This window comes from Paenibacillus rhizolycopersici (assembly GCF_014947195.2).
In the GTDB taxonomy this organism is placed as follows: domain Bacteria; phylum Bacillota; class Bacilli; order Paenibacillales; family Paenibacillaceae; genus Fontibacillus; species Fontibacillus rhizolycopersici.
The window spans coordinates 1-56,738 of sequence record NZ_JADCNN020000012.1 but is presented as its reverse complement, the minus strand read 5'-3'; the positions used below and the strand labels follow the sequence as shown (position 1 = coordinate 56,738).

At 53.7% G+C, this 56,738-nt stretch carries 56 protein-coding genes and 1 riboswitch (1 of these 57 running past the window's edge); of the genes, 42 read left to right on the top strand and 14 right to left on the bottom strand.

Features of this window, described 5'->3' with window-relative positions; all coding sequences use genetic code 11:
- Nucleotides 1–2,141, bottom strand: the 5' portion of a protein-coding gene (locus tag IM700_RS14190) for a beta-galactosidase (protein ID WP_193417783.1). 202 nt of this gene lie to the left of the window's left edge; only the first 2,141 of its 2,343 coding nucleotides appear in the window; the start codon lies at nt 2,139–2,141; its stop codon lies beyond the left edge, outside the window.
- Between the two features lie 119 nt (nt 2,142–2,260).
- On the opposite strand from IM700_RS14190, the gene IM700_RS14185 reads away from it, so the two are divergent.
- A complete protein-coding gene (locus IM700_RS14185; RefSeq protein ID WP_193417786.1) occupies nt 2,261–3,121 on the top strand; it encodes a helix-turn-helix domain-containing protein in 861 nt (286 codons plus the stop codon).
- A 260-nt stretch (nt 3,122–3,381) separates the two neighbouring features.
- Here IM700_RS14185 and IM700_RS14180 read toward each other — a convergent pair whose 3' ends face one another.
- On the bottom strand, nt 3,382–3,822 hold the full coding sequence (locus IM700_RS14180) for a DUF2500 domain-containing protein (RefSeq protein ID WP_239483911.1): 441 nt from the start codon (nt 3,820–3,822) through the stop codon (nt 3,382–3,384).
- A gap of 420 nt (nt 3,823–4,242) precedes the next feature.
- Between IM700_RS14180 and hflX the strand changes: the two genes are divergently transcribed.
- Together hflX and IM700_RS14170 are read left to right on the top strand one after the other, a co-directional pair.
- Nucleotides 4,243–5,523 (top strand): GTPase HflX, encoded by a 1,281-nt coding sequence (gene hflX / locus IM700_RS14175; protein WP_155607820.1) that lies wholly within the window; start codon nt 4,243–4,245, stop codon nt 5,521–5,523.
- A gap of 129 nt (nt 5,524–5,652) precedes the next feature.
- Nucleotides 5,653–6,123, top strand: a complete 471-nt coding sequence (locus tag IM700_RS14170; RefSeq protein WP_155607821.1) for a GNAT family N-acetyltransferase — start codon at nt 5,653–5,655, stop codon at nt 6,121–6,123.
- A 251-nt stretch (nt 6,124–6,374) separates the two neighbouring features.
- Here the strand turns inward: IM700_RS14170 and IM700_RS14165 are convergent, their stop codons facing one another.
- Complete coding sequence (locus IM700_RS14165; protein WP_193417788.1) at nt 6,375–7,973, bottom strand: sensor histidine kinase; 1,599 nt, start codon at nt 7,971–7,973, stop codon at nt 6,375–6,377.
- The gene (locus tag IM700_RS14160; RefSeq protein ID WP_193417791.1) at nt 7,970–8,656 is read right to left on the bottom strand and encodes a response regulator transcription factor; all 687 of its coding nucleotides are present in this window, start codon (nt 8,654–8,656) and stop codon (nt 7,970–7,972) included. Before IM700_RS14160 ends, IM700_RS14165 begins: the two co-directional genes overlap by 4 nt.
- Before the next feature lie 273 nt (nt 8,657–8,929).
- On the opposite strand from IM700_RS14160, the gene IM700_RS14155 reads away from it, so the two are divergent.
- Nucleotides 8,930–9,862, top strand: a complete 933-nt coding sequence (locus tag IM700_RS14155; protein ID WP_193417793.1) for a manganese-dependent inorganic pyrophosphatase — start codon at nt 8,930–8,932, stop codon at nt 9,860–9,862.
- Between the two features lie 232 nt (nt 9,863–10,094).
- The gene (locus IM700_RS14150; RefSeq protein ID WP_193417794.1) at nt 10,095–11,549 is read left to right on the top strand and encodes a SulP family inorganic anion transporter; all 1,455 of its coding nucleotides are present in this window, start codon (nt 10,095–10,097) and stop codon (nt 11,547–11,549) included.
- A 61-nt stretch (nt 11,550–11,610) separates the two neighbouring features.
- Here IM700_RS14150 and IM700_RS14145 read toward each other — a convergent pair whose 3' ends face one another.
- The gene (locus IM700_RS14145; protein ID WP_193417796.1) at nt 11,611–11,910 is read right to left on the bottom strand and encodes a hypothetical protein; all 300 of its coding nucleotides are present in this window, start codon (nt 11,908–11,910) and stop codon (nt 11,611–11,613) included.
- A gap of 24 nt (nt 11,911–11,934) precedes the next feature.
- Nucleotides 11,935–12,552 carry a TetR/AcrR family transcriptional regulator gene (locus tag IM700_RS14140; RefSeq protein ID WP_193417798.1) on the bottom strand — a complete coding sequence of 206 codons (618 nt, stop codon included), beginning with the start codon at nt 12,550–12,552 and terminating at the stop codon, nt 11,935–11,937.
- 145 nt (nt 12,553–12,697) lie between these two features.
- Between IM700_RS14140 and IM700_RS14135 the strand changes: the two genes are divergently transcribed.
- Both IM700_RS14135 and IM700_RS14130 read left to right on the top strand, forming a co-directional pair.
- On the top strand, nt 12,698–14,926 hold the full coding sequence (locus tag IM700_RS14135) for an MMPL family transporter (protein ID WP_193417800.1): 2,229 nt from the start codon (nt 12,698–12,700) through the stop codon (nt 14,924–14,926).
- A 171-nt stretch (nt 14,927–15,097) separates the two neighbouring features.
- Nucleotides 15,098–16,492: an amino acid permease gene (locus IM700_RS14130; RefSeq protein ID WP_193417802.1), complete on the top strand. Its 1,395-nt coding sequence runs from the start codon at nt 15,098–15,100 to the stop codon at nt 16,490–16,492.
- Between the two features lie 2 nt (nt 16,493–16,494).
- On the opposite strand, the gene IM700_RS14125 is transcribed toward IM700_RS14130, so the two are convergent.
- On the bottom strand, nt 16,495–17,127 hold the full coding sequence (locus IM700_RS14125; protein WP_193417804.1) for a LysE family transporter: 633 nt from the start codon (nt 17,125–17,127) through the stop codon (nt 16,495–16,497).
- Between the two features lie 165 nt (nt 17,128–17,292).
- On the opposite strand from IM700_RS14125, the gene IM700_RS14120 reads away from it, so the two are divergent.
- The 16 genes from IM700_RS14120 (at nt 17,293) to trxB (ending at nt 32,117) form a co-directional block, all read left to right on the top strand.
- Nucleotides 17,293–18,048: an MBL fold metallo-hydrolase gene (locus IM700_RS14120; RefSeq protein WP_193417806.1), complete on the top strand. Its 756-nt coding sequence runs from the start codon at nt 17,293–17,295 to the stop codon at nt 18,046–18,048.
- A 2-nt stretch (nt 18,049–18,050) separates the two neighbouring features.
- Nucleotides 18,051–18,620: a TetR/AcrR family transcriptional regulator gene (locus IM700_RS14115; protein WP_155607831.1), complete on the top strand. Its 570-nt coding sequence runs from the start codon at nt 18,051–18,053 to the stop codon at nt 18,618–18,620.
- 70 nt (nt 18,621–18,690) lie between these two features.
- Nucleotides 18,691–18,957: a YqkE family protein gene (locus IM700_RS14110; RefSeq protein ID WP_193417808.1), complete on the top strand. Its 267-nt coding sequence runs from the start codon at nt 18,691–18,693 to the stop codon at nt 18,955–18,957.
- A gap of 109 nt (nt 18,958–19,066) precedes the next feature.
- Nucleotides 19,067–19,426, top strand: a complete 360-nt coding sequence (locus IM700_RS14105; RefSeq protein WP_193417810.1) for a hypothetical protein — start codon at nt 19,067–19,069, stop codon at nt 19,424–19,426.
- 68 nt (nt 19,427–19,494) lie between these two features.
- Nucleotides 19,495–19,686, top strand: a complete 192-nt coding sequence (locus IM700_RS14100) for a helix-turn-helix transcriptional regulator (protein WP_155607876.1) — start codon at nt 19,495–19,497, stop codon at nt 19,684–19,686.
- Nucleotides 19,679–20,260, top strand: coding sequence for a peptide deformylase (gene def, locus IM700_RS14095; RefSeq protein WP_155607834.1), 582 nt, complete (start codon nt 19,679–19,681; stop codon nt 20,258–20,260). Before IM700_RS14100 ends, def begins: the two co-directional genes overlap by 8 nt.
- An 82-nt stretch (nt 20,261–20,342) precedes the next feature.
- Entirely contained in the window at nt 20,343–20,993 is a 651-nt protein-coding gene (gene deoC, locus IM700_RS14090; protein ID WP_239483914.1) for a deoxyribose-phosphate aldolase, read from the top strand.
- Nucleotides 20,994–21,182: 189 nt separating this feature from the next.
- Nucleotides 21,183–22,070 carry an ABC transporter ATP-binding protein gene (locus IM700_RS14085; RefSeq protein WP_155607836.1) on the top strand — a complete coding sequence of 296 codons (888 nt, stop codon included), beginning with the start codon at nt 21,183–21,185 and terminating at the stop codon, nt 22,068–22,070.
- Nucleotides 22,070–24,244, top strand: a complete 2,175-nt coding sequence (locus IM700_RS14080; protein WP_193417814.1) for an ABC transporter permease — start codon at nt 22,070–22,072, stop codon at nt 24,242–24,244. The genes IM700_RS14085 and IM700_RS14080 overlap by 1 nt, the downstream gene beginning before the upstream one ends.
- Nucleotides 24,225–24,959: a hypothetical protein gene (locus IM700_RS14075; protein ID WP_193417816.1), complete on the top strand. Its 735-nt coding sequence runs from the start codon at nt 24,225–24,227 to the stop codon at nt 24,957–24,959. The genes IM700_RS14080 and IM700_RS14075 overlap by 20 nt, the downstream gene beginning before the upstream one ends.
- A gap of 27 nt (nt 24,960–24,986) precedes the next feature.
- A complete protein-coding gene (locus IM700_RS14070; RefSeq protein WP_193417818.1) occupies nt 24,987–25,607 on the top strand; it encodes an RNA polymerase sigma factor in 621 nt (206 codons plus the stop codon).
- A complete protein-coding gene (locus IM700_RS14065; protein ID WP_193417820.1) occupies nt 25,591–26,463 on the top strand; it encodes a hypothetical protein in 873 nt (290 codons plus the stop codon). Before IM700_RS14070 ends, IM700_RS14065 begins: the two co-directional genes overlap by 17 nt.
- Nucleotides 26,460–27,320 (top strand): ATP-binding cassette domain-containing protein, encoded by an 861-nt coding sequence (locus tag IM700_RS14060; protein WP_193417822.1) that lies wholly within the window; start codon nt 26,460–26,462, stop codon nt 27,318–27,320. Before IM700_RS14065 ends, IM700_RS14060 begins: the two co-directional genes overlap by 4 nt.
- Nucleotides 27,321–27,470: 150 nt before the next feature.
- Complete coding sequence (locus tag IM700_RS14055) at nt 27,471–28,763, top strand: homocysteine synthase (RefSeq protein ID WP_155607842.1); 1,293 nt, start codon at nt 27,471–27,473, stop codon at nt 28,761–28,763.
- Between the two features lie 289 nt (nt 28,764–29,052).
- The gene (locus tag IM700_RS14050; protein ID WP_193417824.1) at nt 29,053–30,999 is read left to right on the top strand and encodes a heavy metal translocating P-type ATPase; all 1,947 of its coding nucleotides are present in this window, start codon (nt 29,053–29,055) and stop codon (nt 30,997–30,999) included.
- Nucleotides 31,000–31,169: 170 nt separating this feature from the next.
- Nucleotides 31,170–32,117 (top strand): thioredoxin-disulfide reductase, encoded by a 948-nt coding sequence (trxB, locus tag IM700_RS14045; RefSeq protein WP_155607844.1) that lies wholly within the window; start codon nt 31,170–31,172, stop codon nt 32,115–32,117.
- A gap of 70 nt (nt 32,118–32,187) precedes the next feature.
- On the opposite strand, the gene IM700_RS14040 is transcribed toward trxB, so the two are convergent.
- Nucleotides 32,188–32,385 (bottom strand): hypothetical protein, encoded by a 198-nt coding sequence (locus IM700_RS14040; protein ID WP_155607845.1) that lies wholly within the window; start codon nt 32,383–32,385, stop codon nt 32,188–32,190.
- A gap of 294 nt (nt 32,386–32,679) precedes the next feature.
- Here IM700_RS14040 and IM700_RS14035 point away from each other — a divergent pair, with 294 nt between their 5' ends.
- On the top strand, nt 32,680–33,813 hold the full coding sequence (locus IM700_RS14035) for a transglutaminase domain-containing protein (RefSeq protein ID WP_155607846.1): 1,134 nt from the start codon (nt 32,680–32,682) through the stop codon (nt 33,811–33,813).
- A 60-nt stretch (nt 33,814–33,873) separates the two neighbouring features.
- Here IM700_RS14035 and IM700_RS14030 read toward each other — a convergent pair whose 3' ends face one another.
- Nucleotides 33,874–35,346: an amino acid permease gene (locus IM700_RS14030; protein WP_193417826.1), complete on the bottom strand. Its 1,473-nt coding sequence runs from the start codon at nt 35,344–35,346 to the stop codon at nt 33,874–33,876.
- A 138-nt stretch (nt 35,347–35,484) separates the two neighbouring features.
- Nucleotides 35,485–35,684: riboswitch (Lysine riboswitch) on the bottom strand.
- 120 nt (nt 35,685–35,804) lie between these two features.
- Nucleotides 35,805–36,950: a virulence factor gene (locus tag IM700_RS14025; RefSeq protein WP_155607848.1), complete on the bottom strand. Its 1,146-nt coding sequence runs from the start codon at nt 36,948–36,950 to the stop codon at nt 35,805–35,807.
- Nucleotides 36,951–37,189: 239 nt separating this feature from the next.
- Here IM700_RS14025 and IM700_RS14020 point away from each other — a divergent pair, with 239 nt between their 5' ends.
- The 4 genes from IM700_RS14020 (at nt 37,190) to IM700_RS14010 (ending at nt 40,778) form a co-directional block, all read left to right on the top strand.
- Complete coding sequence (locus tag IM700_RS14020) at nt 37,190–38,539, top strand: cytochrome ubiquinol oxidase subunit I (protein ID WP_155607849.1); 1,350 nt, start codon at nt 37,190–37,192, stop codon at nt 38,537–38,539.
- Nucleotides 38,536–39,567 carry a cytochrome d ubiquinol oxidase subunit II gene (locus IM700_RS14015; protein ID WP_193417828.1) on the top strand — a complete coding sequence of 344 codons (1,032 nt, stop codon included), beginning with the start codon at nt 38,536–38,538 and terminating at the stop codon, nt 39,565–39,567. The genes IM700_RS14020 and IM700_RS14015 overlap by 4 nt, the downstream gene beginning before the upstream one ends.
- 5 nt (nt 39,568–39,572) lie before the next feature.
- On the top strand, nt 39,573–39,674 hold the full coding sequence (gene cydS / locus IM700_RS23505; protein WP_418888785.1) for a cytochrome bd oxidase small subunit CydS family protein: 102 nt from the start codon (nt 39,573–39,575) through the stop codon (nt 39,672–39,674).
- An 81-nt stretch (nt 39,675–39,755) separates the two neighbouring features.
- On the top strand, nt 39,756–40,778 hold the full coding sequence (locus tag IM700_RS14010; protein WP_193417830.1) for an MBL fold metallo-hydrolase: 1,023 nt from the start codon (nt 39,756–39,758) through the stop codon (nt 40,776–40,778).
- 214 nt (nt 40,779–40,992) lie between these two features.
- Here the strand turns inward: IM700_RS14010 and IM700_RS14005 are convergent, their stop codons facing one another.
- Nucleotides 40,993–41,898: a transposase gene (locus IM700_RS14005; RefSeq protein WP_193417833.1), complete on the bottom strand. Its 906-nt coding sequence runs from the start codon at nt 41,896–41,898 to the stop codon at nt 40,993–40,995.
- Nucleotides 41,899–42,335: 437 nt separating this feature from the next.
- Here IM700_RS14005 and IM700_RS14000 point away from each other — a divergent pair, with 437 nt between their 5' ends.
- Nucleotides 42,336–43,961: an ABC-F family ATP-binding cassette domain-containing protein gene (locus IM700_RS14000; protein ID WP_193417835.1), complete on the top strand. Its 1,626-nt coding sequence runs from the start codon at nt 42,336–42,338 to the stop codon at nt 43,959–43,961.
- Between the two features lie 86 nt (nt 43,962–44,047).
- Here IM700_RS14000 and IM700_RS13995 read toward each other — a convergent pair whose 3' ends face one another.
- Nucleotides 44,048–44,236 carry a hypothetical protein gene (locus tag IM700_RS13995; RefSeq protein ID WP_193417837.1) on the bottom strand — a complete coding sequence of 63 codons (189 nt, stop codon included), beginning with the start codon at nt 44,234–44,236 and terminating at the stop codon, nt 44,048–44,050.
- 195 nt (nt 44,237–44,431) lie between these two features.
- Between IM700_RS13995 and IM700_RS13990 the strand changes: the two genes are divergently transcribed.
- The 8 genes from IM700_RS13990 (at nt 44,432) to IM700_RS13955 (ending at nt 51,473) form a co-directional block, all read left to right on the top strand.
- The gene (locus IM700_RS13990) at nt 44,432–45,334 is read left to right on the top strand and encodes a cation diffusion facilitator family transporter (protein WP_272491455.1); all 903 of its coding nucleotides are present in this window, start codon (nt 44,432–44,434) and stop codon (nt 45,332–45,334) included.
- A gap of 493 nt (nt 45,335–45,827) precedes the next feature.
- Entirely contained in the window at nt 45,828–47,111 is a 1,284-nt protein-coding gene (locus IM700_RS13985) for a C40 family peptidase (RefSeq protein WP_193417840.1), read from the top strand.
- Between the two features lie 165 nt (nt 47,112–47,276).
- A complete protein-coding gene (locus IM700_RS13980) occupies nt 47,277–47,777 on the top strand; it encodes a DUF948 domain-containing protein (protein ID WP_193417842.1) in 501 nt (166 codons plus the stop codon).
- Between the two features lie 162 nt (nt 47,778–47,939).
- Nucleotides 47,940–49,094 carry a PP2C family protein-serine/threonine phosphatase gene (locus IM700_RS13975; protein ID WP_193417844.1) on the top strand — a complete coding sequence of 385 codons (1,155 nt, stop codon included), beginning with the start codon at nt 47,940–47,942 and terminating at the stop codon, nt 49,092–49,094.
- The gene (locus tag IM700_RS13970; RefSeq protein ID WP_193417846.1) at nt 49,067–49,834 is read left to right on the top strand and encodes a sensor histidine kinase; all 768 of its coding nucleotides are present in this window, start codon (nt 49,067–49,069) and stop codon (nt 49,832–49,834) included. Before IM700_RS13975 ends, IM700_RS13970 begins: the two co-directional genes overlap by 28 nt.
- Before the next feature lie 62 nt (nt 49,835–49,896).
- Entirely contained in the window at nt 49,897–50,235 is a 339-nt protein-coding gene (locus IM700_RS13965) for an STAS domain-containing protein (protein WP_155607860.1), read from the top strand.
- An 18-nt stretch (nt 50,236–50,253) separates the two neighbouring features.
- On the top strand, nt 50,254–50,703 hold the full coding sequence (gene rsbW, locus IM700_RS13960) for an anti-sigma B factor RsbW (protein WP_193417848.1): 450 nt from the start codon (nt 50,254–50,256) through the stop codon (nt 50,701–50,703).
- On the top strand, nt 50,700–51,473 hold the full coding sequence (locus IM700_RS13955) for a sigma-70 family RNA polymerase sigma factor (RefSeq protein WP_155607862.1): 774 nt from the start codon (nt 50,700–50,702) through the stop codon (nt 51,471–51,473). The genes rsbW and IM700_RS13955 overlap by 4 nt, the downstream gene beginning before the upstream one ends.
- Nucleotides 51,474–51,518: 45 nt before the next feature.
- Here IM700_RS13955 and IM700_RS13950 read toward each other — a convergent pair whose 3' ends face one another.
- Nucleotides 51,519–51,740: a hypothetical protein gene (locus IM700_RS13950; protein ID WP_193417850.1), complete on the bottom strand. Its 222-nt coding sequence runs from the start codon at nt 51,738–51,740 to the stop codon at nt 51,519–51,521.
- A 174-nt stretch (nt 51,741–51,914) separates the two neighbouring features.
- Here IM700_RS13950 and IM700_RS13945 point away from each other — a divergent pair, with 174 nt between their 5' ends.
- Entirely contained in the window at nt 51,915–52,925 is a 1,011-nt protein-coding gene (locus tag IM700_RS13945) for an asparaginase (RefSeq protein WP_193417852.1), read from the top strand.
- A 23-nt stretch (nt 52,926–52,948) separates the two neighbouring features.
- Here IM700_RS13945 and IM700_RS13940 read toward each other — a convergent pair whose 3' ends face one another.
- Entirely contained in the window at nt 52,949–53,176 is a 228-nt protein-coding gene (locus IM700_RS13940) for a DUF1128 domain-containing protein (protein ID WP_155607865.1), read from the bottom strand.
- Between the two features lie 136 nt (nt 53,177–53,312).
- Here IM700_RS13940 and yyaC point away from each other — a divergent pair, with 136 nt between their 5' ends.
- The 4 genes from yyaC to IM700_RS13920 all read left to right on the top strand — a co-directional run bounded on the left by yyaC (nt 53,313) and on the right by IM700_RS13920 (nt 56,704).
- Nucleotides 53,313–53,846, top strand: coding sequence for a spore protease YyaC (yyaC, locus tag IM700_RS13935; protein ID WP_193417854.1), 534 nt, complete (start codon nt 53,313–53,315; stop codon nt 53,844–53,846).
- A 25-nt stretch (nt 53,847–53,871) separates the two neighbouring features.
- Nucleotides 53,872–54,678, top strand: a complete 807-nt coding sequence (locus IM700_RS13930; RefSeq protein ID WP_193417856.1) for an alpha/beta fold hydrolase — start codon at nt 53,872–53,874, stop codon at nt 54,676–54,678.
- A 152-nt stretch (nt 54,679–54,830) separates the two neighbouring features.
- Nucleotides 54,831–55,478 carry a DUF6483 family protein gene (locus IM700_RS13925; RefSeq protein ID WP_155607868.1) on the top strand — a complete coding sequence of 216 codons (648 nt, stop codon included), beginning with the start codon at nt 54,831–54,833 and terminating at the stop codon, nt 55,476–55,478.
- A gap of 41 nt (nt 55,479–55,519) precedes the next feature.
- Entirely contained in the window at nt 55,520–56,704 is a 1,185-nt protein-coding gene (locus tag IM700_RS13920; protein WP_193417859.1) for a class I SAM-dependent methyltransferase, read from the top strand.
- Nucleotides 56,705–56,738 lie beyond the last annotated feature (34 nt).

The following is a 56,738-nucleotide window of genomic DNA, read 5'->3' as shown; positions in this document are numbered from 1 at the left end:
CAAGGTTGTCCGTAATGGATATGATCCGTCAGCATCCGGTCACCGAGGTAGGCGGCCGCCACGTCGCCGTCGTAATCCACCTTCAGCCATACGTCAGCAACGTCGTCCGGCCATTCGGCGGGAATCTCCAGCAGCACTGATCGGTCCGACAGGGAGGTGAGCTTCATCTCAGGCCGATAAGCCGGGAACTCCAAGGTGTACGACCGGAACAGCCCTTCTTCACTCTCGGTTTCCTGCAACTCCCCCGTGCTGCTCCATAATCCGGCTGATGGGTCAGGAGTGGGAAAAAGGGATAAGGTCACGTTGTTATGTCCTGGGGAGGTGCAAATTAGCTGCCCATCCTTCATCGCCAGATGGCTCGTGCTGAGGACGAGCGTATCTTGGCCCCACAGCCCGTCGAACCGATAAGTTTGCAACGCTTCTTCTCGGGTTAAGGTCACTAGTCGTACCGCTCTGCCCTCTGCCATCTTAACGAGGATTTGGTGCTGTTGACCGGGCGTTGGGCGAACCATCCAATGGGCGTCATCTTCACTTACAACGCCGCTGCCGTTGCCGGCTTCGACTGAAGATACTGAGGTTTTGCGAAGCACAATCTCGGGTTCCATCCCGTCATGGGCATAGAACACCAGCACCGTTTCGTTCCCTGCTTCAAGCCGGGTCAGCAGCTGCGCGGTTGCGCTCGCAATGAACAATCCATCCAGCTTCAGGTTGAACGGCAGGATGACGCCAAGTCCGCTCCGAAGTGTGAGCTCGCCGGTATGAGGGAACAACGCCTTCCCCTGAGGCGTATCCAATTCAATTCGCAGCCGGCGATCCGGCAGCTCGACATGATCCTGGAAATTGTTCAGGAACACAAATCCAGAGCCGTCCTTTTGCCGAACGCACCAACGAACGCGCTCGGTATCCTCAGGGGTGACTTGCTCTTGACCATCGGGCAGCAGGGTGCCCATCGGAGCTAACCATCGTCCGAAGGATTGCAGAAACAGCGAGATCGCACGGATACGATCATACGATTCGCCAACCCGACCGAACTCGCCTAAAGGCGATTGATAATCGTAGGTGATTTTCGGTAAACCGGATTCGTTCAGGAACGTCTTTTGACCCACGGGATTAGAGCCGCCATGGTACATGTAATACCCCAGCAAATTGCTGCCGCTTGCCAGCTTCACCAGTGTCATCGCTTCGACGCTGTCAGCCGGCACGTAAGGCCGGGCCTTGTAGCTGACCTGCATACCGCCTGCCATTTCGCAATAGGCCACCGGGTACTCCATGCTGTCGTAATTCACTGGCTCGGCGGGTGTAACATGCAGATCCTGGAACAGATACTCCCGGCTCGGCGGTTGGTTTGGGATCCACGGCGTATAGGCGTACCCGGCGAGCATCGGTAACGTGCCCTCCTCTGGGACCGCTGCCCCGCCCCAAGCGGTTGCAGTGAAGAATAACGGACGGATTCCCACATCCACCGCAATCCGGCGTAATTCCGCCAAATGCTCGTTGCCTCCGGTTCCTGCGGTGACGTATTTGTCGCCGCTGTATCCCCAAGCGTCTAACGGCGCGCCGGCGTGCATATACTCGTTCTCCAACTGCACGGCGATCACCGGGCCGCCTTCCTGATAATAGGTGCCTTGAACTTGCCGTGAAATTTCGCGGTACAAACGTCTGGAAAGCGTTAAATATCGTTCATCATTGGAACGAACCTCCAACGGATAGCGGAATACCCAATCAGGGATGCCGCCATTACGGACTTCGCCGTGGCAGAACGGTCCGATCCGTAAAATCAGCGGCAGCTCATGTTTGGCGCAGAGGTCAATGAAATGCCGCAAATTGCGGTTACCGCTCCAATCGAACACGCCTTCTTCTTCCTCGTGGTAATTCCAGAAAACGTAGGTTGCGACGAGATGAACGCCGCCGGCTTTCATTTTCAGCAACTCTTCCTCCCAATGCAAATAAGAGAAACGGGAAAAATGAAACTCCCCGACGACGGGAATAAAAGGCTCTCCGTTGCGGGTCATATAGAAGTTCGTAAATCCAAACGATTCTCCTTTGGGGTTGCTTCCCGCCTGCAGGGCAAGCTTGCCGGGACGGATTGTTTTGTTGGCTTGTCCGATATCGAGTTTTAAGACCGTGTTTGCGTTTTTCATTGGGAAAACTGCCTCCTGAAGGATATAAGATCCGATGGATCATGTTGTATCTGGAAGTGGGCGTCCACATCGGTTATATTCATTTTAGATGTTTATCGCCGGATGAAGGAAGAGAGGATATGGCTAAAAAACCGACGAATTATGCTATTAACGGGGAGCGCCCCTATGGAATCCTGATTTCCGGGCATTATGCGGAAACCGCGGATTATTCGATTCACCGCCCACCCGATCCTGTTGGTTGGTTGTTGATGTATACGCTAACCGGAGAGGGTCAAGTTCATGTCGCCGGGGAAGTAGTTGCGCCATGCTGTCCAGGAGACGCGGTCATCCTGCTGCCCGGTTTGCCTCATCACTACAGCACGGCGGGAGCGAGGTGGGAGTTTATTTGGGTTCATTTTATCCCGGACCCCTCCTTTCGCCCATGGTTGAACCTTCCGCAACAAACGGAGGGCATCGTCCGTTTACAGGTTGACGGCAGTCCTGGGCGTAACGGCTTCGCCGAAGCCCTTCAGCGGATGGTTCGGTACAGCAGCTCGGGCGGAAACTCCGAGCTCCATCACCGATTGGCGGAGCTGGCGTTAGAGGAAGCGTTGTTGTTACTCCGCGCGGAGGTTGCCAAGGACAGCAACGAAGCCGCTATTGATCCAAGAATTGCCGATGTCGTCGGATATTTGCGGGAGTCTTATCGCGAGCGAGTAAGCATTCCGGACCTGGCCAAGCGCAGCTGCATGTCGCCTTCCCGGCTGTCGCATCTGTTCAAAGAGCAGGTAGGGGATACGATCATCGGCACCGTCAACAAGATCCGCCTGGAAAAAGCAGCTCAGCTGCTGGCCTTTACCACGCGACAAGTGGCGGAGATTGCCGGGGATGTCGGCATCGACAGTCCAGACCATTTCGCTCGAATGTTCTGCCAGGTTTACGGGGAGACCCCGTCAGGATATCGCAAACGCAAGCGGGCCGGTATTCAGACTGAAACTTAAGGGAAAGGTTGAAATAGCGTTAAGCCTTAACCTTATTGGGCCTAATTGAGCATCAACCACGTGAAATAGAGTGAATCATTCACCTTATTTCATAGGTGGAGCACGGAAAAGTGGTGTTTCGGAGTAAATAGCGTGATGAAATGTTCTTATAGCTCGATTTTAGCTGTAATTCTGCGAAATAGGATGATTATATAACGCTATCTTAGAAGGCAAAGGAGGTGCCCCAAAATCATACTTGGGACACCTCTTTTTGCTTCCAATTAGTACGTGCCGCTACTTGGACGTTGCGCCGTATCGCGCTCGAACGCCACAATCCAATCGCCCTGGACGGCGGCATAACCGACATCGCCTTCGGCGACGAGGCCGTACAAATTCTTCACGTCTAAATATTCCTGGCGGCTGCCGTTATCAAACTCCAACGTGATGTAATAGTACGTCCGGGAAGAGGAGCTATGCATCGCATGGTTATCATTCATGTGACTGGAGCTGTGTTGCACGTCCATTCGTTTAGAGACGATTCGTGCATATCTCGTATCCCGCGGGGAGCGGGCGTTTTTGGCGTAACGGACCCCATTGGAAACCAATAGCACTATGAAGATAACAAAGAATATGACCATAAATACAGGAACGATCGTAAACATAATATCGCCCCCGCCCCCGAAACCGCCTCCGCCAAACGGAGAGGGATCGAATCCACCCATAGGTTCCGCCTCCTTTTCTTCCTTATATACGCGAAAAAGGAAATATTGTTTCAGGCTACCCCAAAACCTGGGTGGACGGACTTCCCTGGATTGTGAACGAATACGGATTGTGATAAACTGGAATCACTATGAAAAGAACGGAGGGTTCCCCGTGTTGTACATTAAATTCCGTTTTACCACTTTGCGCGGCTAATTGAATACTGCCAAAGGCTCTGCACCTGTGCAGGGTGAACGGGATAGGTGTGCTATGATAAAGGGAACCGCATGGAACCTTAGAATAGAATATGCCTGATTTGGCCGGGAACGCGGACGGGGATCGATATCCCAAGTTTGTGGGTTTCGGGCTGTTTTGGGAACCGTTTGCGTAAACACAGGTGCCGTGCCTGTGTTTATTTTTTTCCTAAAGGGAGGAACTCAGATATGACGGAACAACAAACATTGGAGCAAAAAGCCATCTTGGTTGGCGTGAATTTGAATCATCAGGCGGATTTCGACTATTCCATGGAAGAGTTGGCTAATTTGACGGAGGCTTGCGACATTGAAGTCGTTGGCGTGCTTACGCAAAATCTGCCTAAGGTTACCCCGTCGCATTATATCGGGACGGGCAAAATCGAAGAGGTGCGGGCGCTCATGGAAGCGCACGAAGGGAATCTCGTCATCTTCAACGACGAGTTGTCCCCGTCGCAGCTCCGTAACCTGGAGTCCGATCTGCAGTGCAAGGTGATTGACCGGACGCTGCTGATCCTGGATATTTTTGCGGAGCGGGCCAAAACCCGCGAGGCTCAGCTTCAGGTCGAGGTGGCCCGGCTGAAGTACATGCTGCCGCGGCTAATCGGGCTGCGGGAATCGCTAGGCCGCCAGAGCGGCGGGGTCGGCACAAAGAACCGCGGTGCGGGGGAAACAAAGCTGGAACTCGACCGTCGGCGGATCGAGGAGAAGATCACCGCGCTCAGCCGCGAACTGGAGACGCTGGTTGCCCACCGCCAAACGCAGCGCAAGCAACGCAAGAAGAACGACGTGCCCGTCGTATCGCTTGTCGGCTATACCAACGCCGGGAAATCAACGATTATGAACGCACTGCTTGAAACGTACAGCCCAGGGCAGGAGAAGCAGGTGCTCGAGAAGGATATGCTGTTCGCCACGCTGGAGACGTCCGTCCGCAATATCCCGCTGGAGGATAACAAGGCGTTTCTCTTGACGGATACGGTTGGATTTGTGAGCAAGCTGCCGCATCATCTGGTCAAGGCGTTCCGTTCCACGCTGGAGGAAGTATCCGAAGCCGATCTGCTGATTCACGTCGTCGATTATTCCAACCCGGAATTTGCAAGGATGATCGAAATCACCCATCAGACGCTAAAAGAAATCGGCATCACCGATATCCCGGCGATCTATGCCTATAACAAGTCCGATCGGACGGACCAGGCGATCCCTGACGTACAGGGAGACATCATCTATCTCGCGGCCAAACCTCGCATCGGGATCGCCGAGCTGGTGAATGAAATTCGCGGCCGGATTTTCAAAGACTACATCAAATGTACGATGCTGATTCCTTTCGATAAAGGATCGCTGGTGTCTTATCTGAACGAGCACGCCAATGTGCTGGATACGAGTTATGAAGCCGAAGGGACGAAGCTGGCTTTGGAGTGCCGGCAAAGCGACTACGGAAGATACCAGGAGTATGTGATCGAAGCGTCAGAATGACGGGAGATAGATAGGTGCCTGGGTCCGGGGCGATGCGCGGCGATCGTTTCGAAAACGGTTGTCGGATGAGTGGGGAAGACGTATAATAGCCCTCAAAACACGTCTTTCTAACAAAGGAGATCAACAAACATGTCCGATATGTTAGTAAAGTTATACGATCTGCCCCCGTTCGAATCGGTGGAGCAGTACGAGGCGCGTACCGGGATCACCATCCGCCGGGCCCTTGCCCCGGAGAAGCACGTGGTCTCGAAATGGGTGGGCGAGCACTTCGATATGCGCTGGGTCAGCGAATGCGAAGTGGGGTTCGCCCGCGCGCCGATTACCTGCATCATCGCCACGGAGAACGGCAAGCTGCTTGGGTTCGCCTGCTACGATACCACGATGAAAGGGTTCTTCGGACCGACCGGTGTCGATGAGCAAGAGCGAGGCCGGGGCATTGGCAAACAACTGCTGCTCTATACGCTCTATCTGATGCGAATGGACGGATACGGTTATGCCGCGATCGGCGGAGCGGGCCCGAAGGATTTCTACGCCAAGGCGACCGGCGCGGTCGTCATCGAGGGCTCGGAGCCCGGAATATACAAAGGGATGCTGCGGTAATGCAGCATCCCTTTTTTTGTAGCCATTGTAACGGACTTCAGAGACGTTATTAGCAGCAACGGCACGTTTTCTTAAATCTAACGGACTGAGATAACGTTATTCTGCTCCAATGGGTTACCAATCCACTAACTGGAGCTGAATCACGGCATTGGGATCTGTAACACCGGGAAATGTCCGGGAAATAGGCCAATAAGGTCATTACGGTCCGTTAGCCGTTAACCTGCATAGCTCCCGTATAGCTTCCGCTCCCGCTAGACTGCCGGCAGCGTCACCTTGAAGGCCGTGCCCTGGCCCGGCGCGCTGTCGACTTCGATGGCGCCGCCGTGGGCTTCGACGATCGATTGCGAGATCGACAGCCCAAGTCCGGCCCCGCCTTGACTGCGCGTGCGGGAGGCGTCGATGCGGTAAAACCGCTCGAACACATGCGACAGATGCTCGGCAGCGATCCCGGGGCCGTTGTCCCGCACCTCCAGCTGGGCCCAGCCCGGCAAGCCTGACAGACGTACGGTGATCGTCCCTTGCCGTGGGTCGGTGTGCTGCACCGCGTTATGGAACAGGTTCAGAACCACCTGTTTGATCTTGTCGCAATCGCACATCGCGGTCAGCCCCGGCTGGAGTTCGAACCGCACCTCGCGCTCCCCGGCCAGCATCCGTAGATGCGGTTCCATCTCCGCGATCACCTCGTCCAGCCGCACTTGTGTCCGCTGGACGACCGGGGTTCGGTCAAGCTTGGCAAGCGTCAACAGGTCCTCGACCAGCTTCTTCATTCGCTGCGATTCGCCCAGCATGCTGTTCAACGCAGTGTGCAGCTGCTCCGGCCGGTTTGCTGCTCCTCGCAGCAACACCTCCAAGAAGCCGTGTATTGAAGTGAGCGGCGTCCGCAGCTCATGGGAAGCGTCGGCCACGAACCGGCGCATCTGTTCCTTGGCTTCGCGCTCGGCTTCGAACGATTCCTCCAGCCGTTCCATCATCCCGTTAAAGGAGACGCCTAGTCGATCGATTTCCGATTGGCCGGATGCGGCCGTGAATCGGTTGCCGAGATTGCCGGCATTCGTATCTTCCACGGTGTGAACCATTTGGTTCAGCGGCGTTAAGGCCCGGCGTAAGATCGGCAGATATAGCGCTAGTCCGCCGGCTAGCGCCAGAAGAGAGAGTCCTACGAACGTCAGCAGTTGGCGCATCACGACTTCGCGCAGTGGCGCAGTATAGGTGCCCATTTGTACGAGCCAGGATTTCTCGCCTTGTTCACCCGGCAAACCGACAGAACGAAAGACAACCAACTGTTCCTTTCCGTCCTCATCCTCGATGACATGGTAACCCGTCGGACCCGGTCGCCCGAGCGTGTCTCCTTCGAACAAGGCGGCATATTCGGCATCGGTAAGACGGGGTGCAGCTACGCCGGATTCGGCGTTTAAGTCGATGAACCCGCTGTCGCTGTTGATGATTGCCAGCGAGGTGTCAGGGATAAACAATTGCGGAGGACGCCCGTCATTTTCTTCTCCGCCTCCTTCTCCGATACTGGGTTTATCGCCACTCGTCCCGATCCCGCCGGCATCCGCCTCCGGCTTCGGCGCGCCCCAATGCTCGGCGGGTTGCCCCGCCCGCGTGAATACGTCCCGGAGCGGGCCGCGCATCTGCGAGACCATCGTTTCGGCTTGGTTCTTATATAAGAAGTCTTTCATGATCACGTATTGAAATACACCGATCAGGATCAGGAGCGCGGCTAGCAACAGCAGGGATCGGGATAGCAGCTGAAAGCGAAGCGAGCTCGGGGAGAAGCGGCTTCGCAGCCCTCTGATCAACCGCTTTCCGCCAGTCTTTGTCCGGCTTCCGCCGGCAAGGGGCTTCATGGCAGATCGACGCGGTAGCCCGCGCCCCGCAGCGTTCGGATCAGTCGATGGTCCTGATCATTCAATTTTTCGCGGAGAGAGCGAATGTAGACCTCTACGATATTCTCCTCGCCGCCGAAGTCGTAACCCCAGACTTTATCCAAAATCGTCGTTTTGCTCAAGACGATCCCATGGTTAAGCACCAAATATTTCAACAGTTCGTATTCGGTAGGGGATAATTCCAGCACTCGCTCCGAATAGGAAATTTCCTTGCGGCGATCGTTCAGGCGGAACGGGCCGATAGCCACTTCGCCGAACAGCGCCGGAAACTGATTACGCAAACGCGCACCGATCCGGGCCAGCAGCTCCTCGAAGCTGAACGGTTTAACGACGTAATCGTCTGCGCCAAGGGTCAGCCCCTTGACTCGATCCTCCACCTCATCCTTCGCCGTCAGCATGATGATAGCCACGTTCTCGCCGTTCTTCCGCAGGAGCCGGCAAACTTCCCAGCCGTCCATCCCCGGCATCATCACGTCCAGCACGATGACGTGCGGTTGAAACTCGGCTGCGATCGCGACCGCGTTCATGCCGTCGCCGGCAGTACGCACCTCAAAACCTTCGTTTTGCAGCCCCAACTCGAGGAACTGTACAATATGAGGTTCATCGTCAACTAGCAGCACTTTTGCCCCTTTGACTTGGTTCATTAAAATCATCCCCCTTGCGCCTATCCATTCGTTGTCAATCCAACGCTGATGTCTCCATTATGCGAGATGATGCTGAGCGTTTGCTGAATGCCGACTGAAGGTCGACTGAGCACCAAAGGAAAAAGTTCAGCTCTCAAAAGAGCCATGTGTTGATCGTACCCGGTTTGTTCGGGGATGTAAATCGCAGAAGTCGCGCGGGGCTGCGCTCTTGATTGCTCCTCCGTTAATAAGCTATACTTTTGACATGAAATCATGTTAAAGGGGAGTAATGAGATGGAAAAAGTATTGATTTTCGGTCATAAAAATCCCGATACGGATACGATTTGTTCAGCGATCGCATATGCGGATCTGAAGTCCAAGCTGGGTTGGAACGTGGAGCCCGTGCGTCTGGGCAACGTCAATGGGGAAACGGCTTTTGCGCTGGAGCGTTTCGGTTTTGAAGCGCCGCGTCTAGTTGAGACGGTAGCCGGTGAAGTCAAGGATGTAATCCTGGTCGACCATAACGAGCGTCAACAAAGCGTCTCCGATATCGGTCAGGTGCGTGTGGCCGAGGTCATCGACCATCACCGGATTGCCAACTTCGAAACGAGCGGACCGCTGTACTATCGGGCTGAACCGGTGGGCTGCACCGCAACCATTTTGAATAAAATGTACAAAGAAAACGGCGTAGCCGTACCGGCCAACATCGCCGGCCTTATGCTGTCTGCCATCATTTCCGATTCCCTGTTGTTCAAATCGCCGACCTGCACCGAGCAGGACATCGCCGCTGCACGGGAGTTGGCCGAAATCGCTGGCGTCAACGCCGAGGAGTACGGACTGGACATGCTGAAAGCCGGGGCAGACCTGAGTGACAAGACGATCGAGCAGCTCATCTCCTTGGATGCCAAAGAGTTCGAAATGGGCGGAGCCAAAGTGGAAATCGCTCAGGTGAACGCAGTGGACGTGAACGATGTCTTGTCCCGCCAAAGCGAAGTTGAGGCGGCTCTGAACGGCATCATCGCCAGCAAAGGTCTGGATCTGTTCTTGTTTGTCGTGACCGACATCCTGAACAATGACTCCGTTGGTTTGGCTCTGGGGAAGGCAGCCGATGCAGTGGAGCAAGCTTATAATGTGAAGCTTACCGACAACAAAGCGGTGCTGAAGGGCGTCGTATCCCGCAAATCGCAAATCGTGCCGGTGCTGACGGACATCTTCAATAAACGATAATATTCTCTGAATGACCGAGAGCCTTGCCTGACGGCAGGGTTCTTTTTGTTATGTAACTAATCAAATTTTAAAGTATTCCGGGGCTGCGGGTAGGAAAGCCGAGCAATTCCCACACTTAAGCGCTTAAATGCAGGGTTGGAGGTTTGAGCGGCGATTCGATCTTTACTATAATCTAGGACGTTGCGCGTTGCACCGGTCCTGTTTGTGATTTAAGAAAGAGGGGGATTTTTACTTGCTTCATCATTTGAATATTAAACGGGTTTGGTTTTCCAACACCCGAAGTGATGTGCTGTCCGGTCTGACGGTAGCTTTTGCCTTGATCCCTGAGGCGATTGCGTTCTCGATTCTGGCCGGCGTGAGCCCCATGGTTGGGTTGTACGCTTCCTTTAGTATCGCTGTCGTGATTGCGTTCGCCGGCGGGCGGCCGGGCATGATCTCTGCGGCTACCGGCGCGATGGCGCTGCTGATGGGCGGACTCGTCCGCGAACATGGAATCGAGTATTTGTTTGCGGCCACGGTTTTGGCTGGGGTTTTGCAAATCATCATGGGTTATCTGAAATTGGGCCGATTCATCAGCTTCTTGCCGCACCCGGTGATGACCGGATTTGTGAATGCATTAGCTATTCTGATTTTTATGGCGCAACTCACCCATTTCGAAAAACAAGGTTGGCTGATGTACGGGTTAGTGGCGTTAACGCTCGCGATCATCTATCTATTTCCGCGATTGACCAAAGCGGTTCCTTCCGCCCTGGTTGCGATCATCGCGGTCTCCGTATTAACCATCTCACTAAATCTGGATGTGAGAACGGTCGGCGACATGGGCGCAATAACGTCAGCGTTGCCGGCGTTCCATCTTCCCGAAGTTGGAATCACCTGGGACATGCTGAAGACTATCTTCCCGGTGTCGTTGTCGCTGGCATTCGTAGGGCTGTTAGAATCGCTCATGACCGCAACGCTGATCGATGAGATCACGGATACATCAAGTGACAAGAACCGTGAGATGAAGGGCCAAGGGCTGGCGAATATCGTGACCGGATTTTTCGGGGGGATGGCGGGCTGTGCTATGATCGGGCAGTCGATGATCAACATGAAATCCGGCGGTCGGACGAGGCTGTCGACGTTGGTCTCTGGCGTGGGCCTTCTGTTCCTGGTCATCGTCTTAGGGGACGTAGTTCAACAGATTCCGATGGCGGCGCTTGTTGGCGTCATGTTTATGGTATCGATCGGCACCTTCGATTGGAATTCCCTGACATCGCTTCGCAAGGTTCCCGTGTCGGACGCCCTTGTCATGGTGGTGACGGTGGTGGCCGTGGTTGCGACGGATAACCTGTCCATCGGCGTGGGGATGGGCGTCTTGCTCAGCGCGTTATCCTTCGCCTGGAAAATGGCTCGGATCCGGACTTCCGTCCGTGAGGAGCAAGGAGCCAAAACTTATGTTGTCGCTGGACAGCTCTTCTTCGGAACGGTGAGTCATTTTCTCCAAGAGTTTGATGCAGCCGGCGATCCGCAGCGGGTGGCGGTGGACTTTTCGAAGTCGCATGTATGGGATCAGTCGGCCGTGAACGCGATTTCGAAACTGATTCTCAAATATCATCAACTGGGCAAGGAAATCCGCATCATCGGATTAAACGAGGAGAGCACGAGACTGATCGAACGGGTAGGGTTATCTGCTCCTTCAGGGCATTAATGAACGACAAAAAAGCTGTTCGCAGGGGATGAACCCCACGAGCAGCCTTTATCTACATCTATTAGAGGCGAAACCGCTCCAGTTGATCCCAAAGCCCCTCCTCCCGCAGCACTTCCCGTTGTTTCGGCCCAATTAGGTCGAAATGGGGGAATGGCGAACGGTGATGAATATATCGAGTGGGAAGGTCGTGGGCCTCACACCAGGCTTTGAGCCGCTCCAAATCGGAACAGCCGACCTTGGTGACCGTCTTGGCTTCGGGAAAACGTGGATCCAGCCAAAAATGAGTCAAGAATCCGATCTCTCCGCGGGCCACCGTCTGTTTCCATGCCTCCAATTCCTCTCGCGACACGCCGAATGCCACAGCCCTTCCTCCTCCTTTGCTGTTTTAGTTATGAATCCCTCTCCACAAAAAAGCGACGATCGCTTCAGCCGCCTGTTCCGCCGAAGGAAACAGCTTATTCTTGTCGGCATATTGGCGTTCTCCCACCCGCAGCATAGAAACATACAGATGGGCGACCAGGTTCGGGTCGCTGCAGACGATTTCGCCTGACTCGGCAGCTTGGGCAAACCCTTCGCGTAGCGTCTCGTACAGATCGTTTTCATGGCGGATTAAAGTCTCCTGCTGCTCTCCAGACAAATGATGCTGAATGTTGCGGAACATCTCGTCCATGTGAACCCGAGGGATTCTTAAATAGTTCATTGTAATTTGAAGTAGTCTCTCCCGAAACGTGCCGGGCTCTACCAGCAGCTTCCGGATCCGTCCGTTTACCCGCGCAAGCGTCGTTGCCACGGAGGCAACAAACAAATCCTGTTTGGTCGGATAATAATAATAGACGCTAGCTTTCGTGATCCCGCACTGCTCGGCGACCTCGTTCATGGATACGGATTTATACCCCTTCTCCATGAACAAGAGGGACGCGGTACGCAGGATCTGCTCGGACGTCGCCAAGGCGTCCGGCTGCTGGACGGGCCGTCCCAAGGAACGTTTATGCGGCTGGGTCAACCTTCATCACCTCGAGCAACTTGTACTGAGCAAACATTATATCATATTTTTTGTTTGATAATTAACCTTCCGGTATATATAATTAATATTCAGAGTGATGTAAATCACGTGAGCTTACGATATAGAAAAGGAGATGGAATCATAAATGGATAAAATACTAGGTCGGCTGTCCCAACTTGTGGCTGGTCGAAGATCCAAGTGGATTACGCTGGCCGTTTGGATTTTGCTTGCTGGCGGACTAAGCGCCGTATGGCCCAGCGTAAACTCGATGGAGCGGAACAATGCGGCCAATTTGGATGCGAACCAGCCCTCCGTGATAGCCGAACAGCTGGCGGAGCAGGAGTTCCCCAGCGACAGCGGCATTCCAGCCTTAACAGTCTGGACGCGGGAAGGCGGGTTGACGGATGAGGATTACACCCGCTTGCAGGAACTGACGTCGTATTTCACGGCTAATCCGTTGGAAGGGATGGAGCTCGTGCTCCCGCTCGAACAAATGCCGCTGCCAGCGCTCAAGCAACAGGCTTCCGAAGACGGCACGACGTGGGTGCTGCCGTTCTTCTTCGCCAAGGGGGCGGAAACCGATGTGATGAAGACCGGCATGGAAGAGATCCGCAGCCAAGCGGAGACGATCTTTGAGAAAGATCCGTTTGACGCTAAGCTCGGAGACCAGGGGCTTGTTGCCCGAGTGTCCGGACCGGCCGGAATTTCGATCGATGCAGTGGGGTTGTTCTCGAGCGCCGACGTTTCGCTGATGATCGCCACCGTCTTGATCGTGCTGATTTTGCTGCTGCTTATTTACCGTTCGCCGATCTTGGCCATCATTCCGTTGATCGCCGTTGGTTTTGCTTACGGCGTAGCCGGACCGATCCTTGGCAAAATGGCGGAGCAGGGTTGGATTACCGTTGACTCGCAGGCCATTTCAATTATGACCGTGCTGCTGTTCGGGGCGGGAACCGACTACTGTTTGTTCTTGATCTCCCATTTCCGGCAGCTGTTGACGGAAGAAAAGGAGAAGTCGAAAGCACTGGCCGCTGCGGTCAAAGGCTCTTCGGGCGCGATTGCCATGAGCGGATTTACCGTCGTGATCGCTCTGCTGGTGCTGCTGTTAGCCCAATACGGTTCGGTGCAGCGTTTTGGCGTCCCGTTTAGCTTGTCGATCCTGATCATGGGGATTGCCAGCTTAACCCTTGTACCGGCGCTATTGGCTATTTTGGGCCGCGCTTCGTTCTTCCCGTTTATTCCGCGCACGCCGGAAATGCAAACGGAACGAGCCAAACGCCGGGGGAAACCCAATCGCCATCCCAAGTCCAAAGCTTCGGCCGGTTGGATCGGCCGAACGGTAACGAAACGGCCATGGACGATTTTTATCGTGACGACGCTGCTTCTGGGAGTATTGGCTTCTCAGGCGACCCGAATCGAATACACGGTCGACCTGCTCTCCTCCTTCCCGGAGGATACGCCTTCTCGGGAAGGATTTGCAGTGATCGCCGATAAATTTACGCCGGGGGAATTGGCTCCGGTTAAGCTGATGGTGGATACGGAAGGGAAGGACATCGATCTGCAAGGCACGTTCAGCAGCTTGCCTTATATCAGTCAGGTATCTACACCGGCCGATGGCAAGACCAACCCCAATATCCGGGCTATTGAGCTGCAATTGAACGTCAATCCGTATTCCAACGAAGCGATGAAGCATATTCCAGAGCTGCGGCAGACGGCGGAAAGCCTGCTGGCGGACGAAGGTATCGGCGAACCGGAGAATAAGGTATGGATCAGCGGGCAAACCGCTACACAATACGATACTGAGAACACCAACGCTCGCGATACGAAGGTCATTATTCCGATCGTTATCGGTCTGATCGCGTTGCTGCTGCTCGTCTATCTCCGCTCGATCGTCGCCATGGTTTACTTGATCCTAACTGTCGTATTATCTTATTTCGCCGCGCTCGGCATCGGTTGGGTTGTCCTCCACGACCTAATGGGTAACGCCGCGATCCAAGGGCTGATCCCGCTGTATGCGTTCGTGTTCCTGGTCGCGCTTGGCGAAGACTATAACATCTTCTTGATCTCGAGCATTTGGAAGAAACGTAAGGTGATGCCGCTGAAGGATGCGATCCGTGAAGGCGTCAATGAAACCGGGAATGTCATTACCTCGGCCGGTCTGATCCTGGCCGGAACGTTTGCCGTATTGGCCACGCTGCCAATTCAAGTGCTGGTACAGTTCGGTATCATCGCGGCAGTGGGGGTCTTGCTCGACACGTTCCTCGTGCGTCCGTTCCTTGTGCCTGCCATCACGATGCTGCTCGGCAAAGCGGCCTTCTGGCCGTCTAAAGAAGGGCGTCTTGGGCAGGAGTCGGTCGAAGACACAGTCAAATGACATACCGATTCGTGCGATAAATGTAAGAGTATAGCACTTGGGGTTTCGCTGCTGTTGGCGAGGCCTCAGGTGCTTTTTTTTACAAAAACGAGGGTTACATATTTCCTGTTCCCCGTCGCACAATAGGGGGATGGCAGGAACGAAGAAATTCGATGAAACGGGGGAAAGAGAATGGCGAAGACGGAAAACGCAGAGGGGAAAAAAGGAGATTTACGCTGGTGGCAGCTCTCCTTGCTGGGAGTGGCTTCGACGATAGGCACCGGCTATTTTCTTGGGTCAGGCATCGGAATCCGTATGGCGGGTCCATCCATCCTGATCGCGTTCCTGTTGGCTGCGGTTGGCACCTACACAGTGTTTGAGGTGTTGGCTCGCATGACTGCGGATCGACCGGAGCAGGGATCCTTCCGTTCCTATGCGAAACGAGCCTTTGGACGCTGGGCGGGCTTTGGCAGCGGCTGGGTCTATTGGAGCTCGGAACTTCTCATCATGGGCAGCCAACTCACCGCGTTATCCCTGTTCTCGCGTTTCTGGTTCCCCGGTGTGCCGATGTGGATCTTTGCGATCGGATATGCCGTGCTGGGGCTGGGTGTCATTTTACTCGGCAACAAGGTGTTCGATTCGATGGAAAATATCCTGTCGGTCATCAAAATTGCCGCGATCCTGATGTTCTTGGTCGTTGCGGGAGCCGCGTTAATGGGCTGGATTCCCGGAGGGGGCGGCAAAGCGCCGGAATTCCCGCATACCGCGAAGACTTTTTTTCCAGCCGGGGGAATGGGCTTATGGTCGGGTTTCATCTTTGCGTTTTACGCTTTCGGTGGCATCGAGGTGATGGGGATGATGGCCATTCGGTTACGGGATCCGAAAGAAGCCCCGAAGTCCGGAACGATCATGTTGCTGTTGCTCTCGGTGGTCTATTTGCTCTCGGTGGGGCTTGCAGTCACCATGGTTGCATGGAACGCTATCGACCCCAAGCGCAGCCCATTCGTTACGGCCCTAGGCAAATACCCGTTGCCCTTTATCCCTCATGTGTTTAACGGCGTGTTGATTGTCGCTGGTTTCTCCACGATGGTGGCCTCGTTGTATGCAGTGACAACCATGCTAGTCACACTTGCGAAAGACAAGGATGCACCGCCGCTATTTGCCGGTAAGGCTTGGCGGGGGCGGCCGCTTTACGCCATCGGCTTAACCGCAGTTGGACTTGCGGCTTCCGTAGTGCTGTCTTTCGTGATGCCGGGGCGTATTTATGAGTACATTACGACCTCAGCCGGATTACTGCTGCTTTATAACTGGTTTTTTATCTTGGTTACTTCAGGTAAGCTCCTCAAACTCAGTGCGTTTGGACAGATCAAACGATGGGGCGGTATGATCTTGATCGTATTGGCGGTGACAGGAACGTTATTTCATGATACGAGCCGGCCGGGCTTTTGGGGGAGTTTGGCGTTTGTCGGCGTGATCGGGATCGTGACGCTAATTATGCAGTTTGTCGTGTGGAAGCCGAAGAAGCAAGCCAAGAAGAGAGGGAGACAGGCCAAATCGCTGGTCCTGCGTCCCAAGCGGACGACGTAAACTTATAGTCGCTCTGCAAGCAGCAAGGCGGCTTTATAGCCGAAATAAAGTCCGAAGCCGATCAAGGACACGCCCGACATTACCGAAACGAGGACCAAAATCTGGTTCGTGAGCAACTTGCGGAACACACTAGCAAACCCGGCCATGGTAAAATCCCAGAGCAGCAGTCCAACGATAATGGCGCCGCTGTTCATGATCAGATCCTGAGTTTGCATATTTGCTGACGCTTGAGCCAATACCGAACCGTAAATCCCTAGCCAGAATAAGATGGACAGCGGGTTGCTGACGGACATGAGAAATCCGGATAAAAACGATTTCCGCAGCGGCTCGCTGCCTCTCATTTCGCCCGCTGGGATTTTGCCGGCTTGCTTCAGGCTATCGATCCCAATATAGGTGAGCACGAAGAAACCAAACAACCAAAGGAAAGTTTTCATGAACGGGGTATTCAGGAAGTGAACCACGCCAAAGTAAACGAGCAGCATGTACACCAAATCGGCAGAAAGGGCGCCAAGCCCAACGAACCAGGCGTGCAGGAACCCGCAGCGAATGCCTTTGTCCAATTGAGCTGCATTCACCGGCCCGATGGGGGCGGATAAAGATAAACCAAGCAGTACATAGCTAAGAAAGCTGTTCATAACGAACCTCCAACTGTTGAAATAAAATGAAGCTGCTTGTACAGCATATTCGGCCAGGCACGCTTGTACGACTTCAAAATAGGTGAAAACCTGCTTGCAAAACTAATGGCATTAGTTTAAACTAAAACTAAAGGTATTAGTTAATGGGAAAGAGGCGATTATCTTATGAAAATAACGAAGGTTGGACAGCTTCTGCAACTGTCGTTTATGCCCCGGTTGTTTCCGGTGAATTGTTATTTGGTGGAGGAAGAGGATGGCGTTACGCTGATCGACGCGGCTTTGCCGTATAGTTCCAAAGGGATCCTTCAGGCCGTGCAAGAAATCGGCAAACCGCTGACACGCATCATCCTCACGCATGTGCATGACGATCACGTCGGGGCGCTGGATGCCTTGAAGGCGAAGCTTCCCGAGGTAGCGGTGCATGTATCTGCTCGCGATGCGCGTTTGATGGACGGCGACGTTTCGCTAGATCCGGGCGAACCGAACTCCCCGATCCGCGGCGGGGTACCGAAGAAGCTGGCCACCCGAGCGGATGTCACGTTTACGGATGGAGTTCGGATCGGTTCGTTGCTGGCCGTGGCGGCTCCGGGCCATACGCCGGGATCGTTTGCCTTGCTCGACACGCGCAGCGGCGCGCTTATCGCGGGCGACGCCTTCCAAACCCGGGCGGGTATCGCGGTGAGCGGCACTGTTCGCCCGCTGTTCCCGTTTCCGGCGCTCGCCACCTGGCATAAGGAAACCGCGTTAGCGAGCGCCCGCAAGCTGGCCGGCCTAAAGCCATCGCTATTGGCGGTCGGACACGGGCCGGTGTTGGAGCAGCCGGCCGCCGCCATAGCCAAGGCGATCGCGGCGGCCGAACGTGCACAAGGAACGGTGCAGCCAACAACTACACCGGCTGAGACCGGCCGGAAGGGGGATTGAGCATGTCGCCAAGAATCGGGATTGACAGCACGGCGGTGCTGATGGCTGCCGTAGATGTGGCAAACGCGGAGGGGTTGGAGGCCGTGACGATCACCTCGATCGCCAAGAAATTGGGAATTCGGCCGCCTTCTCTCTATAACCATGTGAGCGGCCTGGAACAGATTCGCACGGAATTGGCCATATACGCTCTAAATCGGCTTTATGAGCATATTTCGACTTCCACCGGTGAAGCAACGGGGAGAGCGGCGATCCACCGGTTTGCCAAGACGTATCTTGATTTTGCTTATGCATATCCCGGGTTGTACGATGCGGCGCAAGCCGCACCTGGTCCGGATCCGGCGTTGCAGGCAGCTGGAGGGCGCATCGTAGATCTGATCCTGCGTTATCTCGGCAGCTACTCATTAAGAGAGGATCAAGCCTTGCACACCGTGCGCGGGCTGCGAAGTCTGATTCACGGCTTCGCCTCCCTGGAACGTCGCGGCGCGTTTGGCTTGCCGCTTGAGTTAGGGGAGAGTCTGGAGTTCAATCTCAGCTTGTTCCTCAGCGGTTTGGACCAAATCACGTCGTATTGACAACGTTTTTTCGACTATGATACTTTAGGCTAGAACTACAGAGGATCGTCGGAACCGAGGTGAAGCATCCATGGGCAAGAAGAAGGGACGTTCCGGGCCAGGCACGCCGGCCAATCCGGCGGCGGATAAACCGGCTACGCTGAAGGATCTGCTTGGCGAGGATACGCTGGCCAAGCTGAAGGCGCAGGCTAATGAATTGAAGAAAGATGAGGAACGACGTCAGGAGGAGGCGCGCGTACGCAAAGAGGAAGCGCGTCGTGCCGAGCAGAAACGGCTCGACAATGATTTCGAACACTTGTTAAATACGAGCGAACTGGACTGGCACAAATATAAATAAAACGATGTTACGACAATGGCGATGAAGCTATAGCAAAGAACGAAGGTATGGCGGCTCCTGGCAGCGGGAGCTTTTATTTTTGCTTAAAAAGCGAAGGGAGCAACGGCGAATGGAGCATATCGGGGCGTGGATCGTTTTTTTTCTATTCATCGTGGTATTGGGTTTGTTTAACCAAAAGTTCAAATATTCGGCCAAGCTTCGGGAATCTTATGAAGAGTTAACCTCGCTTTCGGAGCGGACTCGGAAAGGCCGGACGACGAAGGCGGATCTGGCACGCTGGGATGCCGCATTGGCGCGGCTGGAGAAGCATCCGAGCGAATATAACAAGTTGGATCAGGAAATCCACCTGCGCGAGGCTTACGTCCGGTATTTGGAACAGCATTATCCGGAGGATGAGCGGCTTCCGGCGTTGCGTGAAGCGGCTGGATTCCAGAAGGACTCGGTCTGGGGAATCAAGATGAGATCTTGATTTTGACAGGTCAATAGGGTCGTGATACCATGGTGAAGTCCAAAACTTTTGACATTCTGGTGGTGCCGATGAACAATAAGATCAAGCAGCTCCGAAAGCGACTGGGTTTAACCCAGAACGAGCTGGCCGCAGAATGCGGCGTGACGCGCCAAACGATCAATAGCGTGGAGAATAACCGGTACGACCCGACGCTTGAGCTTGCATTCAGGCTTGCGCATATTTTGCAGACGAAGGTGGATGAACTGTTTATTTATGAGTAAATTCAACCGCGATTACATCATTACGATGGATGACATTGTTAGAGAAGGGGAACCTATTCTTAGAGTGGTGACGGAACCCGTCAGTGTTCCCCCAACCGAGGAAGACCGCGAGGAAATGGCGGCGATGTTGCAGTTCCTGAAGAACAGCCAGGATCCGGAGATGGCGAAGAAATACAAGCTGCGCGCAGGAGTGGGATTATCGGCGAACCAGATTGGGCTGAATAAGCGGATGTTTGCCGCTTTACTGACGGACGAGAACGGTCAGGATCGGCCGATCGCCATGTATAATCCGAAGATCATCAGCCATTCCCAGGCAATGACGTATTTACCGGAGAGCGAAGGCTGCTTGTCGGTGGATCGGCCGGTGCAGGGATTCGTACCGCGTTATGAGAAGGTTCAGATCAAAGCCTGCGATGAGGCGGGCAACGAGGTTAAGCTGCGTTTCAAAGGTTTTGACGCCATCGTGATGCAACATGAAATCGACCATTTGAACGGTATCATGTTTTATGATCATATCAATACGGAGCATCCGTTTAAGCTGCCAAGCGGCGTGACGATCTCCAGTTTATATTGAGGATCCGCACAGTCAGAAATATAGATTCGAAAAAACGAACGGAGGAATTCCCTTGTCCACTCATTCCCAATCCATTACTGCCATGATCGATCATACCCTTCTGAAAGCGGACGCCGGACGCGCCGCCATCATCAAGCTGGCTGAAGAAGCTAAGCAATACGGCTTCGCTTCCGTCTGCGTTAACCCGACTTGGGTGAAGACCGCTGCGGAGGTCTTGAAAGACACTCCAGTGAAAGTCTGCACCGTGATCGGCTTCCCCCTGGGTGCTTCGGCTCCGGAAGTAAAGGCGTTTGAAGCCAGCCATGCCATTTCCGAGGGGGCCGGCGAGGTCGATATGGTCATCAACATCGGTGCGCTTAAAGACGGTGACGACGAATTCGTCCGCCGCGATGTCGCCGGGGTTGTCCAAGCTGCTGCCGGGAAAGCGCTGGTGAAGGTTATTATTGAAACCTGTCTGCTTTCCGACGGGGAGATTGTCCGGGCCAGCAAGTTATCCGTCGAAGCCGGAGCCGATTTCGTCAAAACATCAACCGGATTTTCGACCGGCGGGGCGACGGTGGAAGCGGTCGAGCTCATGCGCAAAACGGTGGGTCCAAACGTCGGCGTGAAGGCGTCTGGCGGCGTGCGTTCGCTGGCTGATGCCGAAGCGATGATTAAGGCGGGGGCAACGCGCCTGGGCACGAGTGCCGGTGTGGCTATCGCCCAAGGGCAAACCAGCCAAAACAGCTATTAAGACAAGGTCCGGCCTTGGCCGGCTCAAGAAGGCTACATGAGGGAGAAACAGGGTGCTATTCCAGAGCGGGTGTGGAAATAGCACCCTTTTTTCGTTGATCCAAACTTTTTATGGACGCTTTCCGTTACAGCTACAGATGCCTCCCGCGGAAGGCGTCACTTGATAAAACGCTTGGAAAAGAGGAACAGTATGATACAAATTGATCATTTATCCAAAAAATATACGCGCGGCGGTCTAGCGCTAGATGATGTCACCTTAACGCTAAACGAAGGTATGGTGGGGCTTCTGGGCCCCAATGGTGCCGGGAAATCGTCGCTGATGCGCATATTGGCCACGCTCACGCCACCTACTTCGGGCGAGGCGACGCTGTTTGGCGTCTCGCTGCGCCAGGCGGAGGAGATCCGCCGCATGATCGGTTATCTCCCTCAGCAATTTCAGGTTTACCCGCAGCTGACGGGGGTAGAATACCTCGACTATGTTGCGGTGATGAAAGGAATGACGGACAAGAAGAAACGCAAAGCGGAGATTGAGGCTCTTCTGGAGCAAGTAAATTTGCAGGATAAGGCGCGAAAAAGAGTGCAGACCTATTCCGGCGGCATGAAACGCCGACTCGGCATTGCCCAAGCGCTGCTGGGTTCGCCGCAGGTCCTGATCGTGGATGAGCCCACGGCTGGACTGGATCCCGAGGAGCGCGTCCGCTTCCGCAATCTGTTGACCCGCTTCAGTCTGGGACGGATCGTGCTGCTGTCGACGCATATCGTTGCCGACATCGAAAGCAACTGTCGCCAAATCGCCGTCCTCGATAAAGGGAGAGTCAAGCTGTCCGGGGAGTTATCCGAGCTGCAAGAGTTCGGACGCGGCAAGGTGTGGGAGGTTCGCCTAAGCGAGAGCCAGTTTGCCCGGCTTGATCCGATGTCCGTCGTGTCCACGCGTCCGACGGGAGGCGGCCTGTTGTGCCGCATGATCGGCGAAGCGCCGCTGGAGGTAGCCCAAGAGGCCGCGCTCGTTCCACCAACCCTGGAGGACGGGTATTTGGCCCTGCTGCGAACGGGCTTGATGGAAGGGGCGGCTCGGTAATGGACAAATGGAGACGTCTGTTTCAATTCGAGCTTCGCATGCTGTTCGGAAACCGGTGGCTGCTGGGTTTGCCGCTCGTGTTCGGCCTGCTCGTGTTCTGGAATCTTGAACGGCTGCCAGGACGTGAAATTTTGTTTTTTCAACGTTCGTACACCAGCCTGACGCTGCTGCACACGATGAGCCTGGGGCTGACGATGCTCCTTGGCGTGCTGACGATCCGTCGAGACATTCGCCGTACCTCCTATGAATGGAATGGGGCGCTGCCGGTGTCCTATATGTCCAGAATTTCAGCGAAATATATGGCAGGGGTACTGTATTTCACGATATTTTCGGTGCTGGCCGGCGCCGCGTTCGTCTGGAACTCCGCGAGGATGGACGTAGCGTTTACAATCACCCGGGAATTTGCGGTTTATTATCTGCTAACCTTCGAGGTTTCCTATCTGGTGACCTTGGCGCTGGCGATGCTGCTCGCCATTTGTATCGCCAATCGGGCCGTCTATTTGATCGCTTTTTGCGCCTGGATGTTTGGAACGTTCTTTCTGGATATGTTCCTGTTGGACCGTAACAAATGGTACGTGCTGCGTACGTTCCATCTCAATCAGCTGTTCGTGACCGGGGATTCCGATGCCGAAACGTGGGGCATTCGCCTGATCGCAGACGAACTGGCGGCCTCCCGCTGGTTTGTACTGGCGTTTACGCTACTGCTGTTGACGGCGGGCGTGCTCCTGCTCAACCGGTTGCGCCCGACTGCCTTTCGCCGAAGCAATTGGGTGGCTGGAGGTTTAGCCCTGCTGCTGGCGGCCGGAGCCTTTATCCCCTACCTCTCCATTTGGGGCGAACGTTATGCCGGATTGCATGAGAAACTCAGAGATCCTGCCGTTAAGACGGTGGAAGCGATCCAAGACCAGAAAGTCGAAACGTTTCAGATCGAGCGGTACGATATCCACTTGCAACGGGAGTCAGATGATCGGTTGAAAATCAAAACAGCGCTGCAAATTCCGGCAGGCCAGTTAACAGGACGCGGCGAGTTGCTGTTCACGCTCAATCGTACGTTCCATATAGAACGGTTGGCGGTGTCGGGTTCTCCCGTTCCGTTCACGCATGAGGGAGAGAAGCTTACGGTCCAATTATCCGCTCCTTTGACCGCAGACGAGACCGTCCAAGTCGAGATGGAATATACCGGAAAGGTTATGGATTACGTGGCGCAGAATTATACCGAGGGATCCTACTTGGCTTTTGTTAAGGGGGAGAACGTTTTCCTTCCCGGCTATGTCGCATGGTATCCACTGCCGGGGGATTTTCCGGTTTATATGAAGAACAGTTACGAGGATTCTTTGCAGGTGGCGGCCGATTATGGCGGCTGGCGCCTTCCGCCCGCCATTTTCCGTATCTCCACGTCCGGGTTTGCATCCAAGCTGTACGGAAATCTGGAACAAAAGGAACAGACTCGCGAAGGCCAAGTGTTCGAAGGCAAATCGACGGCGTTCGTCCGCTTTTACAGTGGGGAGTTTGAAGAAGTGAGCAACCCGAAGCTGCCGGTTCGCCTCGTGACTACGCCCTACGACGTCAAGACGGCCGAAAAGCTGTTGGAAGTATGGGCCGGGGAGTATGTTTATTTTGCCGGATGGGTCAACCATTTGGATCCTAAACTGGATCAAGTGCTGATGCTGTCGATGAACAATAATCACTCCCTTGAAATGGAGAATAAAACCTATTATTTGATCTGGCTGGTGAGCGAAGTGGAATACTTCGCAGACCAACTGATGAACTCGATGCTGCTCGGCACGAGCGAAGGGCAAATGGACATTCTGAAGGCTTCCGAAGATGTGCGTCCGCAGCTTCGCGCCTTGATGTGGTATATGTATTACCGAGAGTATAAAGGGTATACCGCCGATGATTTGAAGCAAGGTTCTGGGGGCGGCCTTTTGTACAACTTGTTTGATCCTTCGGAAGATGCCGATCCGGATCACGTGGGATTGCGGATGGCGGCACAAGTAGCCGGGGCGCTGGATGAAGGGAAGAACAAGCAGGTGAAAGAGGTGTTAAACCATTTCTACGCGCTTGGATTGGAAATCCCTAATCAAGCCGACGCAGAGGGTGGGCCTAGACCGATTCCGTATGACGAATGGGAACGGGAATGGAAGCGGGTGATGCATGATGCAGTTGCGAACTGACGCTCGAAGCTGGTTCCGCGGAGTGACCTTGGAGCTAAAAGTACAGAAACAACCGATGGCTTGGCTGGCGCTGCTGCTGTTCGCCGTCTATATCCTCAGCATCGTACTTAGTGACCCCGGTCGCCCAAGAAATGTGTATTATTTCTCGGAAATGGCCCTGTTTTCCCTGGCGATCATCATTCCCCTGCTGCTATTTCAGCGGGAAATCGGAGGAGGCGGCATGGAGGTCATCGCCACGTATCCCATTTCGTTAAGGATGCTGGCGTTCCGAAGATGGCTGATGTCCATCCTATTAACAGCGGGGTTAGGGATGGTCCTGATGTCGGTCTATGCTTGGCATTTCGGGGGGATTTGGACGCTTCGGTATCCTTGGAATGGCGCCGAGGTGATTCCTCAAGCTGAGATGACTGCCGGTTCCTTGATTCTTCAGAACCTCCCGGCTTACGTGCTGTTGATCTCCTTAAGTACCGCCGGAATCATTGCGTTTCGCCGGATCTACGGAGGATTAGTGTTGGGCTTTGCCGTTTGGGTACTCGATACGATGAGCTCGGGAGAATGGTTGGGGCGATGGACGTTATACGCAAGTTATTTGAAAAAAACCTATTCCTTTCCGCACAATCGGATCGGTTTGTTGATTGCATCGTTGATCTTGCTTGCCTTTGCAGTCTGGTTGATTGGGAAGAGGGAACGTTGGATCAGTGTGGAAGAGGAATAAGAGAAATGCAATGGGGGAGGAAACATCATGATATCGGACTCGTTGCTGGCCGAGCGAATGGCCGCCGGCGACCAGGAAGCGTTCGAGTTGCTGGTTACGAGGTACCATGGACCGCTGCTGTCCTATGTCGCGAGCCAATTGAAAGATCGAGGCAAAGCGGAGGACATCGTCCAGGAGACGTTTATCCGGTTGATCCGCCATCTCAAGCGGCATGGCGGGATGGAACAGCTTCGCCCCTGGCTCTATAAAGTAGCGCTCAATTTATGCCGGGATTATTGGCGCAGCGCCTCTTACCGTTCGGAATACGCCGGCACGGATACGATCCCGGAGGATGCCGATCCGGCGCCAAGGGCGGAGGAATTGATCGAACGGCAGGAAACGGTGCAGCAGTTGGCCGAATCGATGACTCAGCTGCCGGAGGTGCAGCAAGAGGTGGTGCGCATGCGCTTCTTCCATGACTTGAAGCTGCAAGAGATCGCCGAGCTACTGGAGCTGCCGCTGAGCTCGGTCAAGTCGCATCTGTACGGGGGGGTGCGCAAGCTGAAGCGGGCGTTATCTCGCACGGCCGACCCTTCTTTTTCGGACTGGGAAGTCAAAAAAATACGCGATGAGGAAAGTGAGGTGCCGACGCATGGAACCATCCATTGATAAAGAACTAGAGCGTTTGGAGCGGGAGCTTCGCGAGCCGCTGCGACAGGCGCTGCAACCGAGTCCAACACCGCTGGATACCGCGGCGTTAATCGAGGCGTTGCAGCCGGAATTCGCCGTCCTTCAGGCGCAAAACGCCGCCGCATCCCTTGATTTTAACGCGCGGGTCGAACCGCCGTCCCTGGGCCGATTGCTGCGTAGTCAATTTCAAATGAACCGCCGTTCGTTGATGCTGACCGGGGCAGCCGTGTTTTTTATGCTGGTATTTTTGGTTGATCCGAAGCAGCCTCTGTCCAATTGGCTGTTGGGAGACGGTATGCCCAGCATGTTCTCGCTGATCACGCCGCTTATGCTGATCGCGTCGATGCTGTATAGCTACCGCACCTGGGACCGGGGGATGCGCGCCATCGAGAGCGTTACGCCCTACCCGCCGGCATTGGTCATTTACAGCCGGATGCTGATGGTCATGGCGCTGGTCGTCGGCTGGGCATTGGTTAGCTCCGTGGCGGTGAGCATCCGCGTGGCTTCCGCGGGGGAAGCTGCATTGCCGTTTATCCCCTTTTTGCTGGAATGGTTAGGAATATCCCTGCTTACCGGAGGGGCAGCGATGTACGCTTTATTTCGTTACGGCCATAAGGCGGGGGTTATGTCCGCGGGAGGCGTATACGCTCTCTGGCTGCTCCTCATCGACCAGACCTCGGTAATCCATTTGAATGCCGGGACGGGAGCAGGAGCAGGAGTAGGGATCGCGATGAACATCGCTTTCCTGCTGGTCGGCACCCTTCTGCTGTTCCGCTCGTATATCCGCAGTCGGAACTTGCAGACTGGCGCGGCACAGGGCGGTACGCGGCCATGATTCGCATTGAGGGGCTGCGGGAACGCCCTGTCGGCGGGTTTGTTCTTCAAATTGACCGGCTGCAATTGAAGCCGGGATTAACCCTGCTCGTTGGGGTCAACGGAGCAGGGAAAACCACTTTGCTGGAGCTGTTGGCAACGGTGAGCCTGCCTCACAAGGGGGAAATCCTGTACCAGGAGCGGTCCGCCTTGTCCGATTTACCGCTAGTGCGCAGCCAGATCGGTTATGTGCCGTCGGAAATCGAACTGTACGAAAATATGACTCCCACTAAGCTGCTTCTGTACTTGTCGGAGATGAAGGGGGTATTCCATTCCGAGCGGACCGGCGAGCTGCTCCGTGATTTTCGACTGGAGTCTTATCGGAACATCAAGATCAAGCGGTTGTCCGGAGGCGTGCAGAGGCGGGTGACTTTGGCTCAGTCGCTGCTGGCCGCCCCGAGATTCCTATTCCTGGACGAGCCGTTGAACGGCATGGATACCGGAGAGCGGAAGCTGGCGATCACCTACTTGAACCGATATGCGGAAGGGCGAACGGTGATAGCGGCAGTACACGAGCTGAGCGAATGGGAGGAGGCGGCCGATCACGTGCTTTGGCTGGATCGGGGAAAAGTACGCTTTTACGGAGGCAGAACGTCCTGGTTAGCGGATCTTCCCTACCCGCTTTGGGAGGGGAACCTAACGCGCGAGCAATTCGACCGTTGTCCGGAGGCGGGCTTGATCGAGTTTCGGGAAACGTCGGGAGGAATCTATGTCAAGTTGGTAGGGCAGGATCCCCCTTTCCCGGGACTAAGGGAATGCGCACCAACGTTCGAGGATGCGTATTTTATCCGCAAATATCAATTGGATAGCTCAATCTGAGTAATTCATATAAAAATTATCGGATTTCCTATTTTCAAATTCCATGAGATGTGAGAGAATATGAAAAAACTCTGCACGATAAAGTGCCAATTCAAAATTTCATCATGGATAGATGATTTTTTGAACAACATCTTAAAGGAGGAATTATCAATGTCTGAAGAGCGTCAATATGCCCCGGAAACACTGGCGATCCACGCGGGTCAGGAGATCGACCCCACTACATACTCCCGGGCGGTTCCACTGTATCAAACGACGTCCTACGGTTTTCGGGACACCGAGCATGCGGCTAACCTGTTTGGTTTGAAGGAATTCGGCAACATTTATTCCCGGATTATGAACCCGACCAACGACGTGTTCGAGAAACGCGTGGCTGCGCTTGAAGGCGGCGTTGGGGCGCTCGCAACGGCCTCTGGCCAGGCAGCGATCACTTTCTCCATCTTGAACATCGCCGGAGCGGGCGATGAAATCGTTTCTTCCACGACGCTGTACGGAGGCACGTTTAACCTGTTTTCGACAACGCTGCCCAAGCTGGGCATTAACGTAAAGTTCGTGGATTCCTCGAATCCGGAAAACTTCCGCGCCGCGATCACGGACAAGACGAAGGCGTTATACGCCGAAACGCTGGGCAACCCGAAGGGCGATGTGCTGGACATCGAGGCGGTAGCCGCGATTGCCCATGAGCATGGCATTCCGCTGATCGTCGACAATACGTTCCCAAGCCCATACTTGCTGCGTCCGATCGACTTCGGTGCGGACATCGTCGTGCATTCGGCAACCAAATTCATCGGTGGACACGGCACCTCGATCGGCGGCATCATCGTGGACAGCGGTAAGTTCGATTGGGCTGCCAGCGGCAAATTCCCGGGCCTGACCGAACCCGATCCAAGCTATCACGGCGTCGTTTACACACAAGCGGTTGGTCCGCTGGCATACATCATTAAAGCTCGCGTTCAGCTGCAGCGTGATATGGGCGCTTCGTTATCTCCGTTTAATGCTTGGCTGCTGCTGCAAGGGCTTGAAACTTTGCATCTGCGCGTGGAACGCCACAGCCAAAACGCTTTGAAAGTGGCGCAGTACCTGGAAGCGCATGAACAGGTTGAGTGGGTCAGCTACGCCGGGCTGCCGAGTCACGAATCTTACGAACTTGCGCAGAAATATTTGCCGAAAGGCCAAGGCGCCATCCTTACGTTTGAAATCCGCGGCGGCGTGGATGCCGGGCGCAAGCTGATCGAAAACGTGAAGTTGTTCTCGCATTTGGCCAACGTCGGCGATTCCAAGTCGCTGATCATCCATCCGGCCAGCACCACGCACCAACAGTTGGGAGAAGCGGAGCAACAAGCCGCCGGCGTCACACCGGGCTTGATTCGCTTATCCGTGGGGACGGAGTCGATCGACGACATCCTTTATGATTTGGAGCAGGCGATCGCCGCCAGCCAGGCCTAATCCGCTATTATACTGAAGCCGCTGAATCGGGAATACGGTGATATCCGTCCCGGTCAGCGGCTTTTTTTGCGTTTGGATGGGGCAAGGCGGGGTGTTTACAAGACGGGAGAATTGGCATAAAATAAAAGTAAAGTTTCACTAAGCCAAAATTATTGTCCTGATACAAAAATGATTATCGTTCTCATTTGTGAGCTGCTCCGGGAAGATCCCGGGGCAGCTTGCGCCATTTTTAGGGGGTTAACAATAATTTTCATTCTCAACGCAAGTGACTTAAAAGGAGGAGTTCGTCATGGAAGCTGTGCATAGAAGAACGTTAAGCGAGATCCAAAAGTCAGCGAATCAGCCCAACCCGGGCAGGAAACGTCGGTTCGATTGGTTGCGTCTGTTACGTCATCAGGAGATGCTCCTCGCGTTAGGCAGCTGCGGGTTGATGCTTGCAGCCTGGGCCTGGGGGATGCAAGAAGCGATGCCATGGGTGTCGATGGCTCTTTATATTGCCGCGTATGCGGTCGGAGGATACGTAAAAGCTCGGGAAGGCTTGATCACGTTAGTGAAAGAGCGGGATTTGGACGTCAATCTGTTAATGATCGCTGCAGCGCTTGGTGCGGCCTCAATCGGCTACTGGAACGAAGGCGCGATGCTGATCTTTATCTTTGCTTTGAGCGGTGCTTTGGAATCGTTCGCCAGCGACCGGAGCCGCAAGGATATCTCTGCGCTAATCGCGATGAAGCCGGAAACCGCATTACGTGTCAGCGGAGATGGGGTGGAGGAGGTAGCGGTGGAAGCGCTGGCCGTTGGCGATCTGCTACTGGTCAAACCAGGTGAGGTAATTCCTGCGGACGGAACGATCCGAACCGGGAGTTCTGCGGTGAACCAATCGGCGATCACCGGCGAATCGATCCCGGTGGATAAACAACCGGGTGACGGCGTGTATGCCGGGACGCTAAACGGAGAAGGCGCGATATACGTCGAGGTATCCAGCCCGGCGGAAGGCACCTTGTTCTCGAAGATCATCACCCTCGTGGAGCAAGCTCAACAGGAGGTTCCGGGGACCCAGCGATTCATCAAACGACTCGAAGGGATTTATGCCAAAACGATCGTGGCCGCCACGCTGGCGTTAATCTTGCTCACGCCGTTGTTGGTCGGCTGGAGTTGGTCCTTTGCCTTCTATAAGGCGATGGTGTTTCTCGTTGTCGCATCACCTTGCGCCATCGTCTCGTCGGTGATGCCGGCGATGCTATCGGCGATGTCGAAGAGCGCCCGCAAAGGCGTGTTGTTTAAAGGCGGGGCTCATATGGACCATCTCGGCAGCATCCGGGTTGTCGCCTTTGACAAAACCGGAACGTTGACGGAGGGTTCGCCGGTAGTGACAGGGCTCTACACCGCAGTGGGCTTTGACCCGCGGGAGGTGCTTGCGGCCTGCGCTGCGGCGGAGAGCCTGTCGGAGCATCCGCTGGCCAAGGCAATCGTACGCAAGGCGGAGGCCGAAGGGGTCCCGCTCCGCGGGGCGGAGGAGCTGCGAGCGCTGCCCGGCTGGGGCATCGAAGCGGAGGTGTTCGGCGCCACGTGGCGGGTAGGCAAGGTAGACGAGGGTGATTCGATGTTGCCTCAGCCGATGGCAGATCAGCTTCACGCCTGGATCGCCGAAGGTCATACCGTGTCCGCCATTCAGCGGAACGGTGAATACGCCGGCTTGATCGCGCTCCGCGACGAGGTTCGCTCGCAAGCCAAGGCGGCCATCGCCCAGTTGCACGAACTGGGGCTCACCGTCGCCATGTTGACGGGTGACCGCGGCGTGACTGCGAACGCGTTGGCCGGGGAGATCGGCGTCGACCTCGTGTACGGCGACTTGCTCCCGCAGGAGAAGGTCGAGCACGTGAAGGCGCTGCGGGAGCGTTACGGCAGCGTCGCGATGGTCGGCGACGGCGTAAACGACGCGCCGGCGCTGGCTGCGGCGACCGTGGGCATCGCTATGGGCGGCGGCGGCAGCGGTGCAGCGCTGGAGGTGGCGGATGTTGTGCTGATGAACGACAGCATTGAGCGGATCGCAGAGACGATCTCGCTTGCTCGCCGAGCCCGGCGGATCGTGAAGCAGAACCTAACCTTTGCCGGAGCGGTCATCCTGATGCTAATCGTAAGCAACTTTGCTGCAGGCATTCCGCTGCCGCTGGGCGTGGTCGGTCACGAGGGCAGTACGCTGCTGGTTATTCTGAACGGGTTGCGACTGCTACGGTAATGATGTTCATCCTTGGACAGTGAAGCGTCCCTTCATCATTCCTTCATTTAACCTTCACCGAACCCTTCGGATACACAGATTGACAGGATGCCGTCGTCTTCACATAATTAGAATCAAGCAATCATGATTCTTAATTTTTGAGATGAATCCATTTGAAGGGGTTTGAGGATATGTACAAATCTATTATTATCGGCACAGGCCCGGCAGGGTTGACCGCCGCAATTTATCTGGCCCGCGCCAACATGAATCCGCTGATTATCGAGGGTCCGCAGCCTGGCGGTCAATTGACGACGACGACTGAAGTGGAAAATTTCCCGGGGTTCCCGGAAGGGATCATGGGCCCGGAATTGATGGATAATATGCGTAAACAAGCTGAACGTTTTGGCGCCGAATTTCGCACGGGTTGGGTGAACAGCGTGGACTTGAGTCAGCGCCCGTTCAAGCTTCAAGTGGAAGGGCTAGGCGAGCTCGTCGCGGAGACGCTGGTATTGTCTACGGGGGCTACGGCCAAATACCTGGGCATCCCGGGCGAAGAGACGAACGTTGGGCGTGGCGTAAGCACATGCGCAACTTGTGACGGATTCTTCTTCCGCGGCAAGGAGATCATCGTGGTAGGTGGAGGCGACTCTGCGTTGGAGGAAGCCGGTTTCTTGACCCGTTTTGCTTCGAAAGTCACGCTGGTGCACCGTCGCGACGAGCTGCGTGCTTCTAAAATCATGCAGGATCGTGTGCGCACGAATGAGAAGATCGAGATGGCGCTGAATCGTACGCCGCTTGAAGTCATCGCCGGCGAGAACGGAGTTACCGGACTGAAGGTGCGTAACAACGAGACAGGCAAAGAGGAAGTGATTCCGGCCAGCGGCGTATTCGTGGCGATCGGCCATCATCCGAACACCTCGTTCCTGGGTGGGCAAATCGATCTTGACGCGAACGGTTATATCGTGGTGAAGCCCGGCACTTCCGAGACGAACGTCCCTGGCGTTTTCGCTTGCGGCGACGTGCAGGACACCCGCTACCGCCAAGCGATCACCGCTGCGGGAAGCGGTTGTATGGCCGCAATCGACTGTGAGAAGTTTATCGAGAGCATGGAGCATGAAACCGCCGCAGCCGTCAAATAATTACACAGCAAAACGGCGATACAGGTCAGGACCTGTATCGCCGTTTTTTACGTTTATATCGTACGGAGTCTTAACTAAACAGCCCGGCAACCAGCTGAAAGACGAAATATCCCAACACGCCGCTGCCGATCAAAGTAAAGCCGGATCGCTTGCGTCCTTGAAACAATCTCAGCACACCAAGGCTGACCAAAGGGGCAACAATAAGCAAAAAAAACATAACGGCAATAAACAATTCCACGGATATATCCGAAATATTCACGATAGTCATCCGATCTATTCTCCATTCCTATGGACGTCTGTATTATGGCGCAATGATATAAGTCACAAGTCGATATTTTTTATTATACATAAGACGGGCTTCTATTTGTAGAAGCTGAATGTGAAATTTAGGCGTCAGAATGACGTCTTTTTTGCGAATAATCGCCGTTTTGGGATTTGTCCGAAGCTCTCCTTTCGTTCGACAAAACTAGAAAGCCTTTGCGGGATCGGCTGTGTTACAATGGGCTTGAAAGGCCGGCTAAAGAAACTTTATGCAGCTTGACCGGAAGGTGAGGGAAGCCAGATGGGAAAGAAAATCGGGAAACTTTCAAAGGGGTGGCTCATCACCGGGGTGATCGGTGGATTATTGCTGGGATCTGAACCGATCGGATGGGTTGCTGTCCCGGTACATGCAGCAACAGAGCCAGCTACGGTCACTACCTCCAAACAACTTCAAACGAAGTTAGCGGAAGGGATGGAGGCGCGGAGTACAACCATAACATTGAAATATAAAGGTTCAACCAAAAATCTGGAGAAGCAGCTGAAGCAGGCGGTTTACAACGCGCTTGATGCCGATCCTTATACAAAATATATCGTGGATCGTTACGTCTACTCCTGGCGGGGCACCACGGGTTCGGCCAAAATTACGTTGCAGGTCCATTACCGCGAAACGGCTCAGCAGACTGCTTACGTGCGCCAAAGGGTGAAGGAGATTCTGAAGCAGCTGATCGAACCGGGCATGAATGCGCATCAGAAAATCCAAGCCATTCACGATTATGTCGTGGTGAACTTAAAATATGACACCGATTTGCAGAAATATACAGCCTATGAAGGGCTCAAAACCGGCGAAGCGGTATGTCAAGGTTACGCCTTGCTGACTTACGAGCTGTTGAAAGAAGCCGGTATCGAGAACCGCTTGGTTGAAGGAACGGCTGGAGATCAGCTGCATGCGTGGAATCTTGTACGTCTCGACAACCGCTGGTACCATCTGGACACGACCTGGGACGACCCGGTCCCTGATGTACCCAAGCGAGTCAACTATACGTATTATTTGCGAACGGATGAACAGATGCGAAAGGATCATATCTGGGTTGCAGCGGATTATCCCTTAGCGTCCGTGCCTTATTTAACGACACTCCAAGCGTTGATCGAGGCGGGCGGGGTGAAGAAAGAAGCTTATCTTGCTCTGAAAACGACGCTTGGATACGACCTGTATGATGCCGACGCGGCAGTATCCAATGCCAAAGGGCTGGCGGACCGGGTCAAGAATGGATTGAAAGCCGGGAAAAGCGCGATAACCGTGCGTTATGCCGGCTCAGATCAGCAGCTCTTAGAGGACTTAGCAGGGTTATACGACCTTGGCATCCAGAATATCCGTTATTTAATGCAGCCCTTAGAAGGAACCGAGGATTTGCGAGTTGAGATCCACTGGGAGTAAACATCATAAACGAGCACGAGTCGATGACATGGGTCAGGACTCGTGCTCGTTTTTTAGTGTTTATGACCGGGTATGCACGGGGTGTACCTCGAGATCGCATTCCTGTAGCGGAATGACCTTCGTTTTCTTGTTCCATTTATAGCCGAGCCAGACCAACAGGAACAGCGGGATACTGATGTAGGATACGGCGACGCCATACCAGTCAATGGTTTCGCCGGTAAAAGCGGCTACATTCTGCCCCAGAATTACCACGAAGCAAAGGGCAAAAGCAAAGAGTGGGCCAAACGGAAACCAACGCGCTTTGTAAGGCAGGTCGTTCAGGTTCCGTCCCTGGGCCACATAGGCTCTGCGGAAACGGTAATGGCTGATGGCGATACCCAGCCAAGTGATGAAGCCGCACATGCCGGAAGCGTTAAGCAGCCAGTTATAAACTACGCCGTCGCCGAACAACGAGGCGAAGAAAGCGACCATGCCGACGAGCGTTGTCATGAAGAGCGCGTTCATCGGAATACCTCGGGAGTTCAGTCTCGCCAGGAACTTTGGAGCTTTCCCGCGCAGGGCCAGGGAATACAGCACCCGCGAGGAGGCATACATCCCGGAGTTGCCGGCCGACAGCACGGATGACAGAATGACGGCATTCATGACGGAGGCGGCGAAGGCCAATCCCGCTTTTTCGAATACCAACGTAAACGGGCTGACGCCGATGTTTTCGATTCCGCCTTGCAGCAGGTTCGGATTGGTGTAAGGAATCAGCAGGCCGATTACGAGAATCGCCAAAATATAAAAGACCAGGATCCGCCAGAACACTTGCCGAATTGCGCGAGGCACATGTTCTCTCGGGTTATGGCTTTCTCCGGCGGCAACACCAACCATTTCCGTTCCTTGGAACGAGAAACCGGCGGCCATAAATACGCCGAGGATTGTGAAGAAGCCGCCGTGGAACGGAGCATCGCCTAACGTAAAGTTGGAAAAGCCAACCGCTTCGCCGCCCATGATTCCGAAGATCATGAGTACGCCTATGATGAGGAACACGATGACGACGATGATTTTGATCATGGCAAACCAATATTCCGATTCACCGTAGCCCTTTACGGAAAGGACGTTCAACAGGAAGATCAAGGCCAGGAATAACACGCTCCAGAGAAGCGAGGGGCTGTCGGGGAACCAGTATTTTATAATCAGCGTTGCGGCGGACAGCTCAGCCGCGATGGTGATCGCCCAGTTGTACCAGAAGTTCCAACCCATCGCAAAGCCCAGGGAGGGATCGACGAAGCGGGAAGCATACGTTTCGAACGAGCCGGAATCCGGCATATAGGTAGCTAACTCGCCTAAGCTGGTCATCAAGAAATAGACCATGATGCCGACGGCGGCATAAGCGAGTAACGCGCCGCCGGGTCCTGCCGAGGCAATCGCGCCGCCGCTTGCGAGAAACAGACCGGTTCCGATCGAGCCGCCCAAGGCGATCATCGTCATATGGCGAGCCTTCAGTCCCGGCTGAAGCCGTTCGTTCGTCGTTTGATGTTGTTTACTCATGGGTGTAACACTCCTTCTAAGCTCATAGTTTTCCCCGTAACCCGTCTCCGATGCGCCGACGGTTCTGCTTGAGCTCCATAGAAAAAGGCCGCGGAAAGGACTCCGCGGCCATATTTATACCGTAAATCCGCACCATTCCATGAAGATAGCTCAACACGATATCCCTCGGGTGACGGGAATATCGTGACAGTTCTGTCCCTTTCGGAAACAGCCCCAGCCCGAGTGCTTACAGAAGCGAGCAGCCAAGCTTCGGCGACGGTGCCTTTCGACCGGTATCGCGGGCGGCTTCTCACGCCTCCTCCGGTGTACTCTTCACAATCGCGACCTCTACCTCACCTTGAAATGATGAGGTTCATATGAAATTTTACATTTTCAAAGTATAGCGCATCGGGGATGGCCAGGCAATGTCAAATTAATGACAAGTGGTCAAATTAAATCCAGCGAAACGACTAGCTGAGTTATTTGCCTTCTCCTCGATCGCGGCCGGCCATTTGCTGCCAGACGGTTCCGGCGGCTTGCTCGCCGGATTCAATTCGCTCGACGGCCATGCGCGCTTGTAGACCAACCTCGAACTCGGGGTCATCCACCGCTGCGCGCAGGGATTCTAAGGCATCGTCAGTGCCGACCTCGTACAGGAAGCGGGCCGCACGCCAGCGGACCAGCTTGCTGCTGTCCGACAGCGCCGCGATCATCGGCCCGGTGGCCGCGGGATCGCCAATGTCGGACAGCGTGTCGCCGGCGGTGCGGCGCACGGCGGCGGAGGCATCGCGCAGCGCCTCGTACAGCAGCTCCATCGCCTCCGGCGTCCGCAGATCGCCGAGGTACACGACGGCGAGCCGGCGGAGCTGCATTTGCGGGTCGCGTAGCGCCTCCCCTAGCAGCGGCAGCGCCTCAGCGCCCGGCTGCTGCAACGCCTCCAGCGCGGCGTAGCGCACGCGCCAATCCGGGTCCTGCATCCGCTCGCGGATTTCGTCCAGAGTCAGCTCGCGCCGTTGCTCGACGAACTCCGTCTCACTGCGGCCGTGGGCGATCGCTTGCGCAATGATCCCCTTGAGCCGCTCCGGCGGATACGCCGCTTCCAGCTCCTGCTCGATCTCGCGGGCAATGTCAGGCAACTCGCCGTAGCGCACGCCGTAATCGGTGAGCTTGCGCTCCTTGATCAGCGTGGCGCTGGCTACCTCCGTTACGGCGTTCACAAACCGCTCGGACAGCGAAATCCGCTCTTCGCGGTTTCCCGCCTTCACCCGAATTTGCATCGGGATACCGCGGAAGAACTGCACAAACACCTGTGCCTCCCCGTATCCCGACGTTTCCCCGCCTTCGGGGCTCCAAGCCGATTCGACCCCTTCCTGACCGAACTGCTTCTGAACATCAGACAGAATGGCCGCCCAATCAGCGTTTCCCTTACGGTCCAGGGCAACAAAGTCAGCGGTATGGAACACGCTTTTTACTCCGGGAATATGCAGCAACCCGCGGATCCAGGCCGGGGCAGAGCGTTCGTTTTCCAGTGTATATGTTTTCCGAATCCCCGGCTCCAGACGTTCATCCAGATGCAGCTTCATGGAATTTGGACTAGGGGTCGGTTCGATAAATACAATTTTCATAAAATGTCCACATCTCCTTTCCACTTTATTGTACCTCAATGCACCGCTTTGCCCAAGCGTCAGAAGGAATAAAAAGGAACATCCGCGACACACTAGATTGGCAAGGAGGCTGTGGCATGTTCCAGAAACAAGAACGAACCCTGGCGATCGTATGTCTCATCGTGGCCGTGATTATGATGTACGCCTTTGTTAAAAGCGTTATCCGTTTTCTCCATTACTTTTCTTGAAGGAGCTTCGTCATGACAAATCTTGATCCGGTCACGTTAAGCCGGATGCTTACCGGACTGACTCTGTTTGTACATATCGTATTTGCATCGATCGGCGTCGGTGTCCCGCTGATGATCGCGCTAGCAGAATGGCGAGGAATTCGCGCCTCCGATCCGCACTATACTTTGCTGGCCCGCCGTTGGGCTCGCGGCTTTGTCATTTCCGTGGCAATAGGGGTCGTAACCGGAACGTCAATCGGATTGCAGCTGAGCTTGTTATGGCCGACCTTTATGCGGGTCGCTGGGCAAGCGATCGCGTTGCCGTTGTTTATGGAGACCTTCGCTTTTTTTGTGGAGGCGATCTTCCTTGGTATCTACCTGTATACTTGGGATCGGTTCAACAACAAGCTGTTGCATCTTCTCCTGCTGATTCCGGTGGCCATCGGCTCCTCCGCGTCGGCGTTTTTCATCACGACGCTAAACGCCTTTATGAACACGCCGCAGGGGTTTACTCTCAAGAATGGTGTCATTGCTGACTTCCAGCCGCTCGTAGCGATGTTCAATCCGGCAACGCCGACTAAAGTTGCGCACGTACTGGCTTCCTCATATACCGTTAGTGCCGGCCTTCTAGCCGGCATCGCCGCTTTCAGCCTGCTGCGCGGACGGGACCACGCCTACTTCAAGAAGGCGCTTAAACTGACGGTGGTATCCTCCTTCGTGTTTGCCCTAGCTACGGCTATGATCGGTGACTTCTCGGGTAAATTTCTGGCCAAGTACCAGCCGGAGAAGCTAGCCGCCGCGGAATGGCATTTTGAAACGATGGAGCGGGCTCCATTGATTTACGGCGGCGTGCTGGATGAGGCGGGGAACGTCAGATACGCACTGGAAATCCCGTATGCGCTCAGCATTCTCGCTGGAAACTCGCCGAACACCCGGGTGATCGGGCTGGAGGAATTTCCGGAGGATGTCCGCCCGCCTTTGTTGATCCATTATATGTTTGATCTCAAAGTTACGATTGGGGCGCTGCTCGTCCTGATTCCATTCCTGTATCTGCTGCGGCGCTACCTGCCCGGCGGCCAAAAAGGTTATCCGGTGTGGCTTCTGATCGGTATTTTGGCGCTAGGCCCGTTAGCGATGGTGGCGATTGAGCTAGGATGGATGTTTGCCGAGTTCGGCCGTCAGCCTTGGATTATCCGCGGATATATGAAGGTAGGTGAGGCGGCTACCACTTCGGAAAGCGTCGGCCCAATGCTGCTGTTGTTTGCCGTTCTGTATCTGGTCTTGTGCCTATCCTGCGTTCTCGTATTGTCCCGGATGTTCCGGAACAAGGACGCGTTAACGGAGTTGCGACAAGCCGGGCTCGAGGGAGGGAACGGACAATGAGCTACGAACTAGTGGGCATCACGGTGCTGTGGACGTTCCTTTTCGGATATTTAATCGTTGCTTCCGTCGATTTCGGGGCAGGATTTTTCAGCTACTACAGCGTGCTTACAGGGCATGAGAATAAAATTCACGATATCATTCAGCGCTATCTGTCCCCGGTGTGGGAAGTGACCAACGTGTTTTTGATTTTTTTTGTTGTAGGTCTGGTCGGTTTTTTCCCGGATTCCGCCTATTATTACGGCACCGCATTGCTGATTCCCGGCAGTCTGGTCTCTGTACTTCTCGCTTTGCGGGGGGCCTATTACGCTTACAACACTTACGGCAGCAGCAAGGCAAACAACAAAACCTATATGGGGATCTATGGGGCGACGGGTCTATTGATTCCGGCTGCCCTTTCGACGATTCTGGCGATTTCGGAGGGCGGAATCATCGGTGAATTCGAGGGGAAGGTGGTTTTGGACTGGGCAGCTTTTTTTGGTAATCCATATACCTGGTCGGTTATTGTGCTGGCGCTTGTATCTGTGTTGTACATTTCGGCGATGTTTCTTGCGTTTTACGCAGATAAAGCAGGGGATCTACGGGCATTCGAAGTGCTGCGCGGCTATGCGCTGCTGTGGAGTGGGCCGACGATTTTGGCCTGTGTATTCGCCTTTTTTCAGATCAATCGGCAAAATCCGGAGCATTACTCTCATATGCTGGAGGTAGCGTGGATGTTTATCGCCTCGTTCGTTTGTTTCCTGGTAGCCGTTGCGTTGGTATGGAAAAAGCGACGGTTAGGCTGGTCGTTCCTGCTGGTCATGCTGCAGTTTGCGTTTGCTTGGTACGGATATGGCCGTAGCCACCTACCCTATATTCTCTATAAGCAGGTCAGCATCTATGAAAGCTTCACGAACGAGACGATGGCCGTCGCCTTGATTACTGCTTTTGTTGCAGGACTGTGCATCCTAATCCCTTCTTTGTTTTTGCTGATGCGACTATTTTTGTTTGATGCCAAATACGTACGCGGTAGCTCACCGGGGAAAGGGTGAAGGCGATGGAGTGGTTTATGGTGATGGTGGCGCCGGAACTCGTTGTTATCGGGGCAGTAGCATTCCTGTTTATTTATGCCTGGAAATATAAGGACCGTGCCGATTAAAAAATGAAGTTTGGTTTGCCGCCGAAATTACTCTAAAATAGGAAAAAAGCGAAAGAAATGCGGAGAGGAGCAACCGGAGCGATGCCAAGAAGAACGCGCTACAACAACATCGATAACGTAAGTACTGACAAAACGTTGAAGCAGTTCAGACAATGGCGGGAAGAACGCCGCAGAAAAAGGAAGGATTATTCCTACGTCATTCCTAATAAGCCACCGCAGCTCGATTACTTGCATCAAAACCGCGTGGAGACGACGATGACCTGGATTGGCCACTCCACGTTTCTCATTCAGTATCAAGGACTTAATCTCGTGACGGATCCGGTATGGGCAATGCGCATGGGGTTCCAGCGCCGGTTATGTGAACCGGGCGTTCCGATCGACAAATTGCCGCGGATCGACGTCATCCTGATTTCCCATTCCCATTACGATCATATGCACATGGCTTCGATCCGTCGCTTATACGGCAGCGATACCACCATTTTGGTGCCAGTCGGTCTCGGGAGAAAACTGCGGCGCAAAGGATTCCAACGCGTCCAGGAGATGAGTTGGTGGGAGCGGGTGCGGATTGGGGAAGTCGACATCTCGTTCGTGCCAACCCAACACTGGACGCGTCGTACGCCGTTCGATACAAATACGTCGCATTGGGGCGGGTATGTTTTGGAGTCGGCGCAGAGCCCGGCCGACTCGAAGCCGCCGGTCATCTATTTTGCCGGGGACAGCGGGTATTTTCGCGGTTTCGCCGAGATCGGGAGCCGCTATGAAATTGATGTGGCGCTGCTGCCAATCGGCGCATATGAGCCGGAGTGGTTTATGACAAGCCAGCATACAACGCCGGAGGAGGCGCTGCAGGCGTTTGTGGATGTAAGGGCAAAACTGATGATTCCGATGCACTACGGCACGTTCCGACTGGCCGATGATACGGCTCGGGAGGCGCTTGACCGCTTAGAGGCGGACCGGAAGCGGCGAGACATTTCCGAAGACAAGATACGGCTTCTGCATCATGGGGAAACCTTGCGGTTACCTCATCTAACGACGCATCCGATGGCTTCGACCCCACTAGTTGATACGGAGAGAATTCCGCAGTTGAGCGGACGATTCAAATAATTATGATTGGCAGGGGGCTGCACGCTTCTGTATGGTGCTATCTGAAGCAGTACCTAGCTATTTGGGGCTGTATGTAGCTGTATGTAGCTACCTGAAGCTGTCTTTAGCTATCTGGCGCCCCCTTTGCAAGATTATCCCGTTTGATCAGGTAGTAGTTGCAGTTGCAGTTGCAGTTACTCAACCCTTTCCGTATAGCTGTTCGCTTGGCGCCCGATTAGGCCGCAATCGGAAAAGGAGGATTCGATTGGCGTGCGATCAGCTTAGGGTAAGAAATCGCTGGAATCGCCATACACAGGCACAGCAACTTCTGCAGCCTCGTTTCTTCTTCCGCACCGGACCGGCGCAGCTGGCGGCGTCCGGTGTACTCGTTCAAGTACGCCTGCAGATATTTCGGTCCCAAGGCAACATATGTACTTTTAAGTGAATCCCACGCTTCTCTTACCACTCTCCGCAAGGGTATATACAGCTTAAATGCCAGCGTCGGCGACTGAACAATCGACGTAGGAATATCTACCTGTCGATTGATAAATTCAACGAGTTCGTGACGATGGACAATTCTTTCTCCTCTTTTTTGCGAGATCAGATGGATTTTCACCTGCTCCGGTTCTCCCGCCTCCGTTACCGTACATCCAGCCACGACCGCTAAGCCATTGGGATGAGGAAACTGGTTGCACCGGGACGGATCCCCACCATATCGGTCACAGTTCACCTTCACGTCTCCACTCAATAGCTCTAAGGCATCGGATTCTCCGAGGGTATGGCGGATTTTGTGCAGCATGAACCAGGCGGTCTTGTAGGTGACCCGAATCACCTGGCTCAACCGCATTGCCGAGATCCCATCTGGAAGCAGGAATAACTCCAGGGCGTGGAACCATTTTAAGAGAGGAAGATGTGTTCTTTCAAAAATCGTGTCGACCAAAGGTGATGCTTGATGCCCGCATCTGCCACACTCGAACAAGGGGATTCGACGGGAGTTCAAGCGGGTACACTGGGTGTAACCGCAACGCGGGCAGACGAAACCGTTTCGCCACTTCATCGCGATTAACGCCTCCATGCAGGCTTCCTCACTGTCATAACAGCAGCTAATTGGATGTAGACCCGTTCCCGCATTAACTTCCATGTTCGCTCTCCTCCAAATCCTGAAATACGTACGTATGTTCCTTTTATTTTATTATACCAAACACATGTTCTTATATCAAGAAAAAATTACCACTTATTTGCATTCAAACCAAGCCTGCTGAACGAAAGGGATAATCGTGCAAAGAGGGAGTAGGGATGGTCTTAGGGGGCTTAGATAGGTGACTCAGGAAGGTAATTCAGGTAGGTGACTCAGATAGGTGACTCAGATAGGTGACTCAGATAGGTGACTCAGGTAGGCAACCCTAGCAGGTGACCCGGGCGATACCCGAGGCTGAAGACGAGCATAACGGGGGTTGATTTAAGGCTTTCTGCGCTGTAGGTTCAATTTCACTGGTAATCTATGATATAATACGCCAGTAGTATCGACTAATTGAGATAGTCCGCACTCACTATGATAAAAGGATGGTAATGCCTAACATGATCAGCACTAACGGTGTAACGCTCCGGTACGGAAAACGGGCACTTTTCGAAGACGTAAATATAAAATTCACCCCCGGCAATTGCTACGGTTTGATCGGGGCGAACGGGGCGGGCAAGTCGACGTTCCTGAAAATTCTCTCCGGTGAAATTGAGGCGAATCAAGGCGAAGTATTTATGACGCCAGGCGAGCGCATGGCAGTCCTGAAGCAGAACCATTATGAATACGACGAATATCCAGTGCTGGAAACGGTCATTATGGGCCACAGCCGACTGTATTCGATTATGAAAGAGAAGGACGCGTTGTACGCCAAAGCCGATTTCTCCGAAGAGGACGGTATGCGTGCCGGGGAGCTGGAGGGCGAATTCGCTGAGTTGAACGGCTGGGACGCCGAACCGGATGCGGCCGCACTCCTGATTGGTCTAGGGATCCCACGCGAACTGCACGATAAGAAGATGGCCGAGCTCAGCGGCAATGAGAAGGTCCGCGTCTTGCTGGCTCAGGCGTTGTTTGGACGTCCGAACAACCTGCTGTTGGACGAACCGACGAACCACTTGGATCTTGAATCGATCCAGTGGCTTGAGAACTTCCTGATGGATTACGAGGGGACCGTCATCGTCGTATCCCATGACCGCCACTTCCTGAACAAGGTATGTACGCACATTGCGGATATCGATTTCGGCAAAATCCAGATGTATGTCGGTAACTACGACTTCTGGTACGAATCCAGCCAGCTCGCGCTGCAATTGCAGCGGGACGCCAACAAGAAGAAGGAAGAGAAGATCAAGGAGCTCCAGGCGTTCATTCAGCGTTTCTCCGCGAACGCTTCGAAATCGAAGCAAGCGACTTCCCGGAAAAAGCAGCTCGATAAAATTACCCTGGATGATCTGAGACCTTCGAACCGGAAATATCCGTTCCTTAACTTTAAAGCAGAGCGCGAGGCCGGCAAGCAGTTGCTGACGGTCGACGGGCTGACCAAAACCGTTGAGGGCGATAAGGTGCTGGATAATGCCAGCTTCGTCGTGAACAAAGGCGACAAAATCGCGTTTGTCGGACCAAACAGCCTGCCGAAAACAACGTTGTTCCAAGTCGTGATGGGCGAGCTGGAAGCGGATGGCGGAGAATACAGCTGGGGCGTTACTACGTCACAGGCCTATTTTCCTAAGGATAACTCCAGTTATTTCGATGGTGTCGATTTAAATCTGGTTGAATGGCTGCGTCAATATTCGAACGACCAGGACGAAACGTTCCTGCGCGGCTTCCTTGGACGGATGCTGTTCTCCGGGGAAGAGGCGCTGAAGAAAGCGAGCGTGTTGTCCGGGGGCGAGAAGGTCCGCTGCATGCTGGCCAAAATGATGCTGAACGGGGCCAACGTGCTGCTGTTTGACGAACCGACCAACCACTTGGACCTCGAATCGATTACGGCGCTCAACAATGGGCTGATCGACTTTGACGGAACAATTCTGTTTACATCGCATGACCATCAGTTCATTCAAACCATCGCTAACCGTATTATTGAGATTACGCCAAACGGGATCATCGACCGCGTCATGACTTACGATGAGTACCTGGAAAGCGAAGAAATCCAAAACCTGCGGAAATCGATGTATCCGGAAGAAGTTTAACGGAGCTACGATAAGCCGAATAATAAAAGCCGCGCGGGCAGGTCTCATGACCTGCTCCGTGCGGCTTTTTTGCGCTGCCGGGATTTTTACGAACCACCCGTCCGGCGGCGCTGATTGTTCGGTTTTTTATTATTTTGGCTCTTCAGTGCCTTGGTTTGAAGGTTGTCCTTCATCCCTGGCTTATTTGCCGCTTGCTGCAGTTGTTTTTTCTGCTGAAGCTTTTGACGCATCGCCTCGGCTAAATCGATTTTGCGTGGTTCTTTATCTTCCGTCACCGATATCATCTCCTCGTAAGTAAAAAGGGGCTGTCCTTATTTTATACGTTTTTAAAAGCGCGTACAACGGGAATAATGGTGAAGGCTGCTTTTCCCGGAGGCAACACTGTTTCTCTAGACTTACTCGGGGTTTATTTGCTACGATGATTAAACGCTTTTCATGGAAAGCCACTTTAGGTTTGAACATGTTGTTGAATGGCTTCGGGGAGAAGTCTGGAGGTGCGGGACTTGGATATTTACGACGATATACGAAAAGGGGAGCGCGGGGCTTGGGTAAGCATTACCGCTTATTTGCTGCTGTCCGCCTTTAAATTGCTTAGCGGTTTTTATTTTGATTCGAACGCGCTGTTGGCCGACGGTTTTAATAACCTCACGGATATCGTGGCTTCCGTTGCGGTGCTAATCGGCCTCAAAATCTCGCAAAAACCGCCGGATTCGGATCATGCTTACGGCCATTTTCGTGCGGAAACGATCGCCGCGTTGGTTGCCTCTTTTATTATGGCGATGGTCGGCATTCAAGTGATCCTTGACGCGATCCGATCGTTAGCGGCAGGTGTGCATAGCCAACCTGACATTCTCTCGGCCGCTGTAGCCGCAGTTTGTGCTCTGGCGATGGGCGGGGTCTATATCTACAACCGGAGATTGGCCAATCAGATCAACAATCAGGCGCTGATGGCGGCAGCCAAAGATAACTTGTCGGACGCTATGGTGAGCGTAGGGGCGGCCATCGGGATCATCGGGGCACAATTCGGGCTGCCATGGCTGGATGTAGTGGCTGCGATTGCCGTGGGTCTGCTCATTTGCAAGACCGCCTGGGACATCTTCCGCCAATCGACACATAATTTGACTGACGGGTTCGATGAGAAAGAATTGGGTGACCTGCGCAGTACCATTGCCAGAACTCAAGGGGTTGAAGGCATCAGGGACTTGAAAGCCCGCGTTCACGGTAATCATGTGCTGGTTGACGTTGTCATTGAAGTCGATCCACAACTGACGGTGATCGAGAGCCATAAAATCAGCGACCGAGTAGAGGAACGGATGAGAAGCAAGCAAAACGTGATGCACGTTCACGTTCATGTTGAGCCAAAAGAGGGTTAAAGCGACCCGTTTGGCCCGTATACGTTTTACGGGTTACATAAGGTAGAACAGAAGAAGACAAGCCATTGTCGTAATACATGACCCAAGCGGGCAGACCGAGGAAATAGTTACCAGGTCTGATGCTTGGGCTTTTTTGCGTTAAAAACAGGGTGTTTATTCCTAGAAAATAGTCCAATTGGATAAATTGGAATAATCATGAAAATTGTTAGGTGTCTTGCGTAATCAGGTACTTTTGTTACAAAAATCAAGCCTTTAAACGCGAGAATGCGTTTTCATCGGCGTGTTTTAGGTCGAAATTTATAGGTCGAATGCCTCTATTTTTGATAAATGGAAACTAGGCCCAATGTCTTTGAATACGCTTTCGGACAATGTGATCTTCGACCGATTTAGACTGTTTTCGACAAGGGATATAATGGGGACAAGACCAAAGAAAGGAGAACGTTGGAACGAAGGATAACAACTAGATTTTACATTAGGAGGCAGGACATCACCTATGAAACGAAGCGTAGCGATCACATTGTTGAGTGCCATTCTTCTCTCTACTTATACAGCTGTTCCTCACCAGGCCGCCGCCGCAACCGCAACCGCTCAAACGATAACCAAAGGTCATATTGTTGGCGGGGTCAATTTTCGTGACCAACCTTCCCTTTCGGGCAAAGTAATCGGATTCCTTAACGAAGGTTCCGAAGTAACTGTATTGGATCAGAGTAACCGATATTTCTATCAAGTAAAAACGGCGGATGGAACGGTTGGTTACGTCAGCGCTAACGACAAGTACATTCAGGTAGAAACAGTAGTTATCGCTCCATCGCAACCTTATTTGGGATGGCCCGCTACGGTAGTTTACGGCGTCAATATGCGAAACGAACCCTCCACTGCGGGCGATGTCCTCGATATGCTGAGCAAAGGCACCCAACTGACCATTCTCGAACAAAGCAACGAATATTTCTATAAAGTGCAGACAAGTGCCGGCCAGACCGGTTACGTCAGCACGAATGAAAAGTACCTTCAGATCGACAAGGTTGCCCCTACGCCTTCCCAGCCTACGCTTGGTTGGCCGGCCACGGTATCGTACGGCGTGAATATGCGCGATCAGCCGTCCACCTCGGGGAATGTGATCACGATGTTGCGTACGGGTACTTCGCTGACAATCCTCGAACAAAGCAACGAGTATTTCTATAAAGTACAGACGGCCGATGGAACGATAGGTTACGTTAGCACGAATGAGAAATATTTGGAAGTCAACGGTCAAGCCGAAATACCGACTCCTGTACCTACGCCTACCCCTGCTCCGGAACCCGTGCCAACGCCAGCTCCGGCACCGTCTAATGGAATTAGCCAACAGATCGAACAAGTTATTGAGGCGGGCATGAAATACCTGGGTACGCCGTATGAATTCGGCTCAAGCCGAAGTAACACTTCAACGTTTGACTGCTCTGATTTCGTAAGACAAGCCTATAAGGATGCGCTAGGCCTTACGCTTCCTGCGGATTCCCGCCAACAAGGGGATTACATTAAGGATAACGGCACCGCGGTGTACAGCATCGACAACTTGAAACGTGGCGATCTGGTCTTCTTCATGAGCTATAAGGGCTCTTCGGCCAAGTCTTATGCCGGGATCGACAAACTCAGCCAGCGGATTACCCACGTGGCGATTTACCTTGGCAACGGACAACTTCTGCACACCTACTCAACGGAGTCTGGAGGAGTGATCGTCGATCAACTCGACGGCTCCTGGGTATACCGCTTCATGTATGGCGGTAGCGTCTTGAAATAAAGAAGATCCATGCCGCTTTGATTCGTTCTCTGTCTACAGAGGACGGGCAAAGCGGTTTTTCGTCTTGGTACAACGCCTAAAGAAACAACTGTTCTTCCGCACATTTTCGTGTATAGTTAAGGAAAGAAGGCTTAACGCACACGGACGGAAAGCGAGGAACGATACATGATTTGGGAGATCAGCGTGGCGGTTGCCGCGGCGGCTTTTGTGGTACTTGTCGTATACCTGGTCAAAACGCTGAAGGCAGCAGAGCGCTCGCTTCAGACAACAACGGAGACGCTGCGAGAGGTGCAAAAAACGGTTGACGAGCTGGGAACAGAGGTCCGGCAAGTCGTCCGGCAAGCGAACGATTTGACCGGCGATATCCAGCATAAAATGAAACAAATCGATCCGCTTATGGAATCGGTCCAACATGCCGGCGAGGTATTAAACGAAGTGACTTTGGCGACGAAGCAGGTTTCGGCTGCCTTGGCCAGCCGAATCGCAAGCCGTCCTCGGATGGCGAAGCGAAAGGCTCAATCTGCAGTTACGACAGCTCCGGAAGGACCGATTCGGCGGAATCAGGCGGATGCCGAACTACCGTCTCAGGATGCAAACCGCAAACCGGAAGGCTGGGTTAAGTGGGTGGATGTTGCCGCAGACGTCTGGCAGAAGTACCGGAGTTAAAGCGATCACGGGATGGCTACACCGGTCCGCCGTTTCAATTTTGATTAGGCAGGGTAATGTTTATAGAATTGAGTCTAAAGGAACGGGGAAAGCGCCCCGTTCTTTCTTTTATCGCTGCATTATACATAACTCATTGTCCAAGCTCATACTAAGGAGATTAACATGAGAATATTGATCGTTGACGACAATCCGACAAACACCATAATCATTCGTGAAATCTTGAAGAAGGAAAATTACCGGAATACCGTTGCGGTCACTTCAGCACGGGACATGTTTGAGAGGCTTGGGGTAAAGGATTTCGATACGGTTGAGGAAAGCGGTCCGTCTGATGTTGATTTGATTCTGCTTGATATCATGATGCCGGAGATGGACGGAATCCAAGCTTGCCGGATCTTGCAACGCTCTGAGCATTTGAGGGAGATTCCGATCATTGTAGTCACGGCGGTAGGGGACTCCAACAAGCTGGCGGAAGCGCTGGATGCCGGGGCCGTCGATTATGTGACGAAGCCGATTAACAAGGTCGAGCTGATGGCGCGAATCCGGCTGGCTCTGAGACTTAAGCTGGAGAAGGATTGGCACCGTAACCGGGATCAACGAATCCAGGAAGAATTAAAGCTGGCATCGCTTGTCCAAAATGCGGTTCTTAGTTCTCCAATCCGCGATCCGGAAGTCGAAATCGATGCCATTTACAAGCCTTCCTATGAGCTGGCAGGAGACTTATATTCCTGGTATTCTCTAGGCGAGGGTAAATATGCGGTTATTTTGCTTGATATGATGGGTCACGGCATTTCCTCGGCCTTATTCTGCATGTTCATCTCCTCCGTTCTGAAAGACACCGTTCATACTTATGTGGAGCCCGAGAAAGTGATCCAGGAGCTGAATCGCCGGTTCATCCAGCTGCACATCGAGAGCAAGCTGATTCAATATTATTTCACCGCCATATATCTCATCGTGGATACCCGGCGTAAAAAAATCGATTACGTGAACGCCGGACACCCTCCAGCCATGTTGTTCACGGGGAACGGACAAGCTGTTCGCCTCGATAAGATAGGACCTCCTGTAGGCTTGTTTGACGGCATTGAAACCGATCCGCAGACGCTGCATTATGAAGGTCCGGGCCATTTGGTCCTCTACACCGACGGACTGATTGACGCGCAGGAGGAATCGGCGGAAGCGAGGCAGGCATGGCTGGAGGAACAGCTAAATACCTGCAGTCATGACTTCGACCGCGAGGCAATGAGCCGGTTGTTCCTTGATGAAACCGTACCGCGGAAAAGGGAAGACGATAAATGCATGGTATGGATATCGTTGAAATGAAGGATGCAAGTGGCAGCGAACAAGCTAAACGGGATTTTCTGGCGATGGTGGGCCATGAAATTCGTACACCGCTGAACGGAGTGTTCGTGCTGAGCGAGTTGCTGCTAGAGACAGAGTTGACCGACGAGCAGAAGAAGTACGTTGGTTTGATCTACCATAATGCGCACGCCTTATTGTCGATGTTTGATGATATCCTTGATTTTAGTCAGCTGGGACAAGAGAAGGTGGGTCTGGAGATAACGCCGTTTGCGCTACGGGAATCGATGCGGGATATCCTTGCCTTGTTCCAACAAGAGATCGTCGCCAAGCGGTTGGAGCTGTACTTCGCAGTTGATGAGCAGATTCCGGATCTTCTCTATGGCGATATTCGGCGTCTGCGCAAAGTGATGATTCATTTACTGGCCAATGCCGTCAAATTTACCGATCAAGGAAGAATCGGTCTCATCGTAAGCTCAAAGCATGCCGAAAGTGGAATGATCCGTTTGAGTTTTACGATCAGCGATACAGGGATCGGTATTCCCGCGGACAAGATGTCCCTTTTGTTTGAACCATTCACACAGCTTGACTCCACGATGACAAGGAGATATGGCGGTCTCGGTCTGGGACTGGCTATTTGCCGGAAGTTAGTAAGTCAGTTGGGCGGCGAACTTCAGACGAAGCCGTTGGTAGAGAGCGGTACGATATTCACTTTTTCGGTTACACTTTGGAGCCGTGCCCCCGGCGAGGGCAAATCACTTTGATTCAGCCGCGGACAAGCTGGGTTATGATGTTATAAGAAAACCTATTCCAGGGAGAGTATTTCATGAATACGAGAAAAAGCTTGAAATTTTCCACCACGACACAACTGGAGAATGGAATTTGTACCGTATCCTTGCGCGGCGAGCTGGACTTGTCCGTAGCTCCCGACTTTCGTAAGGTGATGGACCCGCTAGTAGGCAAAGATGACGCGGATTTAGTCTTGAATCTGAAAGAATTGAAGTACATCGATAGCACCGGGATTGGAATTTTTCTGTCCATCTTGAAAGCGAGACAAGGGATGAGCTCAAGATTTTACGTGCGGGAAGTACCGGATCATATCCGGAAGTTGTTTGAAATGACCGGGATAGCTAAGTTTTTCGCGGAGCAGGAGAACTCCCAATAAGGAAAGGATCGAGAATTAATGATAGAGGAAGTAGAGAGAATCGTCATCAGCCTTCCGGCTACAGCGGAATATGTGGATATTGTTAGGTTGAATCTATACGGCGTAGCCTCGAAAATGGGATTTTCGTACGAGGAAATTGAAGATATGAAGGTGGCGGTGTCGGAAGCCTGCAACAATTCCGTGTTGTATGCGTACCGGAAGGAAGTTGGAAAAATGGAGATCACGTTCGAGGTATTGACGGATGCTTTGTCGATTACGGTCAGAGATGAAGGGGAGAGCTTTGAACCGTGGGGGCAGGCGGGTCACGTTACGCTGCACGAGAAAGAGTTGAGCGAGGCTCCAATCGGAGGACTAGGCTTCTATCTGATGCAGGCGTTAATGGATGACGTCAGCGTCGAGACGCAAGCCGGAAAAGGAACGAAGGTCATGTTGGTCCGCCGGCTTCAGAAGAGCGAGGAGAAGGTATGACCGACCGAACGGCTCCCCAAGAGTCATTCCACGAATCGACTCGATTGATTCGGCTGTACCAGCAAACCAAGGATAATGAGATCGCCACCCGGTTAATCCGCAAATACGATCCGATGGTGAAAATGGCCGCTGGCAAAATTGCCCGCAATCGGCCGGATTTGTATGAGGACTTGTACCAGGTGGGCGAAATGGCGCTGGTTCGTTTGCTTCAACAGTACGACAGCGAGCTAGGCATTCCGTTTGAGCCCTATGCGATGAAAAGCATGATCGGGCATATGAAAAATTATCTGCGCGACAAATCCTGGTATATTCAAGTGCCGCGAAGAATTAAGGAAAAGGGAGCGCTGGTCCAGCAGGCGATCGATGAGCTTACCGTCAAACTGGAGCGGTCCCCTGACATCAAGGAGATCGCGGAATATCTGGAGCTCTCGGTCGAAGAAACCGTCGAGGTGCTGGCTGGACGAGAATGTTATCACTACGTGTCCTTGGACTCGCCGCTATCACCGGACGAAAGCGCCGCAACGCTAGGTGAGATGATCAGCACGGATGCCGACGATTACGATGCGGTGGAGAATCGGATGGATTTGCAGCAAGCGCTGAGTCAATTGAAAACGCAGGAACAGCAGGTTCTCCTGATGGCTTTTCAAGATGGACAATCCCAACGGACGATCGCTCAGAAGCTGGGAATGTCTCAAATGAGCGTATCCCGGATCCAGAAACGGGCAACCGAGAAGCTTAAGCAGATTATGGATCATATGAACACGACTTAGAAGCGTTGCCTATGGAAGTTGAGGCAACGCTTTTTTGTAAACAGCCTATTGCTCCGGATCGGACAACAAGCCACTTTGCTTTAGATCCTCTTGGCTCGTTTTCATAGCCTCCATGTCATCACCTAGTTGAATCAAGTCCTCCATGTCATTCACCATGGATCCGTTTTCGGCTTCGTCAATGTCTTTATGCTCGGGATATTCACCGGCTTGGGCAGCCCGGATTTGTTTGGAGACATACTGCTCCTGCTGGTCTTCGGGTTGGGTCATAAAGGGTTTTGCCTCCTTTTCGTTCGCTTCTGAACCACAGATAGTTTGCGCAGATAGCCTCGCTTCGTATACCGGCGATACGCCAAGAAGACGTGCGGGAGGGTCTATAGCCAGCGGGCTTTCACTGTACTATACTGTGTAGGAATGGAACCGGATTAAGGAGAGAACGATGAGATGAACAACAATGAAGCGTTACTGGTGAATGAATATCGCGGGGGGTTGCTGGAATGCGCCCACTATGGTCATATCTGTATCATTGATGAACAAGCAAGGATTGCCGGGCGGGCTGGGAATCCCCATGCTACTGTATTTACCCGCTCTTCGGCTAAACCGATTCAGGCGCTTCCGGGCATCCGCGCAGGGATCATAGGGGCTTATGGATTAACGGACGAGGAGATCGCCATCATGACCGCTTCTCACCGGGCCGAGGAGGTGCATGTCGGTACGCTGGAGAGCCTGTTGAGTAAGACGGGACTCGCCGAGGAGAGGCTGGTATGCGCCCCAAGCCTTCCGCTGGACGAGACGGCCAAGGAGCGGCTGCTGCGTCAGGGTGGAGCATATCGCCGGATTTATCATAATTGCTCGGGTAAACATTTAGGCGTTCTGGCCTACTGCAAAATGATGGGATATCCGCTGGACAGCTATAATCACCCCGATCACCCGGTCCAACGTGAAATTTTGGCGACACTGGCCGGCTTGGCTGGGATTCCCGAGGCCCAGATCTCGCTGGGAACGGATGGCTGCGGCTTCCCTGTTTTTGCGCTGCCATTATCCGCTTTGGCGACCGCCTATTTGAAGCTGGCTTGTCCGGATCTAATTGGGGATACGGCTACAGCCGAGGCGGCCAAGGTCATTACCGGAGCGATGAATCGCCATCCCCTGCTTGTAGCTGGCACCGGACGTATCGACTCCATCTTGCTGAGCGACCCGAATATCGTCGCCAAAGGCGGGTTCAAAGGGGTTTACGCGTTTGCTTTGCGTCGCGAGCGCGTAGGTGTGACGTTTAAGATTCAGGATGGTTCCGAAGAGGAGTGGGGAATGATCGCGTTGTCCGTGCTGGAGCAGTTAGGGTACGAAAACGAGGAAACGCTGCGAAAGTTGCGCGAAGCGTTCCCGTCTTCGATCTTGAACGATGAGGGCTGGCAGGTAGGTCAAGCTGAAACGATCTTTCGGTTGGAACCTTAACCGACGCTGAGGCAGCATCGGCCTTAGGCTTTGCCGCGTAGTCTCCCGAGCTCTTGGGCAAGGGCTTCGACTTCAGAGATGCTTAACCGCTCTTTGCTCATGACAATGTCATAAACATCGCGGATATCGTCATATTGGTTAACGTGGAACGCGGACGCCGACATCGCCGCTCCTGAGGCCATTTTCAGCTTACTCTTGATTGCTTCGATCATGTATTCAATATTTTCTTGGTTTTTCGTGGATAGATCCATGCCTTATTCATCCTTCCGGTTTATGGGTTATTAACTATTGTATCATGAGGGATGCAGGTTCATGAAGTTTTGCGATCGGCCGTCCGGATGCGTTACAATCAGGGTACGGAATACCGGGAGGGAGCGTGTCAAGGTCATGCAGGAACAGGAAGAATGGCCGGCGGCGGGCTTGAACCGAAGGAAGCTGAGCGGCGTAGAACTGGAAGCTTTTTTTGCAGGCATTCGCGCCCGGCATATCCGTGATGTCGTTACGTTTCTATGTATCGGTACGGATCGGTCTACGGGAGATGCGTTAGGTCCACTTGTAGGAACCAAGTTGACAGACTTGGGGTTTGGACAAGTGATCGGGACGCTTCGCGAGCCTTGTGACGCGACGAATCTGGAGCGGCGCATGGCCGAGATTCCCGAAGGTCGCGTAATCATCGCCATCGATGCCTGTCTAGGCATGTCGGATTCAGTTGGGTATTATCTGGTATCCGGCCAGCCGCTGCAACCGGCCCAATCCGTCGGGGCGAGCCTGCCGGAGGTAGGGCACTACAGCATCGCGGCCGTCGTCAACGTCAAAGGCCCAAAGCCTTATTGGACGTTGCAGATGACCTCACTTTACAAGGTCATGCAGATGGCCGATGAAATCGCGGGCGCCGCGGCTTCAGCATTTGGAAACCTCTAAAATATGGATGAAAGTGGGTAGCGTAATGGACAAAATAACGGTCAACGGAACAACGATCGCCTATGAACAACAAGGACAGGGCGAGACGGTAGTTTTGCTGCACGGCTTCTGCGGCAGCTCCGCTTACTGGGAGAAAGTTCAGCCGCTGCTTGCCGAACAATATCAGGTCATTGCCCCTGACCTTCGGGGCCACGGGGCCACTGCTGCGCCGATGGGCGCGTATACGATCGATCAAATGGCGGACGATGTCGCCGGTCTCATGGAAGCCTTAGGCGTTTCCGAATATACGCTCTTGGGCCATTCAATGGGCGGTTATGCCGCTTTGTCATTGGCTCAGCGTTATACATCGCGCTTGAACGCTTTCGGATTGATCCATTCTACGGGATTCCCGGACAGCGAGGAAGCGAAGGAGAAACGGCTTCAGGCCGTTTCACAGATACGATCCGAAGGGATCACCCACTTTGTGGATGGTCTGGTACCTGGGCTGTTCTCTCCGGAAAATGTCACCAAGCTGGTACCTGAAGTGGATCGCGTGAAAGAAATTGGTTACAAAACGCCGCCTCAAGGAGCTACGGGGGCTGCGCTGGCGATGCGCGAGCGGCCCGATCGCCGGGACGTGATGGCGGATACGCCGCTGCCGCTGCTGCTAGTTGCCGGCGAAAGCGACGCCGTCGTACCGATGGCGCGGCTGTTTACCACCGAAGGCCCGAACGTCACGAAGGCCGTCATTAAGGGTGCAGGACACATGAGCATGTATGAAGCGCCTGAGCAGCTGGCTGCTGTCATCGCCGATTTTTTGCGCAGCGTGACGGAAGAGAAGCGAGAAGCGTGAAAAATAGCGTGATTGCACAACGTTTCGCCTCTTCAACGAAGTCGAATTGATGCCAAAGAACCGGAGCTTCCATCTGAACTCCGGTTTTCGGCTTTTATTTTGACCGATGGGGAGAGGGAGGGGCAAGGTCACGTGATGAAAGGGGGAGAACCATGCTGCGAAGGGATTACCTGGTCAGGATGATCGAGGAAATGACCGAAGTATTGGGGAAAGTGTTTATGCTGAAGCAGCAGAAAAAGAAGGTTGAGGCGTTATGGGCCCTCGACGAGCTGTTTAAAGGGCAGTTTCGCTTGAGTTCTCAACTGCTGGAGAACCTGTCCGCTAAAGACATTGTGCGTCTGTTTCAGACCGGCGGCGAGGTGGAGGCGGACAAGCTGCAGAGCTTGGCCCGGCTGCTCAAAGAAGAGGGCGATGTGTACGAGACCTCCGGCGAATCGGATGAAGGAGCTTCGCGATGGCTAAAATCACTGCATCTGTACTTGACTGCCGCGCTGCATGGTGCGGAGCGCTCCCTCTGGGACATCTCCGCCGCCATTTCCGAGCTGCAATCTCTACTTAAATCCTATCGGCTGCCGCCAGATACCGAATGGCTTGTGCTGCACTGGGAGGAAACCGAAGGCAGGTTCGACCAGGCAGAGAATGCCCTCTATCGTTTGTTGGAGGAGGGCCATGCGACTAAAGAGGACGCGGCTGGATTCTATGAGAGGCTGCTGACACTTTCGCCCGACACCCTTTCGGCCGGCGGTTTGCCGATCGAGGAAGTCGAGGAGGGGCTTGCGGAAGTGAAGGTTCGTTTTTAAATCATAACTACTCCTATGCAGAAAGGCAGCTGTTAAACGAAATGGAATCACTGCACAAACTCGCGAACGAACTGGCGCAACAGGGTACCCTCATCACGGCAACGATCAGTGGCCGCCGCAAAACGGGAGAAACGGACTACAGCAAGGTGCAGATCAAGCCGGTCGAAATCAAAAAAAGCCTGCACTATCAATTTGCTTACCATTATTCGAACAAGGTGCTGCATCAGAATATTCCGTCCACTGCATTAGCGGACGAGTTAACGAAGCTGTTTGAGGAGACGTTCCGACAAGGGCTGCTTTGTACGGCGGACGCCGATTATCAGGTGTTGATCAGCAAGAAGTTCAAGGTGACGATCCTGAAAAAAGCGCCGTCTCGCAAACCGCTGGGGACGTTGACCCATAACCGGAAGAAGCAGTACGTGCTGGAGGAAGGAACCGCAGTTCCGTTTCTGGTGGAACTTGGCATTATGAATACGGAAGGCAAGGTACTCGCCAAAAAATACGATAAATTCAAGCAGATCAATCGTTTTCTCGAAATGGTTCAGGACGTTCTTCCTCATTTGCCGGAGGGCCGCCCGCTGACCATTGTCGATTTTGGCTGCGGCAAGTCCTATTTGACGTTTGCGTTGTATCATTACTTGGCGGTGCAGCAACAAAGAAAACTGAATGTGGTCGGACTTGACTTGAAGGCGGACGTCATCGAGCATTGCAGCGGGCTAGCTCGCAAGCTGAAGTATGACGATTTACGGTTCCTCGTCGGCGATATTGCCGATTACGACGAACTTAGCGCAGTCGACATGGTAGTTACGCTCCATGCCTGCGACACGGCAACCGATGCCGCGCTGGAGAAAGCAGTCCGCTGGGGCGCTTCGGTCATTTTATCCGTTCCGTGCTGTCAGCATGAGCTGTTTAACCAGGTGCAAAACGAGGTATTGCAGCCGCTGCTGGGACATGGCATCCTGAAGGAGCGTTTTTCCGCGCTTGCAACCGATGCGATTCGGGCCAAGCTGCTGGATGTGATGGGCTACAAAACACAGCTGCTGGAGTTCATCGATATGGAGCATACGCCGAAAAACATCCTGATCCGTGCCGTCAAATCGGTCGGCGGGAATAGGGCGGAGCTCTGGCGGGAGTATACGGGGTTCCGCGATTTTTTACGCGTCGATCCGTACCTGGAGCGGGCCTGCCGCGACCTGCTACCGTTGGCGACAGGGGAGGGGAAATGATATAAAGCAAACCGGTCGGGGGATACCTGACCGG

What these genes read in the sequence shown, in the direction of transcription:
- IM700_RS14185 (WP_193417786.1), top strand. Translation starts at nt 2,261, where the DNA reads ATGGCTAAAAAACCGACGAATTATGCTATTAACGGGGAGCGCCCCTAT.
- IM700_RS14180 (WP_239483911.1), bottom strand. Translation starts at nt 3,822, where the DNA reads ATGGGTGGATTCGATCCCTCTCCGTTTGGCGGAGGCGGTTTCGGGGGC.
- hflX (WP_155607820.1), top strand. Translation starts at nt 4,243, where the DNA reads ATGACGGAACAACAAACATTGGAGCAAAAAGCCATCTTGGTTGGCGTG.
- IM700_RS14170 (WP_155607821.1), top strand. Translation starts at nt 5,653, where the DNA reads ATGTCCGATATGTTAGTAAAGTTATACGATCTGCCCCCGTTCGAATCG.
- IM700_RS14165 (WP_193417788.1), bottom strand. Translation starts at nt 7,973, where the DNA reads ATGAAGCCCCTTGCCGGCGGAAGCCGGACAAAGACTGGCGGAAAGCGG.
- IM700_RS14160 (WP_193417791.1), bottom strand. Translation starts at nt 8,656, where the DNA reads ATGAACCAAGTCAAAGGGGCAAAAGTGCTGCTAGTTGACGATGAACCT.
- IM700_RS14155 (WP_193417793.1), top strand. Translation starts at nt 8,930, where the DNA reads ATGGAAAAAGTATTGATTTTCGGTCATAAAAATCCCGATACGGATACG.
- IM700_RS14135 (WP_193417800.1), top strand. Translation starts at nt 12,698, where the DNA reads ATGGATAAAATACTAGGTCGGCTGTCCCAACTTGTGGCTGGTCGAAGA.
- IM700_RS14130 (WP_193417802.1), top strand. Translation starts at nt 15,098, where the DNA reads ATGGCGAAGACGGAAAACGCAGAGGGGAAAAAAGGAGATTTACGCTGG.
- IM700_RS14125 (WP_193417804.1), bottom strand. Translation starts at nt 17,127, where the DNA reads ATGAACAGCTTTCTTAGCTATGTACTGCTTGGTTTATCTTTATCCGCC.
- IM700_RS14120 (WP_193417806.1), top strand. Translation starts at nt 17,293, where the DNA reads ATGAAAATAACGAAGGTTGGACAGCTTCTGCAACTGTCGTTTATGCCC.
- IM700_RS14115 (WP_155607831.1), top strand. Translation starts at nt 18,051, where the DNA reads ATGTCGCCAAGAATCGGGATTGACAGCACGGCGGTGCTGATGGCTGCC.
- IM700_RS14110 (WP_193417808.1), top strand. Translation starts at nt 18,691, where the DNA reads ATGGGCAAGAAGAAGGGACGTTCCGGGCCAGGCACGCCGGCCAATCCG.
- IM700_RS14105 (WP_193417810.1), top strand. Translation starts at nt 19,067, where the DNA reads ATGGAGCATATCGGGGCGTGGATCGTTTTTTTTCTATTCATCGTGGTA.
- IM700_RS14100 (WP_155607876.1), top strand. Translation starts at nt 19,495, where the DNA reads ATGAACAATAAGATCAAGCAGCTCCGAAAGCGACTGGGTTTAACCCAG.
- def (WP_155607834.1), top strand. Translation starts at nt 19,679, where the DNA reads ATGAGTAAATTCAACCGCGATTACATCATTACGATGGATGACATTGTT.
- deoC (WP_239483914.1), top strand. Translation starts at nt 20,343, where the DNA reads ATGATCGATCATACCCTTCTGAAAGCGGACGCCGGACGCGCCGCCATC.
- IM700_RS14085 (WP_155607836.1), top strand. Translation starts at nt 21,183, where the DNA reads ATGATACAAATTGATCATTTATCCAAAAAATATACGCGCGGCGGTCTA.
- IM700_RS14080 (WP_193417814.1), top strand. Translation starts at nt 22,070, where the DNA reads ATGGACAAATGGAGACGTCTGTTTCAATTCGAGCTTCGCATGCTGTTC.
- IM700_RS14075 (WP_193417816.1), top strand. Translation starts at nt 24,225, where the DNA reads ATGATGCAGTTGCGAACTGACGCTCGAAGCTGGTTCCGCGGAGTGACC.
- IM700_RS14070 (WP_193417818.1), top strand. Translation starts at nt 24,987, where the DNA reads ATGATATCGGACTCGTTGCTGGCCGAGCGAATGGCCGCCGGCGACCAG.
- IM700_RS14065 (WP_193417820.1), top strand. Translation starts at nt 25,591, where the DNA reads ATGGAACCATCCATTGATAAAGAACTAGAGCGTTTGGAGCGGGAGCTT.
- IM700_RS14060 (WP_193417822.1), top strand. Translation starts at nt 26,460, where the DNA reads ATGATTCGCATTGAGGGGCTGCGGGAACGCCCTGTCGGCGGGTTTGTT.
- IM700_RS14055 (WP_155607842.1), top strand. Translation starts at nt 27,471, where the DNA reads ATGTCTGAAGAGCGTCAATATGCCCCGGAAACACTGGCGATCCACGCG.
- IM700_RS14050 (WP_193417824.1), top strand. Translation starts at nt 29,053, where the DNA reads ATGGAAGCTGTGCATAGAAGAACGTTAAGCGAGATCCAAAAGTCAGCG.
- trxB (WP_155607844.1), top strand. Translation starts at nt 31,170, where the DNA reads ATGTACAAATCTATTATTATCGGCACAGGCCCGGCAGGGTTGACCGCC.
- IM700_RS14040 (WP_155607845.1), bottom strand. Translation starts at nt 32,385, where the DNA reads ATGACTATCGTGAATATTTCGGATATATCCGTGGAATTGTTTATTGCC.
- IM700_RS14035 (WP_155607846.1), top strand. Translation starts at nt 32,680, where the DNA reads ATGGGAAAGAAAATCGGGAAACTTTCAAAGGGGTGGCTCATCACCGGG.
- IM700_RS14030 (WP_193417826.1), bottom strand. Translation starts at nt 35,346, where the DNA reads ATGAGTAAACAACATCAAACGACGAACGAACGGCTTCAGCCGGGACTG.
- IM700_RS14025 (WP_155607848.1), bottom strand. Translation starts at nt 36,950, where the DNA reads ATGAAAATTGTATTTATCGAACCGACCCCTAGTCCAAATTCCATGAAG.
- IM700_RS14020 (WP_155607849.1), top strand. Translation starts at nt 37,190, where the DNA reads ATGACAAATCTTGATCCGGTCACGTTAAGCCGGATGCTTACCGGACTG.
- IM700_RS14015 (WP_193417828.1), top strand. Translation starts at nt 38,536, where the DNA reads ATGAGCTACGAACTAGTGGGCATCACGGTGCTGTGGACGTTCCTTTTC.
- cydS (WP_418888785.1), top strand. Translation starts at nt 39,573, where the DNA reads ATGGAGTGGTTTATGGTGATGGTGGCGCCGGAACTCGTTGTTATCGGG.
- IM700_RS14010 (WP_193417830.1), top strand. Translation starts at nt 39,756, where the DNA reads ATGCCAAGAAGAACGCGCTACAACAACATCGATAACGTAAGTACTGAC.
- IM700_RS14005 (WP_193417833.1), bottom strand. Translation starts at nt 41,898, where the DNA reads ATGGAAGTTAATGCGGGAACGGGTCTACATCCAATTAGCTGCTGTTAT.
- IM700_RS14000 (WP_193417835.1), top strand. Translation starts at nt 42,336, where the DNA reads ATGATCAGCACTAACGGTGTAACGCTCCGGTACGGAAAACGGGCACTT.
- IM700_RS13990 (WP_272491455.1), top strand. Translation starts at nt 44,432, where the DNA reads ATGGCTTCGGGGAGAAGTCTGGAGGTGCGGGACTTGGATATTTACGAC.
- IM700_RS13985 (WP_193417840.1), top strand. Translation starts at nt 45,828, where the DNA reads ATGAAACGAAGCGTAGCGATCACATTGTTGAGTGCCATTCTTCTCTCT.
- IM700_RS13980 (WP_193417842.1), top strand. Translation starts at nt 47,277, where the DNA reads ATGATTTGGGAGATCAGCGTGGCGGTTGCCGCGGCGGCTTTTGTGGTA.
- IM700_RS13975 (WP_193417844.1), top strand. Translation starts at nt 47,940, where the DNA reads ATGAGAATATTGATCGTTGACGACAATCCGACAAACACCATAATCATT.
- IM700_RS13970 (WP_193417846.1), top strand. Translation starts at nt 49,067, where the DNA reads ATGCATGGTATGGATATCGTTGAAATGAAGGATGCAAGTGGCAGCGAA.
- IM700_RS13965 (WP_155607860.1), top strand. Translation starts at nt 49,897, where the DNA reads ATGAATACGAGAAAAAGCTTGAAATTTTCCACCACGACACAACTGGAG.
- rsbW (WP_193417848.1), top strand. Translation starts at nt 50,254, where the DNA reads ATGATAGAGGAAGTAGAGAGAATCGTCATCAGCCTTCCGGCTACAGCG.
- IM700_RS13955 (WP_155607862.1), top strand. Translation starts at nt 50,700, where the DNA reads ATGACCGACCGAACGGCTCCCCAAGAGTCATTCCACGAATCGACTCGA.
- IM700_RS13950 (WP_193417850.1), bottom strand. Translation starts at nt 51,740, where the DNA reads ATGACCCAACCCGAAGACCAGCAGGAGCAGTATGTCTCCAAACAAATC.
- IM700_RS13945 (WP_193417852.1), top strand. Translation starts at nt 51,915, where the DNA reads ATGAACAACAATGAAGCGTTACTGGTGAATGAATATCGCGGGGGGTTG.
- IM700_RS13940 (WP_155607865.1), bottom strand. Translation starts at nt 53,176, where the DNA reads ATGGATCTATCCACGAAAAACCAAGAAAATATTGAATACATGATCGAA.
- yyaC (WP_193417854.1), top strand. Translation starts at nt 53,313, where the DNA reads ATGCAGGAACAGGAAGAATGGCCGGCGGCGGGCTTGAACCGAAGGAAG.
- IM700_RS13930 (WP_193417856.1), top strand. Translation starts at nt 53,872, where the DNA reads ATGGACAAAATAACGGTCAACGGAACAACGATCGCCTATGAACAACAA.
- IM700_RS13925 (WP_155607868.1), top strand. Translation starts at nt 54,831, where the DNA reads ATGCTGCGAAGGGATTACCTGGTCAGGATGATCGAGGAAATGACCGAA.
- IM700_RS13920 (WP_193417859.1), top strand. Translation starts at nt 55,520, where the DNA reads ATGGAATCACTGCACAAACTCGCGAACGAACTGGCGCAACAGGGTACC.